Raw genomic sequence first — 57671 nt, 5'->3', positions numbered from 1 at the left:
TCCGCCGCCGCCTCCGACTGGTCGCTGCTCTACGGCGGGCGCTCCCGCTCCTCCATGGCCTTCGTCGGGGAACTGGCGCAGGGCCACCCCGCCGCCCGGGTCACCCTCGCCACCGGGCCGCTCGACCTGGACGGCTACCTCGCGCACCTGCGCCAGGGCGAACTCGTTTACGCCTGCGGCCCCGCGTCGCTGCTGGCGGCCGTCGAGGCCCGCGTCCCGGCTGCCGCCCTGCGCACCGAGCGCTTCACCGCCGCCGCTGCCGGCACCGCGGGCGACACGGCCTTCGAGGTCGAACTCGCCCGGTCCGGGCAGGTGCTGGCCGTCCCACGGGACCGCAGCATCCTGCAGACGCTGCAGCAGGCGGGCGTCGGCGTCCTGTACTCCTGCACGGAGGGCACCTGCGGCACCTGCGAGACCGACGTCCTGGCGGGCGAGCCGGACCACCGCGACAGCGTCCTCACCGACAAGGAGCGGGCCGGCGGCGAGACGATGATGGTCTGCGTCTCCCGCTGCCGCGCCCCCGGCGGCCGGCTGGTCCTGGACCTGTGACCCGGCCGGCCGCCGGCTTCAACCGACCGGCATGCCCACGTAGTTCCGTGCGAGTTCGGCGGCGGCGTGCGGCGACGCGGCGATGCGGTCCAGCTGGGAGTACTGCAGGCGGGTGTCGAACGCCGGCTGGTCGGGGGCGGTGTGCAGGGTCGTGGTCATGAACCAGGAGAAGTGCTCGGCGCGCCACACCCGGCGCAGGCAGGTGTCCGAGTAGGCGTCGAGGCCCGCGGTCGAGCCGGTCCTGGCCAGCTGCCCGAAGGCCCGCGCCAGGACGATGGCGTCGGAGGCCGCGAGGTTCAGCCCCTTGGCGCCCGCCGGCGGGACGATGTGCGCCGCGTCGCCCGCGAGCAGGACCCGGCCCCAGCGCATCGGCTCGGTGACCGAACTGCGCATCGGCAGCACCGACTTCTGCGTGATCGGCCCCCGGGCCAGCGTCCAGTCCGCATCGACGGCGAAGCGGGCGTCGAGCTCGTCCCAGATCCGCTCGTCGGTCCAGGCCGCCGGGTCGGTGCCGTTGGGCACCTGGAGGTAGAGCCGGCTGACCGCCGGGGAGCGCATGCTCAGCAGCGCGAATCCGCGCGGGCTGTGCGCGTACACCAGCTCCTCGTTCGAGGGGGCCACGTCGGCGAGTATGCCGAGCCACGAGTAGGGGTAGGACCGTCCGACGGTACGCAGTTCGCCTTCCGGCACGGCCTTGCGGGTGACGCCGTGGAAGCCGTCGCAGCCGACGACGTAGTCGCAGACGACGGTGTGGTCGGCGCCGCCGTGGGCGTAGTGGATGACCGGCCGGTCCGTCCCGGCGCCCGTCACCGACGAGACGCGTGCGTCGAACAGCAGCGGTGCGCCGTCGCGGAGCTGGAGTGCGACGAGGTCCTTGACGACCTCGGTCTGGGCGTAGACCCACACCCGGTGGCCGCCGGTGAGCGAGGGGAAGTCGACGCGTTGGGCGCGGCGGTCCCAGCGCAGCTCGATGCCGTCGTGGGCCAGGCCCTCCCGGTCGAGCCGCTCGCCCGCGCCGCTTGAGCGCAGCGCGTCGACGGTGCCCTGTTCCAGGATCCCAGCGCGCTGCCGCTGTTCGACGTAGGCCCGGTCGCGGGACTCCAGGACGACGCAGTCGACGCCGGCCTGGTGCAGCAGGCGCGCGAGCAGCAGCCCTGCGGGGCCGCCGCCGACGATGCCGACGGTGGCGCGGGCGGGGACGGGAGCGGGGGTGCCGGTCATGCGGAGGCCTCCTCTTCGAGGACGCGGGCGGCGATGGCGAAGGCGGCGTTGGCGGCCGGCACCCCGCAGTAGACGGCGCACTGCAGCAGGACCTCCTGGATGTCCTGCTGGGAGAGCCCGTTGGTGCGCGCGGCCCTGATGTGCATGGCCAGTTCCTCGTGGTGGCCGCCGGCGATCAGAGCGGTGAGGGTGATGCAGCTGCGGGTGCGGCGGTCGAGACCCGGGCGAGTCCATATCTCCCCCCAGGCATACCGGGTGATCAGATCCTGGAAGGGCGCGGTGAACGGTGTGGTGCCTGCGGCGGCCCGGTCGACATGGGGGTCGCCGAGCACCGCGCGGCGCACCGCGGTGCCCGCCGCCGCGGTACCCGCGCCGAAGTGGTCCAGCAGGGCGTGCAGCACGCGTTCTGGCTGCTCGGCCGGTGCGAGGTGGGCGGCGCCGCCGATCTCGACGAGGCCGGCACCCGCGATGCCGTCGGCCAGTTCCCGTGCGTGGACGGGCGGTGCCGCGGTGTCCTGCCGCCCGGCGACGACCAGGACGGGCGCGCTGATACGGGCCAGCTCGCCGCGCAGGTCGTAGGCCGCCAGGGCGTCGCAGCAGGCCGCGTAGCCGGCGGGGTCGACGGCCCGGTGACCGGCGACCAGGTCCCTGGCGGTGTCCGAGACGGCGAACGCGGGGGTGAACCAGCGGTCGGCTGCGGTGTCGGCCAGCCACTGCAGGCCCTCGGTGCGCACCCGCTCGGCGCGCTCCCGCCACGGCCCCGGCTCACCGAAGCGGGCGGAGGAGCAGACCACGGCCAGGGATTCCACGCGCTGGGGGTGGTGGACGGCGAGCCAGAGCCCCACCGCCCCGCCGAGCGAGACGCCCGCGTAGGCGAAGCGCGCCAGCCCGAGGGAGTCGGCGAGTTCGAGCACGAGCGCGCCGAGGCCGCCGACCGTGCCCTCCCCCAGCAGCGCGGCAGGTGAACCGCCGTGCCCCGGCAGGTCGTAGCGGACGACGCGGCGGCCGCGGGAGAGCGCGGGGACCTGTGCGTCCCACAGGCGCAGGCCGGCCCCCAGGGAGGGGCCGAGCAGGAGGGCCGGTGCGTCCGGCGGGCCGTCGGTGGTGTGGTGCAGACTCGTCACGGGTTCCTCCGGTGGTCCGGCTCCGCCTCGCCGCCGACCGCGGTGCCCCGCAGGGCGCGGTCGGCCCCGGCCGAGGGACCGAGCAGCAGAGCCGGTACGTCCGGCAGACCGTCGATGGCGCTGCGGAGACCCGTCACGCGTCCCTCCGGTGGTCCGGCTCTGCCTCGCTGCCCCGCAGGGCACGGTCGGTCAGTTCGGGTGCCGCGCCCAGGTAGCGGGTGGGGTCGAGGAGTTCGGCCAGGTGGCGGTGTTCTGGCAGGCCACGCAGCTCGGGCTGTTCCGCGAGGGCCTCGCCCAGCGGCCGACCGGAGTCGGCGGCGGCACGGGACGCGCGGGTGAGCAGCCGCCTGGCCTGCTCGCGGCCGACGAGCGGGGCGAGCGCGGCGGCCAGGCGTTCCGACACCAGCAGCCCCCCGGTCAGGTCGAGGTTCTCGCGCATCCGCCGCCCGTCGACCCGCAGACCCGCGGTCAGCTCGGCGGTGTCCCGGGCGGCACCGCCGGCGTCCCGCAGGGCCTCGCGCAGGGTCTGCCATTCGGCGTGCCAGGCACCGGCGGGCCGTTCGTCCTCGGCGGCCATCGAGGCGAACAGCACGGCCGCGTGCTGCGGAAGCCGGCGCCCCGCCGCGGCGACGAGCGCCGCACGGACCGGGTTGGACTTGTGCGGCATGGCGGAGGAGCCGCCGCCCGCGCCCTCGGAGAGCTCGCCGATCTCGGTGCGGGAGAGCACCAGCACGTCGGCGGCGATCTTCGCCAGTGCGCCGCCGGTGAGTGCCAGGGCGGCGCCCACTTCCGCGACCGGAGTACGCAGCGCGTGCCAGGGCAGCAGCGGCTCGTCGAGACCGGTCTGCGCCGCGTAGACGGACAGCAGCTCGACCCGGCCGTCGAGAGCGGCCAGCGTGGCCGCGGCGCCGCCGAGTTGCGCGGGCAGCACGACCGCGGCGAGCCGGTCGCGGGCCGCGGTGACCAGGCTGTGCCACCCGGCTGCCTTGAGGCCGAAGGTGGTCGGCACGGCGTGCTGGGTCAGCGTGCGGCCCGGCATGGGGGTGGCGCGGTGCTCGGCGGCGAGCCGGGCCAGGGTCGCGGCCGAGGTGTCGAGGTCGGCGAGGATCAGGCTGCGCGCCCGCCGCGTGACCAGCATCAGCGCGGTGTCCAGGATGTCCTGGCTGGTGGCGCCCCGGTGCACCCACACCGCCGCCTCGTCCGTGACAGCAGCGGTCAGGTCGGCGACCAGGGGGATCACGGGGTTGCCGCCGCTGCGGGCGCGCAGCGCGAGGTCGCGCAGGTCGAAGCGGCCCGCCCGGGCCACCGCGTCGACCTCCGCGCAGACCCCGGCGGGGGCGCCGAGGGCGCGGGTGAGCGCGGCCTCGGCATCGAGCATGGCCTGCAGCAGCGCGCGGTCGCCGGTGGCGGCTTCGACCTGGGAACCGGCCCATCCCGGGGAGAGCAGGCCGGCGTCCGCGGTGTCGGCCGCCCCCGCGGTCGAGTGTCCGGCGTCCGCGGTGTCGGCCGCGCACGTGTGCCGAGCCGACTGGCTGTCAGCCGCGGGGTCGGTGGAACTCAAGGAAGACCGTCTCCTCCGCCGCGCGCCCCTGGATCCTGATGTCGAAGCCGTAGACGCCCTCGCGCTCCTGGCGGGCGATCAGCGTCGCGCGCCTGTCCTCGGGCAGCGCGGCAAGCAGTGCGTCCCCCTCCTGGTCGGCCAGGTAGGCGCGGGTGTGGAGGTGGTGCAGCAGGCCGCGGGCGAAGAGGACCACCGCCAGGTAGGGCGCGTCCGCGGGCGGGGGAAGGGTGCGCACCGCGTAGCGGCCGTCGGCGTCGGTGGCCACCCGGCCGAAGCCGGTGAAGGCGACCCCGTCGCGGCCGAGTACGGCGCCGTCGGCGGGGTCACGGCGCAACGACCCGGGTGCCCCGGTCCGGCTGCCGTCGGGTGCGGACTGCCAGAACTCCAGCAGCGCGTCGGGGACCGGGCTGCCGTTACCGTCGCGGACGACGCCGTGCACGGTGATGGTGCGCGGGTCGCCGGCCGGTGCGATCTCGCCGCCCTTGGCGAAGGGCAGCGCGTAGCCGTAGAAGGGCCCCACGGTCTGGGACGGCGTGCTCACCGCGGTTCTCCCTTCTCGGCCCAGGTGGCCGACGGACCGTCGAGGACGATGTCCCACCGGTATCCGAGCGAGACCTCGGGCTCGGACAGCTCGTGGACGTAACTGGCGACGAGCCGGTCGCGTGCGGAGCCGTCCGTGACGGAGCGCAGGATCGGGTCGTGGGCGTGCAGCGGGTCGCCGGGGAAGTACATCTGGGTGACCAGGCGCTGGGCGAAGGCCCTTCCGAACAGCGAGAAGTGGATGTGCGCGGGCCGCCAGGCGTTGCGGTGGTTGCGCCACGGGTAGGCGCCGGGCTTGACGGTGGTGAACCGGTAGCCGCCGCGGTCGTCGGTCAGGCAGCGCCCGACGCCGGAGAAGTTCGGGTCGAGCGGGGCCGGGTGCTGGTCGCGCTGGTGGGCGTACCGCCCGGAGGCGTTGGCCTGCCATATCTCCACCAGCTGCCCGGTCACGGGGCGGCCCTCGCGGTCGAGGACGCGCCCGCTGACGGTGATCCGCTCGCCCAGCGGCTCGCCCAGGTGGCGGCGGGTCAGGTCGGCGTCGAGGTCGGTGACGTCGCTGACGCCGAAGACCGGCCCGGTGAGTTCGACGGACTCGGGGTCCTCGACTACGACGAGGGGCTGGCGGGGGTGGCGGAGCGCACTGCTGCGGTAGGGGCCGTAGCCGCGGCGGGGGTGGATCCCGCCGTCCGGTCGGACAGCGGCCATCTCCGCGTCGATGGCGTTCTGGTCGGGTGTCATGCCGGAATCCCCTGGGTGTCGACGCCTCGGGGCGAGGGCCGGTCCCGGCCGGCGCCCCATGTGTTCGCCTGGTGAACTATTGTTCAGATTCTGGGGCTGCGAGTGTCCGCCCCGGCCCGACCCCCTGTCAACAAGGTGCCCGCGGGTACCCGCGGATACGGTGAGCCGCACCCGCCGCACCCCTGGAGGTCAGATGCCGCCCACCGGCAGCGCCGACGCGTCCGTCGGCCCGCTCGAACGCGGCCTCGCGGTGCTCCGCCTGGTGGCCCACGCGCCGGGCGGACGGCTGCGGGCGAGCGAGCTGGCAAGGGCGACAGGCCTGGCGCGCTCGACCGTGGACCGCATCGCCGCCACGCTGGTCCGGCTGGCCTACCTGCGCGAGGAGGAGCGCGCCCTTGTCCTCGCTCCCCCGCTGATGGCACTCGGCGCGGCCTATCTGCGCAGCAGCGGCATCCCGGCCGCGCTCGGCCCGCTCGCCGCCGAACTGGCGGAGGAGCTGGACGAGTCGGTGTCGCTCGCCGTCCCGGACGGCGACGCCGTCCGCTTCGTGGTGCAGAACACCCGGCGTAGGACCCTGTCGGTCTCCTTCAGGGTCGGGGACGCGCTGCCCGCGGAACGCTGCGCCCCGGGCGCGATCTTCGCGGCCGACTGGTCGGCCGGGCAGTGGGCGGCCTGGCGGCGGCGTTCGCTGGCCGATCCGCGGGACGAGGGCTTCCCCGCCGTGCCGCGGCCGTCCGCGCCGCATCTGCCGGAGGACGGCTTCCGTGCGCTGGCCGCAGCAGCCGGGGAGCGCGGCTGGGCCGTGGACGACCAGCTGGTCGAGCCGGGCCTGGTGGCGGTCGCCGTCCCGGTCCTCGACCCGGGTGGCAGGGTCGTCTGCGCGCTGAGCATCGTCAGCCACACCAGCCGCCACGGCGCCGACCGGCTGCGGGAGTTAGCCTGGGACAGGCTGCAGCGCACGGCCGGCCGTATGACGGCGGCCCTGAAAGCGCCGGCCGCCGGCCGGCCCGCCCCGGCCGCGGCCGACGCGACCGCCGACGCCAAGAGGGCGGCGGGGCCGCAGTACCTGCAGTCCCTCGCCCGTGGTCTTGCCGTGCTCACCGCCCTCGGCGAGGGCCCCGGAGGTATGACGCTCTCGGAGGTCGCCCACGCCACGGGGCTCGCCCGCGCCACCGCCCGCCGCTCGCTGCTGACGCTCCAAGAGCTCGGCTACGCGACCTCCGACGAGCGGCTCTTCCGCCCACTGCCCCGGGTGCTCGACCTGGGATACGCGCCCCTGTCGGGCCTGGCCCTGGGCGAGATCGCCGCGCCGCACCTGGCCGAGCTGGTGCGCCGGGTGAACGACTCCGCATCGGTGGCGGTCCTGGACGGGGACGACATCCGCTACGTCGTCCGGGTGGCGGCGAGCCGTACCGTACGCGTCGCCCTCGCCCCGGGGACGCGCCTGCCGGCGCACGCCACCTCGCTGGGTCGGGTCCTGCTGGCCGCGCTGCCCGCCGCCGAGCGAGAGCGGTGGCTCTCCGGCGCGGGGCTCCGGCCGCTCACCGGTCTCACCCTCACCGACCCCGCCGGGCTCGCCGTCGTACTCGACCGCGTCGCCGACGACGGATTCGCGCTGGTGGACCAGGAGTTGGAGGAGGGCCTGCGCTCCGTCGCCGTTCCGGTACGGGGCCGTGGCGGCCAGGTGGTCGCCGCGGCCAACGTCTCGCTGCACGCCGGGCGCACCTCCGCCGAGGAGGCGCGGACCAGGGTTCTCCCGGCGCTGCGCGAGACGGCGGCACGGATCAGCGCCGACCTCGCGGTGGTGGGCGACTCCCAGCTGCCCGCCCCCGACTGACGCATGTCTGGTTCGAGACGGTCGTCACAGAATCGGCGTCCTTCTCGCCCGGCTCCGGCCCGCAGCTCTACGCTGTGCCCGTGATCAGCGCCGACACGCCCTTCGATGCGCCAGAACCGCGCACCCAGTCCCTGATGCTGACCTTCTTCGGCATCCACCTGCTCGGCCGGCCACTCGCGGTGTCCTCCGGCAGCGTCATCGCGGTGCTCGAAGAGGTGGGGGTCAGCGAGGAGGCGGTGCGCACCACCCTCAACCGGATGGTCAAACGGGGGCTGCTGGAACGGCACCGGCAGGGCCGCAGGACCTACTTCGGGCTCACCCCGCACGCGGCCCAGGTGCTGGCGGACGGGCGGGACCGGGTCTGGCGCACCGGCGCGGTCAACCGCGGCTGGGACGGGCAGTGGACCATGGTCGGCTTCTCGCTCCCCGAGGCCTGGCGCAGCGAACGCCACGACCTGCGCTCCCGGCTGATCTGGGCCGGCTTCGGCCCGCTGCAGAACGGGCTGTGGGTGGCTCCCGCACCGGTCGACGTGCCCGAGGCGATGGCCGGCCTGGGCCTCGACGCCTACCTGCGGGTCTTCCGGGCGACGGCGGCCGAGCCGACCGAGGCCCGCGAGGTCCTGGAGCAGGCCTTCGACGTGCCCGCCATCGGCGCCCGCTACCGGTCCTTCCTCGAGCGCTGGGACCGCACCGAGCCGGTCCCCGGCTTCCCCGGCGAGCTGGCCGCCCAACTGCTGCTGCACACCGACTGGCTCGGCCTGGTGCGGCAGGACCCGCACCTGCCCGCCGAGCACCTGCCCGCGGACTGGCCCGCGGCGCGCGCCGAGACCGTCTTCCGGGGCCTGGCCCGCCGCTGGGAGCGCCAGGCGGCGCAGGCCGCAGCGCAGTTGCTCGACACCCTCGACCTCAGCTGAACAATATTCGTCACTCCATTGACGGCAATCATGAGGCAGACCTACATTCATCGCACTTCGGCTCGCTCCCCGCCCCCCGAATGTGGAGCCTCCTCATGCCTCGACTGCCGTCCCGTGCACCGGCCCTCCTGCGGTCCCTCGCCACCCCGAGCGGCGCAACCGCCACCGCCACCTCCGGCCCGGGCCTCAGCAAGGGCACGCTGGTCGCAGGGCTGCTCGCCGTCTGCCTCGCCCAGATAGGCCTGGCCATCCCGGCCACCCTCAACGGGCTGTTCCAGACCGACCTGCATCCGGTCGGCTCCCAGCTGACCTGGATATCGGACGCCTTCCTGCTCCCCGTCGCCGTGCTGGAGCTGACCTTCGGCCTCCTGGGCGACCTGTTCGGCCGCAAGCGGCTGCTGGTCGGCGGCGCCGCCCTGCTCGCCGTGGGCGAACTGGTCAGCACGACGTCCTCGGGCATCCACCAGCTGTGGGTCGGCCAGGCGCTCGCCGGGCTCGGGGCTGCGGCGCTCTTCCCGACCTCGCTGGCGATCCTCGCCGCCGGCACCACCTCGCACGCCCAGCGCGCCCGGGTGATCGCGCTGTGGGCGGCGCTGCTGTCCACCGGCGGCTTCCTGGCCCCGCTGCTCGGCGGCATCACCGCGACCTACGGGTCCTGGCGCTGGTCCTTCGTCGTGGTGATGGCCATCGGCGTCGCGAGTGCCGCGGTCAGTGCCAGGTTCGCCGTCAACTCCCGCTCGCCCGAAGGCCGTTCCCTGGACCCGGCGGGACAGCTGACCATCGGCCTGGGGCTGTTCGCCCTGCTGTACGCCATCATCCAGGGCCCGACCGACGGCTGGGGCTCACCCGCGATCGTCGTCGCGTTCGTGCTGGCGGCGCTGTTCGTGGCGGCCTTCGTCGTCGCGGAACTGCGGGCCAAGTCGCCGCTGCTGCGGCTGGACCTGTTCCGCAACCGGTCCTTCGCGGTGGCATCGGTCGTGGCCGTGGTCGGCATGTTCGCCTTCCTGGGAACCGCCTACGCGGTCAGCATCCGGCTGGGCCCGGTCCAGGACCAGCGGCCGATGCGCACCGGCATGGCCTTCCTGCTGCTCAACGGCATAGCCCTGGCAGTGCTGCCGGTGACAGAGCGGCTGCTGAGGACGGTGGCGCCGCGGCTGATCCTCGGGTCGGGCCTGGTGCTGATGGCGGCCGGCGACTACTGGGCTGCCACCCTGCCGATCAGCGACCGCGCGTACGCCTCGCTGATCGTGCCGCTGGGCCTGGTCGGCCTGGGCTTCGCGGTCACCGTCTCCTCGATCACCGCCACCGCGGTGAACACCGTACCGCTGCGGCTGGCCGGGATGGCGAGTGCGACGACCAACCTGTTGCGCGACTTCGGCTTCACGCTCGGCCCGGCGATCATCGGTGCCGTCGCCCTGAGCCGCGCGGCGAGCAGCTTCTCCTCCGCGCTCGACGGCTCCGCCCTCCCCGCTCCGGTCAAGGGCGCCGGTTCCGCGGTGCTGGAGGAAGGCGGCCCGCTGGCGGTCAACGGGGCCTCCGCCGCGTCGCCGAAGCTGGCCGGCCTGCATCCGCTGGCGCAGGACGCCCTCGGACACGGGTACGCGATCGGATTCGTGGTCTGCGGCTGCGCGGCGCTCTTCTCCGCGCTGCTCGCACTGGTCGCCCTGCGCGGCCGCTCCGCGACCAGCGACGAGGCCACCAGCGCTGCCTGAGCGGCCGTCACCCGCGGGGCGCGGCTGCGGCGGCCAGCCGCGCGATCAGGTCGGCCTGCGTGCTGCCCCACGTCTCCCGGATGCGCGCGCCCTCCGGCGTGATGTCGAAGGCGGCGTGGTCGGTGTAGACCCGGCCGACGCAGCGCACACCGGTGAGCGGGTACGTGCAGGACGGGACGAGCTTGGCTTCGCCCTCCTTGGTGAAGAGCGACATCATCACGTACACGGCCTTCGCTCCGACGGCGAGGTCCATGGCGCCCCCGACCGCCGGTATGTCGTCGGACCTGCCGGTGTGCCAGTTGGCGAGGTCGCCGGTCGTGCTCACCTGGAAGGCGCCGAGCACGCAGACGTCGAGGTGGCCGCCGCGCATCATCGCGAAGGAGTCGGCCTGGTGGAAGTAGGCCGCTCCCGGCAGCTCGGTGACGGGGACCTTGCCCGCGTTGGTGAGGTCCGGGTCCACCTGGGCGCCCTGCGCGGCAGGACCCATGTGCAGCATGCCGTTCTCCGTGTGGAGAACGACGCCGCAGTCCTCGGGCAGGTGGTCGGCGATCCGGGTGGGCCGGCCGATGCCGAGGTTGACGTAGGCGCCCTCGGGGATGTCGCGGGCGATGACGGCGGCGAGTTCGTCCGCGGTCAGCGGTCCGCGGCCGAGGTGCTCGGCGGCGCCCGCCCCGGTGGGTGTCAGGATGCTCATCGCGCCCCCTGGACGGTGTGCCGACGGACCTCGACCGCGACGATCCGGTCGACGTGGATGGACGGCGTGACGACCGCCTCAGGACTGATCTCCCCGAGCGCGACGACCTCGCCGACCTGCACGATCGTCGTGCCGGCCGCGGTGGCCATGACGGGGCCGAAGTTGCGGGCGGTCTTGCGGTAGACGAGGTTGCCCATCGGGTCGGCCCGGTGCGCGCAGATCAGCGCGTAGTCGCCCCTGATCGGGTACTCCAGCACATGGTCGCGGCCGTCGATGGTCCTGGTCTCCTTGCCCTCGGCCAGCGGGGTACCCACCCCGGTGGGGCAGTAGAAGGCGCCGATGCCCGCGCCGGCGGCGCGCAGCCGCTCGGCGAGGTTGCCCTGCGGCACCAGTTCGAGTTCGATCTTCCCGGCCCGGTACAGCTCGTCGAAGACATGGGAGTCGGCCTGCCGCGGAAAGGAGCAGACCACCTTCCGCACGCGGCCGGCCTTCAGCAGCGCCGCCAGGCCGACGTCGCCGTTGCCTGCGTTGTTGGACACGACCGTCAGATCCGCCGCCCCCTGCCGGATGAGGGCGTCGATCAGGTCGAACGGCATCCCCGCGAAGCCGAAGCCGCCGACCAGGACGGTCGAACCGTGCTGGATGCCCGCCACCGCCTCGTCGCAGGTCTCCAGCACTCGTGCACGGCTCATACCCGGGCCTCCACGTTCTCCCTCACGACGGCCGGCATCCGCGGGTCGCCGGGCGGACGAAAGCGCTCACCCGGACAACCTAGGACCGGTCGGCGATACGGTGAAGTATCCATATGGCATCCGATTGAGAGGTGTGCGCTATGGATCTCCGCCACCTGCGCTACTTCGCGGCCGTCGCCGAGGAGCGCCACTTCGGCCGCGCCGCCGAGCGGCTGCACATGGCCCAGCCGCCGCTGTCCCAGGCGGTCCGGCAGCTGGAGGGCGAACTGGGGGTCGAACTCCTGCACCGCACGACCCGCCGGGTGGACCTCACCGACGCCGGCCGCGCCTACCTGGAGCGCGTCCACGCCATCCTGGCCGGCGTCGACGAGGCGGCGGACCTGGCGCGCCGCGTCGCGGACGGCGTCACCGGCCGGCTGGCGATCGGCTGCGTGGGGTCGGCGACCTACAGCCTCCTGCCGGCGATCTCCCGCAGCCTGTCCGCCGAACTGCCCGGGATCGACTTCTCCTTCCGCGGCGAGATGCTCGCGCCGGACCAGGCCGACGCCCTGCGCAGCGGTGCCGTCGACGTTGCCCTGCTGCGGCCGCAGGCGGCGGACTCCTCGCTGGTGGCGCACAGGTTGCGCCGCGACCGGCTGGTGGTGGCACTGCCGGCCGGCCACCGCCTCGCCGGGCGGCGGCAGGTGCGCGCGGCGGACCTGGCCGGCACGGACCTGATCGTGCACTCGGCGGACCGCCGTTCCGTGATGTACCACGTCGTCGTGCGAGTGCTGCGCGGCGCCGGCGTCGAGCCGCGGATCCGGCACGAGGTCGGCGAGACCTCCACGCTGGTCACCCTGGTGGCAGGCGGGCTGGGGGCGGCCGTCGTACCCGGCCCTGTCGCGGCGCTGACCCTGCCCGGTGTGGTCTACCGGCCGCTCGTCCGGCCGGCCGCCGGCGTCGACCTGGCCGTCGCCCACCGTGCCGACCGGTCGGAACCGCACCTGGTACGTGCGGTGGAGGTCATCAGGCGGGTGGCCCGCGTCCCGGCCGCCGCGCGGACGGCGACCGCCGGGACGCCGCCGCCGGTGGGGGCCGGTTGAGCTGCGGGGCCCGGCGGGGCGGGTGGGCGCACCGGTCGGGGTGCGCCCACCCGTTCTGTTCGACAGCTCAGGGTGTGGACAGCGTGAACTGGCCGACCTTGACCGAGCCGCCGAGCGCCTGGGTCGCGTAGTCGAACAGGGCGAAGCGGTACCCCATGAAGAACTGCCAGCTGTTGTCCATCGTGAAGCCGGGGCCGAAGGAAGTGAAGTTGACGCCGTCGGTGCTGTAGGAGAAGTGCCCCTGTCTGCCGGAGCCGGGACGGATGTCGGCGTTGACGCGCAGCCAGACCTTCCCTCCGGACAGGGCCGTGCTCGCGACCTCGGTGCCGGTGCTTGTGGTGTTCCAGCTCCCGTCCATGGTGATGTTGTTGGTCATGACCAGGCGTGCGGTGCCGTTGTCACGTCTGACGCCGATCCAGGCCGAGGAGTTGCGCAGCAGCGCGAGTCCCGCCCGGTCCCCGTCGTGCATGCCCGAGTAGTCCAGCGGGACCGTCGCGGTGGACGTCGGCCCCAGTATCCGGTGGGTCAGGGTGTTGCGCGCCGAGTACAGGTCGTTGGTCACCGTCGCGGTCTGCAGCGTCAGGCCGCTGTTCGCCGACCACTTGGTGTTGTCGGGGTTGTGGTTCCACTCCCACTCGGGTCCCAGTGCGGGGCCGGTGAAGGTGTCGGTGCCGGTGGGGGACTTCACCTCACGCGGCGGGGCCGGCACGTCGGGGTACGGATAGGTTGTGCCCCAGCCGCCGTTGACGGTCTGCAGGACCGGCCACCCGCTGGAGTTCCACTTGACGGGGGCCAGCACCGGGACGCGCCCACCGGGGTAGGAGTCGACGAAGGCCATGTAGTACCAGTCGCCGTTCTGGGTCTGCACGATCCCGCCCTGGTGCGGCACACCGCCGCCGACGATGGGGGTGCCGATGTTGTTGAGCAGCGGCTGCTCCGTGTACGGGCCGAAGGGGCCGTTGGTCGACCTCAGGACGTACTCGGCGTTGGCCGGGTGGTCGACGAGGATGTAGTAGTCGCCGCCCACCTTGTACATGCGGTTGCCTTCGGTCGTTCCGGTGCTCGACGGGTCGGTGAACACCGCCTGGGAGCGGACCTGGCTCAGTCCGTCGGCCGACAGCTGGGCGACGTAGTGCGTTCCGCTTCCGTAGGCGACGTACATCGTGTCGTCGTCGTCGACAAGCATTCCGGCGTCGTAGTAGCAGTTGTTGATCACCGAGCCCCGGGTCCAGGGGCCTTCGACCGACGAAGCGGTGTACATGTACGTCTTGTTGAAGTCGATGCAACCGCCCCAGTAGAACTTGCCGTTGCTCTTGCGGTAGTTCAGGAACGAGGCCCACACGCCGTTGACGTAGGCGCGCCCGTTGCCGTTGAGGTTGTACTTCTCGCCGAAGTCGAGCGAGGGCACCGAGTGGCCGGCGAACTCCCAGTGGACCAGGTCGTAGGAGCGCAGGATCGGTGCGCCCGGCGAGTAGTGCATCGTCGAGGCCGAGTAGTAGTAGGTGTCGCCGACCCGCAGGACGTCGGCGTCGGCGAGGTCCTCCCAGAGCACGGGGTTGCTGAACGTCGACGGGGGACTCGTCGGCGGAGTGGTGGGGGGCGTCGTCGGCGGGGTGGTCGGGGGTGTGGTCGGGGGCGTCGTCGGCGGAGTGGTGGTGACGGCGCCGGTGCAGGGCGTGCCGTTGAGGGTGAACGCCGTGGGGACGGGGTTGGTGGTGGTGTAGGCGCCGTTGAAGCCGAAGCTGGTGGAGGCACCGGTGGCCAGGGTGCCGTTGTAGGACGCGTTGGAGACGCTGACCTGGGTGCCGCTCTGGGTGTACGAGCCGCTCCACAGCTGGGTGATGGTCTGCCCGCTCGCGAAGGACCACGCCAGCTGCCAACTGGTGACCGGCGCCCCCAGGTTGGTAACGCTCACATTCGCACCGAAGCCGCCGGGCCAGGTGTTGGTGATGCTGTAGTCGACCTCGCAGCCGCTCGCGGCCTGTGCCGATGTCGCCACGAACGACAGTCCTGCGGCGGCCATGGCTGCCGAGACCAGGCCGATCAGCCATGTTTTGCGGCGGGGTTTCCCGCGTTTGCCTTCCAAGAGATGCTCCCTGGGGTACTCGGCGTGACGGGCGCTTTGTTAGCGCTCACATACGCAGGTGGGGGGATGCAGGGATGTACCGGGCCGCCGAGTGGCTCCTTGTGCGGCACCGGGGATCCAGGGTGGCAGCGTGGCGCAGGCCCCGCAAGGGTCAGCGCTCGGCCGCCCCGGGGGTGGCGCGGATCAGGCGACGGTGGGGTCGTCGGGGAGCAGCGCGCTGCGCAGCGCGGTGGGGCCGTGTGCGGTGGCGCCGTCGGCGAAAGCCGCGCTGTACACGGCGTCGCCCAGCGCGGCACGAGCGCTCTGCTCGCACTGCCGGCGGATCGGCCGCAACTCCGGTGCTCCGCGCTGCGGGTGGCCGACGCGCCGCCAGTACGCCCCGCCGGCGCCGTAGACGAACGCGGCCTGCTCCGCCCTGCCGTCGGCCGCCAGTGCGGCGGCCAGCAGGTCGAGGCCGAGGGCGACGCCGAAGGCGTCACCGAGCTGCCGCTTGCCGGCCAGCATCGTGCGCGCGTACTCGGCGGCCTCGTCGGGACGGGCGGACAGCAGGGCGACGACGGACAGCTGGTAGTCCAGGTAGGTGCGGGTCCATATCTCGCCGCTGCCCGCGCAGCGCTCACGCAGCTCCAGTGCGCGGGTGCGGCCTTCGTCGAAGTGCCCCAGCGCGGTCAGCGACAGCACCTCGATCAGGGTGCAGCGCAGCTGGTCGGGCGAGCCGAGACCCGGCCCGGGCTCCGCGGCCCCCATGGCCTGCCGCACGGTCCGCAGGGCGTCGGCCGGTCGGCCGGTGAGCATGGCCAGCAGACCGGTCAGGCACGCGGCGGCGGTCTGCTCCTGCGGATCGCCCGCGGCGCCCGCCCGCACTTCCGCGTCGATCCCGGCGGCGGTCTCGTACTCGCCCTGGAGCGTGAGGGTGGCCCCGAGGCCGATCAGCGCCCGGGCGCGTGACCGGTCGGGCGCCGGGTGCGCCCGCAGCGTGCGTTCGAGGTAGGTGCGGGCCTGCTTCAGGTGCCCGCAGCAGGCCCAGTAGTAGACCAGGCCTCCGGCGAGTTCCGCGGCGGCGGCGGGGTCGTGGACGAGCAGGTGGTCCAGGGCGGCGCACAGGTCCGCGTGCACCTGCTCGATCGCGCGGTAGCCGGCGAGTTGGCCGCTGCCGGACCAGCCCGCCTCCGCCCGGCGGACCAGGGCCTGGTGGTGGTCGGCGTGCCGTTGCGCTGCGGCGTCGGCCTCGCCCAGCTCGGCCAGCCAACTGCGGCCGTACTCACGGATGGTGTCGAGCATGCCGTAGCGCTCCGCGGCGCCGGTGGCCGTCCTGCCGACCACGCACTGGTCCACCAGCCCTTCCAGGGCCGGGCGCACGTCCGCCTCGCGCAACGCGCCCCCGGCCGCGACGGCTTGGGCGGCTTCGAGGTCGAAGTCGCCGCGGAAGACGCTCAGTCGCGCCCACAGCAGGCGCTCGACCGGAGTGCACAACTCATGGCTCCAGCCGATCGCCGTCCGCAGCGCCTGATGCCGGCGCGGCCACACGAAGCCCGGCCGGGACAGCACATCGAGCGGCGCGCCCAGCCTGCGGTCGACCTCGGTGACGGACGCCGGCCCCACCTGCGCGGCCGCCAGCTCGATCGCCAGGGGCACGCCCTCCAGGCGGCGGCAGATCGACGCGGCGGCCTCGGCCGCTCCCGGCTCGGACAGCCTGCCGCGGCCCGTGCCGCCCGCCACCCGCTCCTGGAACAGCGCGAGTGCCTGCGGCCCGCCGGGCGCCAGCGGAAGCACCTCCATCGGCTTCTCGCCCGGGAACCCCAGCGGCCTGCGGCTGGTCGCCAGCACCGTCAGGCCGGGGGCCGCCGCGAACAGCGCCGCCAGCAGGCCCGCGCATTCGCCGACCAGGTGCTCGCACGAGTCCAGCACCAGCAGCAGCCGCTTGTCCGCGAGCCACTCGCCCAGCACCTCCACCCGCATCCGCGGGGAGTGGTCGGCGAGGTCGACCGCGTCACTGACCGTGGCGAGCAGCAGATCCGGGCCGTCGAGCGTACTCAGGTCCGCCCACCACACCCCGTCGGGAAAGTCCGGCGCGTCCGTGTCGCCGGCTGCGCCGGTCCTGCCGTAGGCGGCGTGCTCCCGTGCCCCGGCCGCATGGCCGAGCCCTGCCGCCGCACGTTGCGCCAGCCGCGACTTGCCGACCCCGCCCGCCCCGGTCAGCGTCACCAGCCGGTGCCGTCCCAACGCCGGGCGCAGCCACGCGAGTTCCTGCTCCCGGCCGACGAAACTGGTGGTCTCCGCTGGAATGTGGCCCCTCACGGCGACAGTCTGACACCACCGGGGCGACGGGGGTGCGCTGCCCGCGGGATCGGGCCGCCGGGTCCCGGCCCGGCACCGGGTACGGCCGCGGTGGGGTGCCGGCTCCGGCCGTGCGCCCTACGGCAGGTCCGCCGCGTGTTCCGGTTCCGGGTGCAGGGCGCGCGCGCACTCGGCGAGGTGGTCGGCGAGCGCCTGCCGGCTCTGGTCCTCCAGTGCGGCGAGCATGACCTGTTCGATCTCGTCCAGCGCACGGTCGCAGCGGCGCAGTGTCGCCAGGCCCGCACGGGTGAGGCGCACCCGCAGCACGCGGCCGCCCCGGGGGTCGGGTTTGCGGAGCACCAGACCGCGCCCTTCGAGGTCGCGGATCACCTGGTTCATCGCCTGTGCACTGACGAAGGCGATACGGGCCAGCTGCGCCGATGACGGCCCGTCGCGCAGGCGCAGTTCGCTCAGGGCCATGTACTCGGTCGTGGTCACGCCGTGCCGGGCCAGCGCGTCGTCCAGGTGCCCCCGGATGCGCCGCTCCAGACGGAACACCAGATAGCTCAGGCGGGGCGAGGTCGCTCCGGGGTGAGCGGCCGCGCCGGCGTGTGATGTGGTCACGACCGAACGATACCCGGCCGGCGCCCAACGCTCCGCCTGCCGACGTGCCGGCCCGGCCGCCCTGTATCAGGCCCCTTGATAACAAGGAGGTTGATAATATGGCGTAAAACACCTCTTCACACCCATGATCATCTTGCGTTTGTGCTGCAAGACGTTGACGCTTCCTCAGCCGAGCAGCATCCTTCCGGTGACGGATGCCGGCGGCTGGTGCCCGCTGCGGCGTCCGCACACCCCCCACACAGGAGGAACGATGAGACGGATCTCGAAGGCGCTGGCCGCTTTGTGCGCCGCAGCCGCGTTCACGGCCATGACGCTGCTCCTCGGGTTCACCGCCCCGGCCTCGGCGGCGAGCCTGACGCAGGTGACGAACTTCGGCGCCAACCCGGGCGGCGCGCAGATGTACGTCTACGTGCCGGACACGCATCCGGCCAATCCGGCGATCCTGCTGGCCCTGCACGGCTGCGGCGGCACCGGTCCCGGCTTCTACTCAAGCAGCGAGTTCGCGTCGCTGGCCGACCGGTACGGCTTCATCGTCATCTACCCCAGCGCCCAGCAGGAGGCCGGGTTCGGCAAGTGCTGGGACACCTGGTCGTCCGCGGCCAAGGTCCGGGGCGGCGGGAGCGACCCGGTCTCGCTCGTGTCGATGATCAGCTATGTCGAGCAGACCTACCACGGTGACGCCGGGCGGGTCTACGTCACCGGCTCGTCGTCGGGCGGCATGATGACCGACGAGATGCTCACCCTTTACCCGGACGTGTTCAAGGCCGGGGCGGCCTACATGGGAGTGCCGTTCGGCTGCTTCGCCGACGCGGCCGACTACCCGCCGGGCACCAGCAAGTGCACCGGCGGCAGCATGGTCCGCACCGCCCAGCAGTGGGGGGACCTGGTCCGGGCGGCCTACCCCGGCTACAGCGGTCCGCGCCCGCCGATCCAGCTCTGGCACGGCACCGCCGACACCCTCGTGCCCTACCAGCTGCTGCAGGAGGACATCAAGCAGTGGACGAACGTCTTCGGGCTCAGCCAGACGCCGACGTCCACCGACACCCCGCAGTCCGGCTGGAACCGCAGCAGCTTCGCCGACTCCTCGGGCAAGGTCGACATCGAGGCGTACAGCATCCAGGGCGCCGGGCACGTACTGCCGCAGGCGGGTATGGCGGCGTACGCGATCCATTTCTTCGGCCTGGACGGCACCAGCAGCGGCGGCGGTGACACGACCGCGCCCTCGGTCCCGTCGAACCTCGCGGTCACCGGCGTGACCGCCTCCTCCGCCTCCCTGACGTGGTCGGCGTCGACGGACGACGTCGCGGTGACCGGCTACCGGGTCTACCGCAACGGCGTCCAGGTCGGCACGGCCGGCGGGACCACCTTCACCGACACCGGACTGTCGGCCTCGACGCCGTACACGTACACCGTCGCCGCCGTCGACGCCGCGGGCAACGCCTCGGCCCGGTCGACCGGTGCGACCGCGACGACCTCCTCCGGCGGCAGCACCGGCAGCGGCTGCACGGCGGCCTATTCGGTCACCAACCAGTGGGGTACGGGCTTCACCGCCGACGTGACGGTGAAGAACAACGGCACGACGGCAAGCACCGGCTGGAAGGTGAGCTGGTCCTGGAGCGGCAACCAGCAGATCAGCAGCGTCTGGAACGGCGTCCTGTCCCCCGGCGGTTCGACCGTGGCCGTCACCAACGCGGCCTACAACGGCTCGATCGCCCCGGGCGGCACCACGGCGTTCGGCTTCCAGGCCGGCTACTCGGGCACGAACACCGCCCCGACCCTGACCTGCACCACGACCTGACGCCCGGACACCACCCGCGCGCAGCCCGCGGCCTTGCGGAAGGCCGCGGGCTGCGCCGTGCCTGAATGCACTGCGCGCCGCGGTGTGGTGGTCTGGGGCGACCGGGGTGCGACCGGTGCCCCGGGCGACGGCGGGAGTGGCCATGGACGACAGCAGCAGGTATCCCAAGATGATCGTGCCCGTGGGACACGTCGAGCCGGTTCCCCGGCGGCTGCGTGCGCTGGTGGGGAGCCGGTACGTCATCGACACCACGCGTGCGATGTACGTCTGGGCGTGGCCGGGCTACCCGCAGTACTGCATCCCGCTGGGGGACGTCGCGGACGGCGTGCTGGCCGACGAGGGCAGGACGATGCCGCTGGGGATCGGCGGGGGGCGGCGGCAGACGCTCGATGTCGACGGGCTGACCCGGCGCGGCGCCGGCTGGGTGTGGGACGACACGGCGCCCGAGGGGATCCGCGGATACGCCGGCTTCCGCTGGGAGGCCATGGACGCGTGGTTCGAGGAGGACGAGCAGGTCTTCGTCCACCCCCGCAGCCCGTACACGCGGGTCGACGCGCTGCGCTCCGGGCGGCCTGTCCGGGTCGAGGTCGACGGCGTAGTGATCGCCGACGCACCCTCCTCGGTGATGGTCTTCGAGACCGGGCTGCCCACGCGGTACTACCTCGACCGAGTGCACGTCGACTGGAGCCGGATGGTCCCCACCGACACCGTCACCAGCTGCCCCTACAAGGGGACGACCAGCGGCTACTGGTCCGTCAGGACCGACAGCGCCGTCCACCCCGACCTCGCGTGGGCCTACGACTTCCCGACCCGCCAGCTCTCCCCCGTCGCAGGCCTGGTGGCCTTCTACAACGAGCACGTCGACCTCTTCCTGGACGGCGAGCCGCTCCCCCGGCCGGCCGCCGTGAGCCGGGCCCAGTGGGAGAAGGAGCGGCGGGGCTGAGCAGCCGTCGGGTCATACCCCCTGCCGCGCCGACGGCAGCAGGGGGTCACCCTGCGGAACACGGGTCCGCGGCACGGCCCCGGCCGTACGCGTCGCCTTGCGCCACAGGGCCAGCTGCCGTCGGGCCGCGCCCGAGTCCAGGGCCTGCGAGGCTGCGGCAAGTCCGTCGGCGAGCGCCCGGTCCACGCTGGGGGTGAGCCCGCGGTAGGCGGCGATGGCGGCCGCCGCGTTGATGGCGACGGCGTCGCGCACCGGGCCCGGCTCCCCGCTGAAGGCGCCGTGCAGCGCTGCCGCGAGCCGGCTGTGGCCCGCGCGGTGCAGCGTCGGCGCGGTGGAGCGCGCGAGGCCGTAGTCGGCCGCGTCGACGACGGTGCGGGAGACGGCGTTGTCCTGCACGACGCACACATCCGTGGGACCGGCGGTGGAGATGCGGGCGAGGCCCTCCCGCCCGCGGACGATCAGCGCGGTGGTGTCCCGCTGGGCCAGGTTGACCGCCAGCGCGCTGGTCATCCGCGCCCCGGAGCAGCCGATCAGGCCGGCCCGGGGGCGGCCGGGGTTCAGCAGCGGGGAGAGGTGGTCCAGCAGCGTCGGGACGCCCAGCGCGCGGCGGACGGTGGCGGCCCGGCGGAGCCGCTGGTGGAACCGCGGTGCGAAGAGGTAGGTGATGCCGGCCGCCGCAAGGCAGCCGGCCGCACTTTCCGCCGACAGGTCCGAGCGGACTCCGAGTGCCGCACACGCCTGCGCCGGCCCCGGGCTGGACAAGTGACCGGCGCGCTCGCCGTACTGGACGACGGGAATCCCGGTCGCGGCGACCGTGACGGCCACCGCGACGGACAGGTCGGCGGATCCGGTGAGATCGTCACCCACGCGTGTGACATCGACGGCGCTCTCCCGGACCCACGGAACAGCTTCCTCGGCAATCGCATCCGCCACAGCAGCCATTTCGACCGGCGTCTCGCCTTTGACGCGCAATCCGACCAGCAGAGCCGAAAGCTGTGCCGCATGGAAGTCGCCCGCCAGCACGCTGCGCATGGCCCATCCCGCGTCTTCCGCGGACAGATCGATTCCTGCCAGAAGATCATGCAGAACCGAGCTCCACGAATGCTGCGCCATCGGCCCTCCCACAGGCAGTCGTGGCGAACGGTTCCCGGGCGGCTTCGCCGACACACATATGATGCGTCATTTCCCGCCTCCCGTGCGAGGGTGACGCCGGCTCACCGGCGGCCGGAAGGTATCACAGACAACCCACCGGACTCAGAGGCACCGCAATTTCCGGATCATTGAAATGGAGCAATCATGCCCCTTGTTTCGCGGATGACATCCTTGTCCGATGATCCCGTTCCACGGGCGAGCTGAAGTGCCGTCAGCGGAATTTCGAGAGCGACTGGCGTGCATGTCCGGGATGCCCTACCGTGGATCCGCGCGCCGCAGGGGGTGGCGGCGACTGCGGCCGGTCAACTCGGGGCCTGCGCCTGAATGCCTGATCCAATCCCAATGCCCTCTGGTGCCCGGACGTCCTGGCGCCCGCACGCGCGCGGTCGTGATCGACAGAAAAGGAATGGACCAAGTGAAGCTGAAGGTATCCGACGATCTCCGCAAGGCCTTTCCGGAGCTGCGCATTGCCGTGCTCCAGGCCAGCGGGATCGACAACACCGGCATCGCACCGGACCTCGACCGCCTCAAGAACGAGGCGGCTGACCGCATGTATCAGGACTTCACCTACGAAACACTGAACGAGCTTCCCGAGATCGGCGCCTGGCGCGACGCCTACCGGGCTTTCGGGGTCAAGCCCAAGGACAGCCGGCCCACCGCCGAGGCCTTCCTGCGGCGGCTGGTCAAGGGCGAGGAGTTCCCCACCATCTCCAAGGCGGTCGACTCCTACCTCCTGGTCGAGACGAAGTTCTACCTGCCGGTCGGCGGCTACGACGCGAGCACGGTCACCGGGGACATCACCCTGCGCTTCTCGGAGGGCGGCGAGAGCTTCACACCCATCGGTGGCCGGACCGAGGAGTTCACCAAGCCGGGCGAGGTCGTCTACTGCGACGACGCCCGCATCCTCACCCGCAGGTGGAACTACCGCGACTGCGACGCCTGCAAGGTGACCGACGCGTCCACCGACATCGTGCTGTTCACCGAGGCGCCCTTCGCCGGCGTCCCGACCGAAAGCCTCCAGGCCTCCGTCGAGCTGATGGCCGAGTACATCGGCACATTCTGCGGCGGCTCCGTCTCGACCCTCATGCTCGACTACACCACCGCAGGGGAATACGACCTCTGACGGTCACCGCCGCCAACGGGAGGGGCGAACCTTCGGCCATGGAACAGACCATCCGGCACAGGGGGTGAACGGCAGTTGCTGTACTTGACGTCGCTGCCGGAACTGCAGTCCGCGGTGGCCCGGCAAACAGCCCTGGTGGTCGGCTGCTACTCCGACTGGTGTCCGGCGTCCAGCCAGTCGAAGCCGGTCTTCGAACGGGTCGCCGCCGCACATCAGCACTGGGCGTGCTTCGCGAAGGTTCGCACCGACGAGAGCCCCGACATCGCCGGAGTTCTCTCGGTCACCGCCATACCGTCCTTTTACGTCTTCCGCACAGGCCGGCTTCTGGACACGCTCCGCGGCTCGGTACCCGAGGCCCGGCTGATCGACTGGATCCGGAGGAACCTCCGGGAGAATGCACAACAACAGCACATAGCGTGAGCGTCATGCTCTACCCAAGGGGGATTGGGCGTTGTGCAGAAAGACCACTGGGGAAGGGTCGTACCCGCAGACGTCAAAAAGGCCGTGCGTGACTGCTCGGCCACCGACAACTGGCGCAACTGGTTATTCCTCACCGGGGATTGGGGACTGATCGTTGCCGCCGCCGCCACGCACCTTTACGTGGGCGGCATTGCCGTGTACCTGCTGAGCGTGCTGGTCATCGGCAGCCGTATGCGGGCACTGGCAAATCTCCTGCACGAGTCCGCACACTACAAACTCTTCGCCGACCGGCGGATGAACGGCATTGCCGGGGCCGTCCTGTGCGCCTGGCCGCTGTACACCGGCTACCGCACCTACGTACGCCAGCACCGGCTGCACCACCGCAACCTGTGGAAAGGCGAGCAGGACCCGGACCTGGCCCTCTACCGGATGACGCGCACGGAGAACGCACGCAGAGGCGCCGTGTCCTTCCGGTCCTTCGTCCTCACGCACGTGGTGTTCGTCGTGATTCCGGTACTTCCACTGCGGCGGCTGATCGCGGAAAGCGGCCGCGGGCGCAGACTCCTCGTCCCACTCGCCTCCCTACTGGCCGCGCTCGCCCTCCACACCTGGGTGAGCGGCACGGCCGGCGACATCCTCATCCGCTACTGGCTGATTCCGTGGGCCACCGCCTACCAGGTCATCGCCTACTGGGCAGAACTGGGAGAACACGGCGGGCTCAGCGGGCGGGGCCACGACTGGGGAAGCCGGAACTGGCGCGGGTCGGCAGTGTCCCGCTGGCTCATCGGGTCGCACTCGGACGACCTCTACCACCTGCTGCACCACTTCTTCCCTTCGGTGCCGCACTACCGGCTCACCGAACTCGACCACACCTGCCGCGACCGGTGGTCGGACTACCGGGCGCAAGGCCGGTGCAGCGGCTTCTTCGTCGGCGGACACGACGGCGTGTCGGTGCTGCACGACATATGGGACGGCGGTGGTTGCCGGGCGGAAACGGCTCCCGCCCCGGCTGTCCCCGCAGTGGTCCCCGCCGTCCTGGGCACGGAAGGTATCGGATGATCGCCGTCATCGGAATCGCCGCCATGATCACCGGGCTTGCGCTGACCGTCACCGGCGCGGTGGTCGCCCTCCGCGAGGCGGAACGCGAGCGCGGCGGCGACCTGCGCGGCCCGGCGGACGAACTGGTCGACAGCCTCGCCCGGTTGATGGAGGCGCTCGCGGACCACCCGGTCGGAGTACGCGTCAGTGTGCTGGGCATCGTCGTCTTCTTCCTGGGCGGGCTGACCGCGGGTGTGGGCGCCCTCGTGGGATAGCCGCGGCCGACCAGAACGCCGGCCCACGACCCGAGGAGAACCATGGCCTTTCACCCGCTCTGGCTGCCGCAGCCCTGGTGGATCGTCTTTCCGTTCAGCAGCGGGCGGGGCGACCGCATCCGGGCGGTCCGCTCCTGCCTGCAGAACGACGGCGGCTTCGGCAACTGGCCGCGGGCCGAGAGCTACCTGGAGTGCTGCTTCCAGGCGTTCGTCGCCCTGAACGCCCTGGACGCGGTGGCAGTGGTGGACACCAGGCCCGTCCGGCGGTTCCTGCTGGACCGCGAGACAACCGCCGGCGGCTTCGCCGACGACCCAGGCGGCCACCCCACCCTCTTCAACACCTTCTACGCCGCCGTGTGCCTCAACCTGCTCAACCGGACCGACGCGATCGACCCGTCCACCCACCTGGCCTTCGTCGCCACGCACGAGAAACGCAAGGGCCGCAGCCTCAGCTACGCGTGCATACCCGGCTGGGAGCCGGAACTGATCGCCACCTTCTGGGCCGTCACCACCCGGTTCGTCCTCGGCGCGATCCCGAAGGACGACGGCCGGCTGATCGCGGACTGGGTGGAGTCCTGCTGGAGCGAGGAGGACGGCGCGTACGGTGCCTCCCCCGGCCATCCCGCGGCCATCGAGTACACGTACTGCGCGCTCGCCGTCCTGGCCATACTCGGACACCCCGTACCCGACCACCGCACGGGGCGGATCACCTCCTTCGTCTCGGACCTCTTCGACACCTCGCGCAGTCTGTTCGGGGAGCGCCCCGGCGCCCCCGGCGCCTGGTCGGACTCCATGTGGGCGGTGGCCTGCCTGGCGATGCTCGGCACGATCGACGCGCTCGACCTGCGCACCCACACCCGGCTCGTGCGCGGCCTCGTACCCGACCAGCTGTGGCACCTGCACTGCCAGCTGACGATACTCAGCTACCTGGACCAGACCGAGCCGCAGACCAGGCTCAGGCTCGTCAACATCGAGCACGTCCCGGCCGCCAACGGATACTCCGTCGTCTCCACGACCATCCAGAACCGGCCGGTCATCAACTCCCCCGTCGTCCAGCTCGACATGTCCGAGACGTCGGCGCGCCGGGTGAGCGCGATCGTCGACGAGTTGGAGCAGCTCATCCGCAAGCCGCCGCGGCAGAGCTTCGAGGAGTCCTTCGGTGCGGTGCTCGACGAGCTGAGCGCCGAGGTGACCTCGGTCTTCCTGCCCCGCGCGGTCTTCCGGCCGGGAGAGGAGGAGGTCTCCTTCCTCGAACTGTCCTCGGAACCGGACCTGCTCGCGATCCCGCTGGAACTGGCGCGTATAGACGACGAGTTGATGATGCTCCGGCACTCGCCCGGGAGGTTGATCCGCACGCTGCAGCCCGGTACCGCCGACGGCACCGACTTCACCCCGTCGGCGAAGCTGCGCGTCCTGCTGCTCGGCGGCTCCCACCAGGGCCGCCGCGAGGTCCTCTCCACCGTGGAACCGGAACTCGCCGACATCGAAGCGGTTTTCCGCGCCATGGGAACCACGGAGGTCCACCGGCTCCAGGGCCGCGACTTCACCCGCCGCAACCTCAGGACGGCCCTCACCGAGAGCGTGGCGCCGTGGGACATCATCCACTACTCCGGACACACCTTCTCCCTCGGAAGCACCGGGGAGACCAGCGGCATCATGCTGGCCGACGGCGAACTCGAAGCCCGGGTGATGGCGGACTGGCTCGGCGGCGGCCTGCCGCGGCTGCTCTTCGTCAGCGGCTGCGCCTCGGCCCGCCTGATCGGCAGCCAGAGCGGACTCTTCCGCTGGACCAACCGGGGCATGGCAAGCGTCTGGGCGAGCCACGGAATCCCCTACCTCGGCTCCTACTGGTCCATCCGGGACCGCGAGGGCGCGGCCTTCGCGGCCCGCTTCTACCAGTGGATCGCCGCCGGCTACCCCATCGGCGAGGCCCTCCGCCAGACGCGCCAGTACTTCCGCAACCGCCGCGTCCGCCCGTCCGGTTGGGCGGGCTACTCGCTGGTCGGCAGCCCGCGGATCCGCCTGTGCACGTACCAGTTCGCGGCACGCTGACGCCTGGCGCGACCGCTCGGCGGCGCCGGCGTACTCAGCGGCGTCCTAGGCCGTGTTTTGGAAGTCCCGCCTGCCCCGCGACGCCTGGCACGCACGCTCGCTGCGTTGTCGGAGTCGTCCGAGCAGGCCCACTACGAGGACGACCCTCCGCCTTGCAATCGCACGCACCGGACGCCGCGCGGCCCGCCCTGTGGGCGGACGGCGCTACTTCCAGAACACGGCCTAGGCGGGCGCGCGCATGCGTTCGACGAGTGCGGCGGGCGACCTGGCCAGGGCCAGGGCCGCCGCGCCCAGGACTTCGGCGCGGTCGCCGAGCACTCCGGTGATCACCCGGGCCGTGGTGGCCGCACCGGCCAGGCTGTGGCGGTGGATGGTCGCGCGGATCGGGTCGAGCAGCGCGTCGCCCGCCGCGGCCAGTTCGCCGCCGACGACCACCAGTTCGGGGTTGAGGACGTTCACGACCGCCGACAGGGCGAAGCCCACGGCCTCACCGGCGTCGGCCACGGCCCGCAGTGCCCGCCGGTCGCCGGCCGCGATCAGGCCGAGCAACTCCTCGCCGGCCGGCGCCTCGATGACGTGCTCCAGCTGCCGCGCCACCGCGACGGGGCTCGCCACCGTCTCCAGGCACCCCCGGTTGCCGCACCGGCAGATCACGCCGTCGGGTTTGACGCAGACGTGGCCGACCTCGCCGGCTATGCCGCGGGCGCCGCCGTAGGGCCGGCCGCCGAGGATGAGCCCCGCGCCCACACCGGCCGACAGCCGGATGTAGGTCATGTCGCTGACGCCCTGTCCTGCGCCGAAGACGTTCTCGCCGAGGGCGCCGGCGTCCGCGTCGTTGGCCAGCTGCACCGGCATCCCGAGCCGCCGGCGCATCTCCGTCTCGGGGACGACGCCCTGCCAGCCGGGGAGAATCCCGTCCGCCCTGATCTCGCCGGTGGCCGGATCGAACGGCGCGGCAAGTCCGATTCCCGCCCCGATCACCCGCCGCGGGGCGACGGCCGCCTCCCGCAGCGCCCGGCGGACCAGGTCGTGCGCGAGGTCCAGGGTCGCCGACGGCGCCTCGTCGACCTGCGCGCGGGACCACTGCTCTGCGACCGGCTCACCGGCCAGGTCGCAGACGATGACACGGACGTGCTGGTGGCCGATGTCGATGCCGACCGCGAAGGCCGCGCCCGGCACGAGCGAGAGCAGCGTGGGTCGCCGGCCGGTGCCGCGGTGGCGCTGCTCCTCACCGGGAGCCTCGTGCTCGCGGATCAGCTCGGCCTGGTCGAGTTCCTCGGCCACGCTGGACACGGTGCCGCGCGACAGCCCGGTGCGCCGGGCGATGTCCGTCCGGCTGCTGCCCGGGTGGAGGTGGATCGACTCGATCACCCGCAGCCGGTTGAGGTCGCGCACGCCCAGCGACGGCGGTGGCGGCGGCAGGCCTACTGGCTGGTTCACGGGGAGAAGGCTAGTTCACCCGGTGCCCGCGCCCGCACCACTGCCCGCCTTCTCGGCAAAGATCAGCACAACGACGGGATCGAATCGCGCCACACGCGGAGCCTTCTTCCATTTTTGCCCTAACGAACTCCCCTTCGCGGACAGCATCATTGACCGGGCATCAAAGTTGCGCGTAATGTCCCGGCCGCCGATCTCAGAGAGAGCGAAGGTGAACCATGGACCATGGTCATGACTCGCGGTGGGTCGCATCCACCGATGGACGGCAGGCAGATGGAGCGGCTGACCCGGCGGGGCGTCCGACGCGCAGGGCGCTGCTCGCGGCAGGAGCGGCAGGAGCCGTGGCGTTGTCCGTGGGCGGCGCGGTATCGGCGGCTGCGGCGCCGATCGGCCCGGGCCCCGGCCCCGCGCCGGACGAGGTGCCGTTCGGTCCCGTCACGGTGGCCGACCCCGGATCAGGCGCCTCCTACGCGCGGGCCGTGCGGCTCGGCGAGCAGCGGCCGGGCGGACCGCGGACGCTGCTGGCGACCTTCCAGCAGTTCGACTCCGGGCAGCCGGGCGGATTCCCGGTCTTCCGCAGCGACGACGGCGGCCGTACCTGGCGCCCGCAGAGCAAGGTGCCGGACGGCGGCGAGTCCGGAAGGATCTGGCTGCAGCCCTTCCTCTACGAGCTGCCGCGCGCCTTCGCAGGCCTCCCGAAGGGGACGGTGCTGTGCGCCGCCAACTCCCTTGATTCCGCGAGCACCCGGATCGTGCTGTACGCGAGCCTCGACCGCGGCCTGACCTGGCGCTTCCTGAGCACGGTGACGGAGGGCGGCCCGCCCGTACCGCAGAACGGCAACACGCCGGTGTGGGAGCCCTTCCTGCTGCTGCACCGCGACCGGCTGGTCTGCTACTACTCCGACCAGCGGGACCCGGCGTTCGGGCAGAAGCTGGCCCACCAGACCAGCAGGGACCTGCGGCACTGGGGCGAGGTCGTCGACGACGCCGTGGGTGAGGAGTACAGCAAGCGCCCCGGCATGATCACCGTCGCGCAGGTGCGCCGCGACCTGTGGATCATGAGCTACGAGTACGGCGTCACGGACACCTACTACCCGGTGCGCTACAAGCTCGCCCGGGACCCGGAGTCGTTCGGCCCGGCCCCGGCGCTGGAACTCCTCGACCAGGACGGGTACGCCCCCTCGGCCGCCCCGACCGTGGCGTGGTCGGACTCCGGCGGTCCCCAGGGCACCATCGTCCTCAGCGCCAACAGCGACCAGGACTTCTTCGTCAACCGCGCCCTCGGCGATCCGGCGCAGTGGACGCGCCTGTCCTCGCCGATGCCGAGGGGCTACAGCCGCTTCACCATCCCCCTGACCGACCCTGGCCCGCGCCACCGCTCCGGCCTCGTCTTCGTCGTGACGGGCGCCCCCTACGCAGAGCAGGCCCCGATCCAGGCCGGCGTCATCTCGTTGGACTGACGGCCCGACCCGGGAAGGCGGTGCGGGGCGACCGCAGGAGTCGCCCCGCGCGCCTCACCCTGCCCGGGCGGCTGCGTCCCGGGCTGTGGTGTCAGCCGAGTTTCCACTGCTGGTTGGCGCCGCCGTTGCAGGTCCACAGTTCGACCAGTGCGCCGTTGGCGGTGGAGGCCCCTGTGACGTCCAGGCACAGGCCGGACTGGGCCGAGGTGATCGTGCCGTTGGAGTTGACGTTCCACTGCTGGTTGCTGCCGCCGTTGCAGTCGTAGAGGTCGACCGCCGTGCCCGCGGTGGTTCCCTTCCGGTAGGCGTCCAGGCACTTGGCGCCGCTGTACACCGTCAGCTGCTTCGAGGACGTGGCGGTCCAGGTCTGCTGGGTGCTGCCGTTGCAGTCCCGGATATCCAGCTGCGTACCGTTGGCCTGCGTTCCGCCGGGCACGTCGAGGCACTTGCCCGCGCCCACCGCGTGCACGGGCAGGCCACCGCCGCCGGTGGAACCGCCCGTCGTGGTCGTCCCGCCGGCGGTCGTGCCGCCGGAGGTGCCGCTCATGATGGCGTCGACGATGCCCTGCTGGGTCACCGTGGAGGAGTTCCGGTCGAACAGCCCGAAGCCGTACTGGCCGTTCACGCCGTTGTCCCAGTAGACGGCAGCCGCACCGTACTTCGTGGCCGTCGCCGTCACGGCACGCGCGTAGTCCGCGCGGTACCTGTTGCTCGCGGAGTCGGACGACGACTTGTCGATGGAGCCGTACTCACCGACGACGACCGGGTAGCCCTTCGCGACGAACCCGTCGTGCATCTTCTTCAACTGGGCGTCCAGGTAGTCCTCCTGGCCCCAGGTCGACGTCCTCGACGGGTCGGTCGCCGCCGGCCCCCACTGCGTGATGGTCCCGTTCGTGTCGCCGGCGAAGTCCCACGGGTCGTAGTAGTGGACGGAGATCATGATCCGCTGTTCACCGCTGGGAATGGAGGAGGACCTGTGGCTGTCGGTCGGCAGCACGAAGCCGTAGTTCCCCGCGGTGTAGTCGATGTTGGTGTTCCAGCCGGGGACGAGCAGCCACCGCGAACTGTTGCTGCCGCCTGCTTGCCTGACGGTGTCCACGAAGATCTGGTTGTACGCGTTGATGTTCGCGTAGCACGGCTGGGTGGGGTCGCCGTACTGGCCGGTGAACTCCTCGTTCATGGACTCCAGGATCAGGTGCTGGTCGTAGCTCTGGAACCGGGAGGCGATCTGCTGCCAGACCTTCTGGTACTCGGCCTTGATCGCCGTCTGCGAGGACGAGTCGCAGATCAGCCAGGAGCCGGTGACCGTCTTGTACCCGTCACCGTGCATGTTGATGATCACGTACATGCCGCGGCCGTACGCGTAGTCGACGACCTGCTGGACCCTGTTCAGCCAGGCCGAGTCGACGGTGTAGGCAGGGCCGGGGCCGATGTCGTCCAGATACGAGACCGGGATCCGTATCGTCCTGAACCCCGCGGCCTTCACCTTGTCGATGAGGGCCTGGGTCACGGCCGGGTTCCCCCACGCGGTTTCGCTGGGGTACCCGTTGGCGCTGGCTTCGAGCTGGTTCCCCAGGTTCCAGCCCGCACCCATGTCGGCCACCACCTGCGAAGCGCTCGACTGCGGCGAGGTGTCGGCCGACGCCTGGATCATCAGCCCTGACACCGACGCGGCGACCGCCAGCAGGACGGCGACGACGAACGCTCTCGTCCTGGCTACTTTCGAGACCACGTGTCATCCCTCTCTCTCACTGCCGGACACGGGGTGAGCGAAGCGCTTCAACTCACAAGTCAGCAGGGTGTGATGGGCATCCCTGGGATGCCCATCACGCTGACAGTCGAATAATCGAAGCGCAACACCGGTGCCCCGAAAATCTTCGGCGGCAGGCCGGCCCCCGTGCGGGCAGTGGGAAAAGGGGTCGGGAGCGACACGGGCCGCGCGTCACGCGCCGCCGGTGGCCTCCGCGCCGCCGGACTGCCGGACGCGGGCGAGCAGCGCCCGCTTGTCGGGCTTGCCGCCGGGGGCGGTCGGCACCGCGTCGATGAGGGTGAAGGTGGCGGGCACCGCACCGTCGCCCAGGGCGGCGCCGACCGCCTTGCGCAGCTCGCCCGGGTCGGGGGTGCGGCCCGGTGCCGCGACGAGGAATGCGTGCGCCGCCTCGCCGGTGCGCTCGTCGGGCGCGGCGACGACGTACGCCTGGTCGACGTCGCCGTGCTCGCACAGCACGGTCTCGATGGCGCCGGTGTAGTAGAGGATCGCGTTGACGAAGACCACGTCGCGGGCCCGTCCGACCAGCCGCAGGAAGCCGTCGGGGCCGAGGGTGCCCAGGTCGCGTGTCCTGATCCAGCCGTCCGTGACCACCTCGGCGGTGCGCTGCGGCTCCTGCCAGTAGCCGGACATCATGCCGTCGGTGCGCACCCAGACCTCGCCGGCCGTGCCCGCCGGCACCGGCGTCCCCTCCGGGTCGCGAACGCTGACGTCGGCGCCGGGCACCGGCCGGCCCACGGTGTCGAGCACCTGCGCGCCCCGCGCGGCGATGTCGGCGGGCGTCAGCAGGGTGAGCATGCCGGTCTCGGTCTGTCCGTAGCCCTGGTAGACGACCGGCCCCAGCAGGTCGACGGCCTCGGCCATGCGGTGCGCGGGCAGCGGGGAACCGGCCACCAGCAGGGCGCGCATGGCGGAGGTGTCGACGGGCTCGGCGCGCAGCACGTCCAGCACCTGGTAGAGCCGCGGGACGGTGCACAGGCAGGCGGTGACGCGGTGGCGTGCCCAGGTGTGCGGGAAGGAGACGGGCGCCTCGGGTATGACGGCGGTGCCGCCGCTGAGCAGGCACACCGCGAGGTGCTCCATCATCACCGCGCTGGTGAGGGTCCCGAATACCAGGAACCGGCGGTAGCCGACGGCCAGTTCGCGGGCGACCGCGGTCCAGCGCTCGGGCGGCTGCCACGACCAGTGCCGGCTGAGGGCCGCGTAGGTCTGCGCGCAGCCCTTGGGGTTGCCGGTGCTGCCGCTGGTCAGGGTGATCAGGGCGACGTCGTCCTGCCGGCCCCGCGCGGCCAGTTCGGGCGTGGACCGCAGCTCCGCGACCTCGCCGGTGCGGGCCGGGCCGTCCCATCCCGAGGACGGCACCGCGTCCGGCAGGACGTCCCGCGCGAGGTCGAGGTGGCGGGCGCCCGCGGCTCGCGCGGCGGCGGCCAGCGACTCGTCGGCCGTCGTGCCGTCGGCGAGGACCGCGTCGACCCCCTGTCCGAGGACATGTGCCAGCTGAGGGGGTGTCAGGCCGGGGCGCAGGCCGGTGACGCGGCACCCCAGCAGGTGGGCGGCGATCTGCGCGGCGAAGCCGTGCGGGGTCACGGCGGTGGTGACGGCCACGGCGCTGCCGGGACCCAGTCCCGCGGCGCTCAGCCCCCGCACTGCCTGCCGCACCAGTCGCAGCACCGCCACACGCGGTATGGGACGCGCCCGGTACTCGAAGGCCGGTACGTCGGGCTCGCGCAGCAGCACATCGACCAGGGGCCGCGGGAACACCGGTTCTGTCGAGACGTTCACCGTGCCTCCGTTCGTGGCGGATCAGGGCGGATCAGGGGCGGATCAGGGCGGATCAGGGGCGGTCAGCGGCGGGACCGAGGGGCGGGATCAGGGGCGGTATTCAGCCGCGCGGAAAGGGCCGCACTTCTGCGTATTTCACCCGTTGGGGGCCGCCCGGATGCACCGCCCCGGTCGGGGCCGACCGCCTGGTTAGTTATCCGCAAAGTCGGCGGGACAACCCCGCATTGCGGTGTGACGTGGATCACATCAGGCCGTTCCTGATGACTCCTTGAAGACTCCTTGAAGACTAAACTAGGGTGGCCGCGCATCCTGTCCGAGCCCTGGAGGTCTTGATGTCCGGAGAAGAACGGCTCGATTACCTGGTGGTAGGTGCGGGGCCTGCGGGCACCCAGGCCGGGTATTTCCTGGAGCGGGCCGGCAGAGAATACCTGGTGGTGGAGGCGGGCGAGTCACCAGGCACATTCTTCCGCCGCTTTCCCCGGCACCGGACGATGATCTCCAACAACAAGGTCAACACCGGCTGGGACGATCCGGAACTGAACCTGCGGATGGACTGGAACTCCCTGCTGTCGCAGGAGAACGGACCGCTGTTCACCGCGGTCACCCCGCGCTACTTCCCGCCCGCGGACGCGTTCGTCGGCTACCTCGGCGACTTCGCCGCGGCCCATCGGATACGCATCCGCTGCAACACCCGCATCGTCCGTATCTCCCGTGAGCCCGGCGGGACTTCCGAGGGCGACGGAGCGCCGCGCGGGGACTTCCTCGCGCACACCGCGGACGGCACGGTGCTGCGCGCCCGCCGCATCATCGCGGCCACCGGCGTCACCCGCCCCTACGTTCCGCCCTTCGAGGGCGCGGAGCTGGCCGAGACCTACGCGGACGTATCGGTCGACCCCGCGGAGTTCACCGGAAAACGCGTCCTTGTGGTCGGCCGCGGGAATTCGGCCTTCGAGACGGCGGACAATCTGATCGAGAATGCCGCGGTCATCCACGTGGCGGGTCCCGGTTCTCTCAGGCTCGCCTGGCAGACCCACTTCGTCGGACATCTCAGAGCGGTCAACAACAACTTCCTCGACTCCTACCAGCTCAAGTCGCAGAACGCCCTGCTGGACGGCGACATCCAGTACGTCAAAAAGGAAGAAGACGGCACTTACCGAGTCGCCGTGAAATTCGCAAGGGTCGCAGAGGTGGTCAAGGAGATTCCCTACGACCGGGTCATCCTTGCCACCGGCTTCCGATTCGACGCCTCGATCTTCGACGAGGACTGCCGCCCCGCGCTCACCATCAAGGACCGTTTCCCGGCGCAGACCGAGTCATGGGAGTCGGTGAACGTCCCCGATCTGTTCTTCGCCGGGACGATCACACAGGTGCGCGACTTCAAGAGGTCGACCAGCGGTTTCATCCACGGCTTCCGCTACGCCGTACGGGCGCTCCACCGCATCCTGGAGCAGCGCTACCACGGCAGGGACTGGCCGTCCGAGGACGTGGCCGGCACGCCCGAGGCGGTCGCGGACGCGATCCTGGCCCGGGTCAACCGCTCCTCGGGACTCTGGCAGATGTTCGCCTTCCTGGCCGACACCGTCGCCCTCGGCACGGACGGCTCGGTCCGCTACTACCCCGAGGTGCCGCTCGACCACCTCCACCCGGCCGTCGCCGACGGGCGCTTCGGCGCCGTGGACCGCTGTCTGACCGTCACCTTGGAGTACGGCGCCGACCACGACAAGGTCAACCCGTTCGACGTGTCGGTCAGCCGGGTGTCCCAGCAGTCCACCGGCGGGCTCGACGGCCGCTATCTGCACCCGGTGGTGCGGCTCTTCCAGGAGGGCAAGGTGCTCGCCGAGCACCACATCACCGAGAACCTGGAGAACGAGTGGGACAGCGAGACGGTGCACCGGGCCCCGCTGATCGGCTTCCTGCGGGCGCACGACGTCCCGGGGGCGCCGTCGCCCGGCGCCTCGTGACCCGGTCGCCCGCGCCGCGCCTGCGCGGGGCACCGACACGGCAGGCGGCACAACGGGCGACACCGCAGGCGGCACAGGAGGCCTCCGGTACGGGGCCGGCCACCGGGCTGCTGGCGCGGCTGCGGGACCAGGCACGGGCCCGACTCGACCCGGTGCACTGGGACTTCTTCGAGGGCGGCGCCGACGGCGAGCGGGCCGTCGCCGAGAACGAGGCGGCCTTCCGCAGGCTGGCGCTGCTCCCGCGGGTGCTGCGCGGTTCGGGGCCGGCCCGCACCACCGTGGACCTGCCGGGCGCGCCGGACACGCTGCCGGTGGTGGTCGCGCCGACCGCCTTCCACAAGCTGGCCCATCCGGCCGGTGAGGCGGCCACCGCACGGGCCGCGGCGGCCGCGGGGGCGGTGCTGACCACCTCGATGGCCTCGACCACCGCGGTCGGCGAGGTGGCTGCCGCGGCCCGCGCGGTGCGGCCCGAGGCGGCGGTGTGGTTCCAGCTGTACCTGCAGCCGGAGCCGGCCGTCACCCGGGAGCTGGTGCGGCGGGCCGAGGCCGCGGGCTGCACGGCGCTGGTGGTGACCGTCGACTCCCCCGTCTTCGGCCGCCGCGCCCGCGACGACCGCAACCGCTTCCACGACCTGCCGCCCGGTTATGCGGCGGAGAACATGCGCGACCTGCCGGGCGGGCCGCCCGGCAGCACCCGCCCGATCGCGATGTCGCCCGCCCTGTCCTGGGCCGACCTGGCAGCGCTGCGCGCGGCCACCCGACTGCCGGTGCTCGTCAAGGGGGTGCTGCACCCCGAGGACGCGCGGATCGCGGTGGCCGAGGGCGTCGCAGGGGTCGTCGTCTCCAACCACGGCGGCCGGCAGCTCGACGCGGCGCCGGCCGCACTGGAGGCGCTGCCCGCGGTGGCCGACGCCGTGGCCGGGCGGGTCCCCGTACTGCTCGACGGCGGGGTGCGCTCGGGCGCCGACGTGGTCACCGCACTCGCCCTCGGCGCGACGGCGGTCGGCGTGGGCCGCCCCGTGCTGTGGGGCCTGGCCGCCGACGGCGAGCGCGGCGCCGCCCGCGTACTGGCGGAACTGCGCGAGCAGACCGCGCACGTGCTGACCCTGTGCGGGTCGGCCGACTGCGCCGGCGTCACCCGCGACCAGGTGGTGCGCAGGGGCGGGCAGGCGCCGTGGTGAGCGCGGCGAGGGACCAGGTGCGGGGAGACGAGCGGGGCGCGGCGGCGTCAGCGGCTCCGGCCAGGCAGGCGAGGGGAACGAGGTGGAGCAGGTGGGCAGGGCGAGGACGCTGACCGCGATGCCGGGTGCGGCGGGGGCGGCCGCGGTGGGGCTGGCGCTGTCCAGCCCGTACTGGCTGCCGCGGGCCCTGGTCGCCCTGCGGGTGCGGGTGTTCGCGGCGGTCAACGGCCCCGAGGGGGTCGTGGTGCCCAACGACCGCGTCGGGCCCGAGGAGTTCCTGCGGCTGTACGCCGACCCGGCCGCCGACGGGCGCAGCAGGGGCGCGGGCCTGTCCGACCTGTTCTGGTACTGGCTCTCCCCCGGTCCCGAGGTCCACCAGGAGCACCTGGAGCCCGGGCCCCGCTATGCGGCGGTCGCCCGTACCACCAACGCGATACTCGCCGGCGCCAGTACCGAGCTGTCCGCGCGGGCGGCGGCCTGCGCGGCCAGGGTGCTGGACGAACTGGTGCCGGGCGACGCCACCCTGGTGCGGCTGCGCGACCTGATGATGCCGGTGTGGGCGGAGTTCTTCCACGAGCTGGTCTTCCACGAGCCCTGCCCGCCGGCGGTGCGCGACCTGATCACCGGCAACGCCCGTGACGTGGTGGACTCGTTGAAGAACACCCGCCTCAGGCACATGCGGCGGCGTGAGCGGCTGACCCGCCACCTGCTGCGCCGGCTGGCCGCCGGCGAGGTGCCGCACGACCTGCCCGCAGAGCTGCCCACCGACCGCGACAAGGCCCACTACCTGCAGGGCACGTTCTTCAACACCGCCGTCGTCCAGATGTCGGAGGCGATGGCGCACCTGCTGCTCGCGCTGGCCGAGCACCCGCGGGTGCAGAGCAGGTGCCGGGACAGGGGCGCGGACGGCGGGTACGACGAGCGCTACCTCGGCCACGTGATGAACGAGGCCCTGCGCCGCTACCCGCTCTTCGGCATCGCGCACCGGATCACCAGCGCCCGGATCGAGACCGGCGGCGGCGTGGGCTACCCGGCCGGCACCGTGCTGTGCTTCGACTACCCCGCCTACCACGCCACGGGCACCGACCGGCCCGACGACTTCGACCCGGGCCGCTGGGAGCACCTGTCGGCCAGGGACGCGCACCACATCCCCTTCGGGGTGGCCGCGAACCGGCCCTGCCCGGCCTGGCGGCTGGCGCCGCTGGTGACGCGCGCGGTCACGCACGAGGTGCTCGACCGCTTCACGCTGCACTCCTCGGTGTCCCACACCCGGTCCATCCCGCACCGGGCACCCTGCCTGCTGGTGCGCCGCGGGCACCAGCTGCCGGGGCACCGGCTGGCGGCGGTGCGGGCCTTCCTGCGGGCGCGCGACCGCTGGGAGGACGTGGGGCGCAGCCTGCTGCAACTCGGCCTCGGCACGGCCATGGTGCTCCATGCGCGGCGGTTGCGGCCGGCGACCACGTACTTCGCGCACCACGACGCCCAGGGCCGCCCGCTGCACCCGGCCGACGCGCCCGGCGACACCGGGGCGGGCGGCCAGGATGCCGCGCGCCGCTGCCCGTACCCGCACTGACGCCGCACAGCGAGGGGCTCCCCACATGAGTGCGACCGACAGCAGCCCGAAGTCCACCGCGGACAAGGGCGCCGCCCTGGCACGGCCTTCCTGGTTCTGGGGAGGGCTGGTCCTGCTCGCGGCAGGACTGGCCCTGCATGTGCCGATGTACTTCGCGATGCACGGCGGGAAAGCGCGTATGGGAACGGACATGGGGTCCGACGGGAGCGGGGCGGCCGGCACCGCGATGACCGTCGGCATGGTCCTGGTCGGCCTGGGGCTTGCCCTGTCCCTGGCCGGGCTGGTCGGGCGGGTGCCGGCCCCCGCGGCCCGCACCGAGCGCTACCGGGTCGTCAGCGAACCCCAGGCCGGGCTGACCGCCGCGCATGTCAGGCTGATCACGGCGCTGTCGCTCGCGCTGGTGGTGGACGTGATGAAGCCGGCGACGCTGGCTTTCATCCTGCCGGGGATGAAGAGCGAGTACGGCCTGACGCAGGGCCAGGTCTCCGTGCTGCCGGTGGTGGCCCTGACCGGGACCGTGGTCGGCTCGCTGGCCTGGGGCCGCCTCGGCGACCGGGTCGGGCGCCGCGCCACGGTCCTGATGTCCTGCCTGGTCTTCGCGGCGACCACGGTCTGCGCGGTGATGCCGACGTTCGAGTGGAACCTGGTCATGTGCTTCCTGATGGGCGCGGGCGCCGGGGGGCTCATCCCCATCGCCTACGCCATGGCGGCCGAGTCGCTGCCGCCGCGGCACCGCGGGCTGGTGATGGTGTTACAGGCGGGACTGGCCACCGTGATCGCCTACTTCGCCACCAGCGGCCTGGCCCTGCTGCTGATCCCGCACTTCGGGTGGCGGACCATGTGGTTCGCCCATGTGCCCTTCGTCGGCCTTCTGCTGCTGCTGAACCGCTGGCTCCCCGAGTCCCCCCGCTTCCTGGCCGAGACCGGCCGCATGGCAGAGGCCCGCGCGGTGGGCGCGACGTACGGGATGGTGCTGGTCGTCGAGCCCGCGCTGCCCGCAGGACCGCCCACTCCGGGTGTGCCCACGGCGGAGGACCCGGCCGGCAGCGGCGCCGCGGCGGGCTGGACGGCACTGTTCGGCCCGCGCTGGCTGCGCCGCACCACGGTGGTCGGGGGTTACGCGCTGGCCTGGGGGCTCATCAACTGGGGCTACATGACCTTCCTGCCCACCCTGCTCAAGGACGCGTCTGTGGCGGGCACCTCACCGGGCGCCCTGCTGTTCCTGTCGTCGCTGCTGGCGATCCCCGCCACCCTGCTGGTCGCGGTCTGCTACACCCGCTGGAGCAGCCGCAAGGCGATGGTCCTGTACGGGATGCTGACCGTGGCCGCGCTCGGCCTGCTCGCGGTCACCGACATGCGGGGCGGCCGCGTCCTGACCATCGGCCTGCTCGCCCTGCTCATCACCGGCACGACCGGCATCGTGGCGATGCTCGCGCCGTACGCCGCCGAGATCTACCCCACGGGCATGCGCGCCGTCGGCAGCGGCCTGACGGCGGCGTGCACGAAGGCCGGTGGCATGTTCGGCCCGCCCGCGCTCGCGGCGCTGATCGCGCAGCACTCCGGCGGGCGGCTGGTCGCGCTCACCGTCGCCCTGCCCATGGCCGCCGCGACCGCCGCTCTCGCGCTGTACGGCGAGGAGACCGCCGGCCGGGACCTGGAGGAGGACGACGAACCGTCGGGGGCCGCGGCCGGGGTGCCCGCCCTGTGACCGCGAACGCTGCCACGGACCAGGCCCGTCAGCGGGGTGCGCCCCGGCCGGCGGCGCGCTGCGGCCGGCCGGTGCCCGGCCGGCCGCGCGGGTCGCGGATCACCAGGCCGGCCCGTTTGATCGTGGCCAGGACGTCGAGCACCTCGAAGTCGATGATCCCGTCGAAGGCCCCCAGCGTCCTGGTGAGGAACTCGTACAAGTCCCAGCGCCCGCCGAGGAAGAGGTCGGCGCACAGCTGGTAGTCGCCGGTCACCGCGACGACCATGCGCACCGCGGGGTGCTCGCCCAGTGCCTGCCCGATCCGTTCGAGGTGGGACGGGCCGACCCGCAGCCACAGCAGCGCTTCGGTCGGGAGTCCCAGCAGGGAGCGGTCGACCTCCGCACGTATCCGGACCACACCGCGCCGGATCAGGCCGTCGACCTGGCGGGAGGCGGTCGCCGGGGCGACACCGACCCGGGTGGCGAGCGTGCCGATGGGAAGGCGGCCGTTGGCGGCGAGGGCGTGGACCACCTGCTCCTCCTCGTCGCTCAGCCGCGCGACGTCGTCCACCGCGGCGAACGGCGGCAGGCCCTTGCGCTCCAGCAGGCCGGTCTGCTGCCCGTCCAGCGCCTGCGTGTGCCACTCGTGCGCGGCCCGGAAGAAGCGCAGCGTGGAGTGGGCGTGGTGCGCGGCGACGGCGCTGATCCCCGGCAGCCGGTCGAGCAGCAGCTCCCGCAGCCAGTCCTGATGGGGCGGCACGACCTCGACGAAGCAGTCCGTCGACCCCTCGGTGAGCATGACCGTGCGCGTCTCACGGCTGTCGGCGAGCGCCTGGGCGACATCCCGGGTGGTGCCCGGGCGGCACCGCAGCCGTAACAGGACCGGCTCGCCCCAGCCGATCCGCTGCGTGTCGACCGTCGCCACCACGCGGATCACGCCGCTGTCGAGCAGCGGCTGCGCGCGGCGGGCCACGGTCCGCTCGGAGACACCGAGGACCTGCGCGATCCTGGCCCAGCTCGCCCGGCCGTTGACCTGCAGCGCGCAGGCGATCTGCCGGTCCAGGTCCGAGTACGGGTCACCGTGCCTGTCGGACTTCCTGTCGGGCTTCTTGTCGGATTTCTTCAGCAAGAGAACACCGCCGTACGGATCTGTGCACATTCAGGTCCATCAGCGCCGGAAGCCGACCTGCGGCGCGCATACTACCCGAACTCTGACCAGGTTGTTCCGCTCCCGGAGGTCCGCCATGTGTGGTTTATCGTCCCCCCTGCGCCCCACGGCCGACCCGGCCGGCTGCGGAGTGCGGCCGTGACGGATACCGTCCTGCTGCTGCGGGGCACGGTCGTACCCGTCGCCTCGCCGCCGATCGCCGACGGAGCCGTGGTCGTGGCGGACGGGCTCGTCAGCTACGTCGGCCCCGCCTCGCGCGCACCCCGGCTCTCCCCGGACACCACCGAGGTCGACGTGGGCGGGGGAACGATCATTCCCGGCCTGATCGACGCGCACGTCCATCTGGTCGCCGACGGCAGCCCCGACTTCCCCGGCGAGGTCGCGGGCGCGAGCCCGCAGCACCTCGCACTCAAGGCGTACGCGAACACCGCACGCGCGCTGCGCCACGGCATCGTCGCGGTACGGGACCTGGGCGCCCCCGAGCACGCGGCCATCGCGGCGGGACGCGAGATCGCCGACGGCCGCCTGATGGGTGCGGAGGTCGCGGCGGCGGGACGCGCCATCACCGCACCCGGCGGGCACATCTCCTACCTCGGTGTCGAGGCGCGGGGCGAGGAGCAGATGGCGGAGGCGGCCCGCCAGGAGTTACGCCACGGAGCCGCCGGCATCAAACTCGTCGCCACCGGCGGGGTGCTGACGCCGGGGGTCGCCCCGGACGGCGCTCCCTTCGACGAGTCGGAACTCGCCGCCGCCGCGGCCGTCGCCCGGGCGGCCGGGCGGTGGGTGGCCGCGCACGCCATCGGCTCCGAGGGCGCCAAGCGGGCGCTGCGCGCGGGAGCGACCACCATCGAGCACGGGTCCTTCCTGGACCGCGAGGCCATCGACCTCATGGCCTCGACCGGGGCGGTCCTGGTCTCGACCCGGATCGCGCAGCTCAGGATCCTGCAGAACAAGGAGCACATCGAGGACTCCGCGGTCCGCAGGGCCGAGGAGGTCTACGCGGCCAACATCGAGTCGGTACGGGACGCGGCCCGGGCCGGCATACCGGTCGCCGCGGCGAGCGACGCCGGAACTCCCTTCAACCCGCACGGCAGCGTCGCCGAGGAAGGCGCCCTGCTCGTCGACGACATCGGGCTGAGCAACGAGACCGCTCTGCAGGCGGTCACCAGCACCGCCGCCCGCTGCCTGCACCGGCCCGACCTCGGCCACCTCTCGCCGGGCGCCATGGGCCACGTCGTCGTGACGACGGGAAACCCGTTGGACGACATCCGCGCACTCGCGCACGTCAGGACCGTCATCGCAGCCGGACGACCGGTTCGTCCGCTGCTGGGCTGAGGAGCTGTCATGACCATCACCCGCATCAGACCCGCGGTCGCGGTCGGCCTCCAGAAGGTCTGGCCGGTCGCCATCGCGGCGTTCGCCATCGCCCTCCTCGCGCAGCTCGCCGGCCAGGTGACCTTCGACGTGGGTCCCGGCTCCGTCGTCTTCTTCCCCATGGTGTGGGGCCTGGTCGCCGGCGCGATCGTGTCCGTCCAGCGCTTCCGCAGGGTCAGCCTGGAGTTCCAGCTGACCGCCAACGCCTTCGTCGCGGTGGCGCTGCTCTTCCTCGTCGTGCGGCTCGCCTTCACGATCGGCCCCAACATCCAGGTCCTGCTGCATGCCGGCCCGTCCCTCTTCCTGCAGGAGGTCGGCCACCTCCTGGGCACCGTCGTGCTGGCGCTCCCGCTGGCGGTGCTGCTGCGTATGGGCCCCGCCGCGATCGGGGCCACCTTCTCCCTGGACCGCGAGCCCGCGTTACCGATGGTCAACGAGAAGTACGGCCCGGACTCCGACCAGTACCGCGGTGTGCTCGCCATGTACGTCTTCGGCACCCTCGTGGGCGCCGTCTACGTCACCATGCTGTCGTCGTTCATCGTGTCCTTCGACATCTTCGACCCGCTCGCCCTCGCCATGGGCTCCGGCGTCGGATCCGGCTCGATGATGGCCGCCGCGACGGGCAGCATCACCGACGCCTACCCCGGCCAGAAGGACCAGATCCTCGCCATGGCCGGCGTCTCCAACCTGATCACGACCATCCTCGGGGTCTACGTGGGGATCTACCTCGCCCTCCCGGCCGCCGACCGCTTCTACCGCTTCCTCACCCGGCGGGAGACGCAGGACCCCGAGGCCGCCGCCGTCCACCAGGAGGCCAACCGCGCCTTCCGCGAGCAGGTCGCCGCCACCAGCGCCCCGGTGGGTCTGCGCATCTGGGTGTCCGTCCCGATCCTGGCCGTCGTCGGCATCACCACCGCGTCGGTGTTCGCGAAGGGCCTGAGCTGGGACATCATCGGCGGGTACGCGATCATGGCGGCGCTGCTCGTGCTGGGGACCTACCTCGCGAAGGTCACCCGCTTCGTCTCCGCGATCATCTGGGTGACCACCATCGGCGCGCTCGCCTCCAGCACCTACTCGCCCATCGGCGACCGGCTGACAAGCACCGTCGGCTCGATCGACTTCCTCTCCGTCGGCTGCGTCGTCCTCACCTTCGCCGGCCTCAGCCTCGGCAAGGACACGGCACTGCTGAAGGCGGTCAGCTGGAAGATCGTCCCCGTCGGGCTGCTGGCGATCACCGCGTCCTTCCTGCTCGCCACGGTGATCGCCGAAGTGTCACTCGGCTTCTGGTCCTGACACCGCCCCGCCCTCGCCGCCCGCGCCGCCCTCCCCCATGGACCGGTCGATCTCCTGCCGCAGGAGGGCCTGGAAGACGGCCACATGAGGCGGTGCGGTGAGGGTGTGGTGCTCGCCGGGGACCTTGACGTAGCGTGCGGCGCCTCCCGCCGTGAACCTGTCCCAGCCGTGCAGGCGGTCGAGCCATGTCCGCTCGGCCTGCGCCGCCGGCATGCCGTGGAAGACCGGCAGCGGAGGGGGTGTCGTCCCGTGGAAAACGGTCATGGACGGGACGGTGCCGCTCAGCTCGTACTCGGCCCTGATCTTCTTCAGCTTGTCGGCCAGGGTCATCCACACCGTGAACTTCTGCAGGTCCAGGTCCAGTTCGGCCAGCCGCTTCCTCGGCGCCAGGTCCATCACCGTCTGCAGCTGCTGCTCCAGGGGCAGTTCCCGCAGTTTCCCGGGGAGTTCCTCGGACTGCTCCTTGTCGAGCAGCCCGAGGAAGTGCGACAGGACGGAGACGGTCACCGAGAAGTCCAGGCCGACCAGAAGCGGTGTGAGGACCGGCGGGAAGTCGAAGCCGCCGAGGAAGGCCACCTGCTCGCCCCGGGACTGCAGCTCCTGGGCGATCGCGAAGGCGATGAGGCCGCCGGAGGAGTAGCCGGCCAGGGCGTAGGGTCCGTGCGGCTGCCGGTCCTGGATCGCCCGGGTGTAGGCGGCGATCATCTCACCGTGGCTCGTGAAGGGGGTCTCACCGCTGGTGAAGCCGCGGGCGCGGAGGGCGTGGAAGGGCCGGTCGCCTGCGAAGTGCCGGGCCAGATCGAGGAGGACGAGCACCTCGCCGGCGCCCGGGTGGACACAGAACAGCGGTGTCTTGGTGCCGCCCTGCTGCATGGGCACGATGGGGTCGTAGCCGTCGTCGGTCTTGACCGTGCCCGCGGGATTCTCGTCCAGGTAGCCGGCCAGAGCGCGCACGGTGGGCGCGTTGAGCAGGTCGATGGTCTGCAGGCCGGGCACGTTCAGGCGCTGGGTGATGCTGCCGCGCAGGCGCAGCAGGTCGAGGGACGTACCGCCGAGGTCGAAGAAGTTGGCCGTGGCGCTGACCGAGCTCGGGGAGACGTCGAGTGTCTCGCCGTAGATCCGGACGAGAGCGCGCTCGTTGTCCGTCCGCGGGGGCGAGTAGTCGCCCATGTGCTGCCGGATCACCTCGACGGTCGCGCGGGTGACGTCGTCGAACTCCCCTGCTTCGAGCCGTGCGCGCAGCTTCGCCCGGGAGATCTTCCCCAGGCTGTTCTTGACGAACTCCTCCCGCGCCAGCGGGAGGACCAGCGCGGGGCGGAATCCCCAGTGCATGACGACGGCGGCGCGTACGGCGGTCATGGCGTCGTACAGCGCCGTGTCGTCGCCGGGTCGGGTCCGCGGGTGGAAGGCGACGACCAGTTGCTCCGTGTCGCTGCCTTCCGGCCTGGTGGGGAAGGCGGCCACGAAGGAAGGAGTGACGTGGTCGAGTTCTTCGAGCGCGGTCTCGATCTCGTGGCTGAAGTAGTTGACGCCGTTGACGATGATGTTGTCCTTGCTGCGGCCGACGAGCGTCAGCCGGCCGTCGCGGAGCCGGCCGATGTCGCCGGTGCGGAACCAGCCGTCCGCGGTGCGCGACGAGGAGGTGGCCTCCTCGTTGTGGTAGTAGCCCGGCGTGATCATGGGGCCGCGCAGCTGCACCTCGCCCGCCCGGCCGTCAGGAAGAGCCCGGTCCTGTGCGTCGGCGACCCGGACGTCCAGCGCGGCCACGGGCAGACCGACACTCGCGAACTCCTGGCCGGCGTCGGCGTCGGGGAACCCGAGGGAGTAGATGCTCCCGGCACACGTCTCGGTCATGCCGAAGGCAGGCCACAGGACGTCGCGGCGCAGGCCGAAGGGCGCGAACCGCTCCAGGAAGGCGGTGCCCGTCGTGTACGGGACGGCTTCGCCGCCGCTGACGATGTGCCGCAGCCGCGACAGGTCGAGCGCCTCGCCGGCAGGCATGCGGTGGCGAGCGGAGTTGACCAGCCCCAGCAGGAAGTTCGGGGTGAAGGTCACCGTGACGTGGTGCCGCGAGATGAGCCGCAGGAACTCCAGGGGCTCGTCGAGGATGTGCGACGAGGGCACGTGGAGCTGCGACGAACCGGTGGACAGGGGCAGCAGATGGCACTCCAGCAGCGCCGCGACATGGTCGAAGCCCACCCAGTTCAGGACGGTGTCGGAGGCGCCCAGTTCGTGGAAGCCGTTCTTGGCCCGCATCGACGCCAGGAGGTTGGCGTGGGTGAGCATCACCGCTTTGGCCTGGCCGGTGGACCCGGAGGTCAGCATCAGGACGGCGAGGTCCTCCGGCTCCGCCTCGTACACGTCCGAGGCGCGGTCGTGGTCCGCCAGGGCCTCCACGGTCGCCACGGTCAGTCCGGGGACCTGCGGCACCTCGGCCGCCAGTCGCTCGCCGGTCACCAGCAGCGGCCCGCCGAGCAGCCGGTGGACATGCCGGTGGTGCGCCGCCGCCTGTTCGACGTTTCCGGCGGCAGGCGGCAGCGGACACGGGACGAACCCGCCCAGCACACATGCCCAGAAGCCCGGCAGGAAAGCCTCGGCGTCGTCCATGAGCAGGAGCACCCTGTCGCGCGGCCGCAAACCGAGTCCGCGCAGGCCGCTCAGTAATCGCAGGGCCTGGTCCAGTAATTCCGGATAGCTGCTCCGCCGGAATTCCGCGCTGCTGCCGGTGCCCCGGTAGTACAGTCCGGACTCCGGATACCGCGCGGCGGCCCGCAGCAGCAACTGGCCCACATTCCGCGCCTCGCCGGCGGGCGGTCGGTCGTTCATACCCATGGTCAAGGTCCTAAGCCGAGTATCGGGCGGTGAAAAGACTGATACGACGCCGGGAGGACGACGGCGGCCGCTGGTAGCGGCCGGCCAGTTCGGCGATGGTGTTCTCTGTCACCGTCCAACCCAGCGACGGCAGATGGTCGACGATGTTTCTGCGCGGTTCGGTGTTCGTCACGCTGGTCATCTGGACGCCGAAGGTCGAATACATGGAACTCAGCCGCTGGTCGGCGCCGCGGGCGTCCTGCGCCATCGCCCACACGGCGATCGAACTGCCCACCGCGGAGAGCTTGTGCACGAGGTCGAAGAGGCTCTCCTCCTCGGCCGGCGACAGGTACGGCAGCAGCCCCTCGGCCAGCCACGCCGTGGGGCGGGTGGCGTCGAACCCGGCAGCCACGAGTGCAGCCGCCCAGTCCTCGCGCAGGTCGGCCGGCACGGTCCTGCGGTCGCAGCGCGGCCGGGCGCCGGCCTGGTCGAGCGCGTCCTGCTTGAATTCCAGGACCGGCTTCCGATCCATCTCGAAGACCGTGCACGCCTGCGGCCAGCCGAGCCGGAACGCCCGCGTGTCGAGCCCGGCGGCCAGGATCACCACCTGCGCCGCACCGGTTCCCAGCAGGTGGTCGTCGAGGTATCGCGTGCGCAGCGCCATGCCGTCGGCAGCGAATTTCAGCAGCGTCCTGTCCTCGGCCCCGGCGACGTCCTCAAGCCGTACGGGCAGCGGATTCTCCGTATTCGCAAGGCGTACGAAATGTGCGGCGAACGGGTCGCGGATCAGCGGATCGCCGGTATTCGTCTCCACGGCCCGCAAGGCCGCGGTCACGAGGGCGGTCAGCCCCACACCTGTCGCGATGGAGGAATCTTCCACAAGCGCTCACGGACCTTTCGCGCAGCCTGAGCAGATTTTCCGGCCAGTATGGAAACGGTCCTCGACGCGCGCAAGACGGAGTTGGCTAGTCTGTCAACTCCCGTTGGGAAGAGATCGGTTGACAAACGGCGCCCGGTGGACAATGTCCGCCGGGCGCCGTCCGCGGTCAGGGGGCTGTGCCGTGGACGGCGGCACACCCCGTGCGCGCTATGAGCCGAGGGAGCCGCCGAAGACCTGGGCGGTGCTCCCGTTGCACGTCCACTGCTGAACGGGGGTGCCGTTGTCGTCCGAATTGCCCTTGAGGTCGAGGCACAGCGAGGCGTTCGCGCGTGCCGCGCTCCACGTCGACACGACGAAGCCGCGGCTGCTGGGCTGCTCCTCCCACAGCTGGTTGGCGATCGTGTCGGCCGAACCGGCGGCGCAGGGCACCACGTCGGCCTGGACACCGGCGACGAGGCTGCCCTCGGCCTTGATCTCCAGGCACATCCCGGTCCTGAGGTTCTTGATCTGGTAGAGCGTCTGGAGCGTCCCGAACTCACCCGTGGGCACCTGGGTGTAGGGGTGCGACGACCACTGCTGCTCCGAGGCGCCCGAGCAGTCCCATGCCTGCACGCGCGCGTGGACCGGCGTCCTCTCGATGTCCTCGCTCTTCACGTCCAGGCACTTGCCGTCCGAGGCCACCGCGTGGTTCAGCACCCGGATCGGTCCGTAGGAGGTGTCGGCGGCGGCATGGGGGACGCCCACCGTGGCGGCCATGAAGGCCGCCGCCACGGCGGCGCCGGCCATCCTGGCAGGCCACCGCCTGCGGCCCCCCGTACCGGAACCGGTGCTCGGGGAGCAGGCGGGCGCCCCACCGGGTCGGCTGTCGCTGCTGGTCATTCGTCGGTCCCTCCTGGCGGCGCGCCCTGCGCGCCTGCGTGGGTAGATGCGCCGTTCTGTCCGGGCCGGCCGGCCCGGCACGGGCTTCCCCGACCGGGGAGTTCACGCCTCCCGCGGTCGGTTGCGGATGCCCGTGCCGGCCGGCGCGTCACGGCTGGTTGTGCCTTACGCCCGTCCTACTCGGCGGTCGAGGGCTGGACCAGGGTGAACAGCGTCGTGGTGAGCTCGATCTTGGTGATGACGCACTTCTGCATCCCCTCCTGCCCCAGGGGCGCGTGTTCCTCGGGGAGCATCTGGAGCTTGTCGAAATCGGTCATCGTGCGGTTCCTCTCTGTGATGCGGGGTGGTGCTTCTTGCGACGGCCGGCGGTCGCTCGGGACTGCCGACCGGGTTCGTGGGGGCGCGTGGGTCACAGGGCGCCGGTGGCGGCGTCGGTCCAGGGGCCGGTGCCGCCGTTCCGAAGGCGCAGCAGGAAGCCGAGGGTTCCCGCGTCGCCGTGTCCGTAGGCGTGGTCCCAGCCGGCCCTGCCGGCTGCCAGCGGGTCGCCGCGGTGGCGCAGCGCGTGGATGACGGCCGCCAGGTCCTCGGCCTGGGTGCGGTATCCGGTCCTGCCGGTGTGCTCGGCGAGGTCGAGCAGGAAGTGCCCGGTGCCCGCCAGGCCGCAGCACAGGCCGGGGGTGGTGTCCCACCGGCTGTACGGCGTGGGCGCGCACTGCTCGGCGAGGTCGGCGAAGCGCGGCTCGCCGGTGTCCGCCCACATCCGGATCAGGAAGGTCCCGATGCCTGCGGGGCCGGTGCACCACCGTCCCGCGTCGGGGTTGAACGGCCCGCCCACGATGGTGGGCCAGCCGGCCGCGCCGTCGTGGACACGGGCGGCGCGCACGAGGGTGTCGGCGGCCCCGAGAGCGGCCTCCATGTACCGGGCGCCGTCCGCCCGGCCGGCCTCCGTGGCTTCCACCGCGCCGGCCGCCGCGCCGGGGTGCCTGCCCGCACCGGGTGGGTGGCGAACGGCTTGTGCGGCGCCCAGCAGGAACTGGCCGGTGCCGGCCACGCCGTGGGCGAATCCGTAGGAGTTGAAGCCGGCCAGTGCGGAGTCGGCGGAGTCCGGTGTCGGCCACAGCCAGTCGGCGCCCTCACGGCGGGCGGCGTCCAGGACGTTGTCGGCGCAGGCCAGTGCCCGCTGGAGCAGGCGCGGGTCGTGCGTGGCGTGCCACAGGTGGAGCAGCGCCGTGCCCGCGCCGGACAGTCCGTGCGTGACGTCGGAACTGGGGTGCCTGGTGGGCAGTTCCAGCGCGAGGTCCACCGCCCGTCCGGCCAGGCCCGCGTCCTGCAGGAGCCGGGCCGCACCGTGTAGCGCCCATGCGGTGCCGGCGCGGCCGAAGGCCAGGCCGGGCAGCAGTCTCGGCACGTCGAACAGGCGCCGGTCGATCCACTCGGCGGCCTGCCCGACCGCCTCCCACAACGCGGGGTCGTCGTTCGCCCGCGCCGCCCGGGTGAGAGTGGCCAGCCCTCCCGCCGCGCCCCGGAACAGGTCGCACGCATCGGCCCTCCCGGACCTCCTGGCAGGCGGCCACAAGGTGGGCTCGTCCGGTGTCATGGACGCGCGCAGGCGGGACAGGCCGTCGGTGACCAGGCGGTCCAGCTCTCCCTGCCGCAGCCACGTCGCCGCCCGTGCCCGTGCCGGTGCCCTGGTCGGTGCGGCGCCGGCCGAGGTGAGGTACTTCTCGGTCCGCTCGGGCGTCCACCGCCGCGCCGGGTCGGCCCGGGTCAGGGCCGTGACCGGTTCCAGCAGCGCCGCCAGCGCGGGATGGTCCCGGGCGATCCGCGACAGGATACGCGCCCGCTCCCGCCCGTCCGCGCGGGCGCCGTCACCGCGGTGTCCGCCGACCCAGCGCGGGTCGAGGCCGCCGGTGGCGGCGCAGAAGAGGGTGACGCCCAGGCTGAACAGATCGGCACTCGGCTCGGGCACCGCCACCGGCACCGCCCGGCCCCCGGCGGAGCCGACGACCTCGGGCGCGGCGAAGGCCGGCGTGTGGGCCGGGGTCCGCTCCCGGTCGCACTCGACGACGTACTCGGCGTCGATCAGCCGGAGCGCACCTGACGGGGTGACCATGACGTTCGACGGCTTCAGGTCGCGCAGCACCAGGCCCGCCCGGTGCACCGAGTCCACTGCGGACACCAGCCGCCGGGCCACGTCGAGGGCGTCGTCCACGTCCGGCCCGCCGCGGTCCGCACGGTCCCGCGCCCACTGGTCCAGCGGCACGCCGGGCACCGACTCCTGGACCAGGAACAGATGGCTGTCCTCCTCGATCAGGGCCACCAGCGCCGGGAACACTCCCAAGGGCGCGGTGAGCCGGAGTATCCGCGCCTCCTGCCGCAGCCGGTCGCGTGCGTCGGTGCCGTCCAGCAGCCCGCCCACGTGAGCGCGCGCCTGCTTGACGACCACCTCACCGCCGTCCCGCTCGTCCGTCGCCCGGTACACACCGCCCTTGTTGGCATGCCGGATCGCCCCGGTCACCCGGAACCGGCCGCCCAGCCGTACCGCCTGCGGCTGCCCGGTGGACGGCGCACCGGCCGGCAGCGGGTCGGCGGCGACCGCGGCGCCGCCCGCCGGCTGCGCCTGGGCACCCGCCAGCGGCTGGTCGGGGAAGGGGGAGACCGCCCACGGCGGCGGGGAGAACCACGCCCTGCGCTCGTCCTTGACCGCCGACCCGTCGGGGCCGGTCATCCGGGACTCGAAGGTCCCGTCGTCGGTGAACACCTCGTCGGCCGTGAACTCCCCGTACCGGTAGTGCACCAGGCTGCCCGGCCGGAACGGCCGGTCCGACAGGATGACCGGCCCCGCCAGGTCGGCGGTCACCGCGTCCAGTTCCGCGGCCAGTGCCCGGAACTGGACGTCGTCGCGCGGGTAGACCGTCACGAACTTGCCCGCCCCACCCCGGTCGTACCAGGGGTTGACCAGGTCCAGGACGCGCGCGATGTCGGTGCCGAACTTGAAGGCGCACCCCTGCCGGGCCAGGACCTCCGCGGCCCGCGCCAGCACCAGCGGCGCCGACAGCGGCGTCGCCGACACGTGCAGCTTCCAGCCGTGCGGGCGGGACGCGGCCCAGGACGGCGGGGTCACCATGCACCAGGAGTCCTCGGCGCGCACCACCCACCGATGCCCGCCGCACCGCGCCAGCACACCGCGCACCACGTCCAGCAGCACGACCGAGTCCACCGCCGCCACCGCGGGCTGCACCTCCCCGACAGCACGGGCCACCAGACCACCCACCTCACGACCACAGCGCCGGCCGGGGCACCGGGAATCCTCCCCGACGGCCCCTGAGCAGCAACGCCTCGACGACGGAACGACGGTGCGACCCTCACACCCGGCTTTGCAGGTCGGCAATAAGTAACCGGTACTCAACTCGTCTGGCACGAAAAGCAATTCACCGTCGGCAAGATCGGCATTAGGTGTTTTCACGGATTCCGCGGCAGCGGCACGGGGGCCAGCCTGATGCCACCTCTCGGCTCCCGCCGAGGTGCGCGAGAGCAGGAATGTCGCGCATGCCGGTCAATTCGGACAACGGAAGGGAGGGGCAGCATGGAGAAGGTTGTCGTGAACAGCGACCCGCAGAGCACCGAGCAGGACGAGGCACTCATCACCGTCGGCGTGACCGTCTCGTTCTGACGACGTCCGCCGTGAACCTTCGGGTTCTGAACCCTTCCGGTGCGGCCGGACCTCCGGCCGCACCGGAAGCGCGCCGACATCTCCGCCTGTCCGCGCGCCCGGCACGACAGGCGTGGGCGGAATTGGCTGGCTCACGCCGGAGGACACATGAAGATCACACTGGTGTGCATGCCATGGGCAAGCATGGCGACCCCTTCCCTCGCGCTCGGAATACTCTCCCGGCGGATCGCCGACAACTTCCCCGACATCGAGACGACGTCCGTCTACGCGAACATCGACTTCGCGGACTGGATGGACCAGCAGGGCGGTCTCGGTGCGGCCGACTTCAGCTTCTTCTCGCTGGGCAGCTACTTCATGGGGTGCGGCGACTGGGTTTTCTCCTCCGCGCTCTACGACGATCCCTCGTGGCGCGTCGAGGAGTTCGACCGCAGGATGGCTGACGACCTGACGCCGGAGCAGATGGAGACCTGCCGGCGCCTGCACGAACTGGTTCCCGAATTCATCGACACGACGGCACGCCGGCTCATCGCGGACGGTCCCGACCTCGTGGGAGCCACCTCGACCTTCCAGCAGAACGTGGCCTCGCTCGCGCTGCTGCGCCGGATCAAGCAGCTGTCCCCCGGCACGGCGACGGTGATGGGCGGCGCCAACTGCGACGGCCCGCAAGGGGAGGCTCTGCACCGCAACTTCCCCTTCCTCGACTACGTCGTGCGCGGCGAGGCGGAGCGGTCCTTCACCCAGCTCGTCGACGCCCTCCACACCGCGGGCAGCCCCGACGCGGCCGGGAGCAGCCCGGAGGTGTCCCGCATCTCCGGCCTGTGCTGGCGCGACGGCGAGAGGAGCGTGAGCAATCCGGCGACCAAGCAGCTGCTGGCGCCGGCCGAGATCCCCGCGCCCGACTACGACGCCTACTTCGACCGGATCCGGCGCTCGCGCGTGCAGTCCTGGTACGAGCCGGTGCTGGTGGTCGAGGGAGCGCGCGGCTGCTGGTGGGGCGAGAAGCACCACTGCACCTTCTGCGGACTCAACGGGTCCGCGATGACCTTCCGCAGCAAGAGCCCGCACATCTACCTGGAGGAGATCCTCAGCCTGGCCCGGCGCCACCGCGTGCTGGACTTCTACGCCGTGGACAACATCCTGGAGATGTCGTACCTGGACTCCGTCCTGGACAAGCTGGCCGACGCCCCGTTCGACCTGCGCATCCAGTACGAGGTCAAGTCGAACATGAACCTGTCGCAGATCGAACGGATGCGCGCGGCCGGGGTGGTCAGCGTCCAGCCCGGCATCGAGAACCTCAGCAGCCGCGTCCTGAAGATCATGGACAAGGGTGTGAGCGGCACGCACAACGTGCGCTTCCTCAGGGACGCGGAGAGCTGCGGCCTGACCGTGGCCTGGAACTACCTGTACGGCTTCCCGGGCGAGACCCCTGACGACTACCTGCAGGTCATCGAGCAGTTCCCGGCCCTGCACCACCTGCATCCGTGCAGCGGCGCGAGCAGGATCGCGCTGGAGCGTTTCAGCCCCTACTTCGACCGCCCGGAACTCGGCTTCGCGGAACGCCGCCCGCACCGGCAGTACAGCCTCATCTACGACCTGCCCGATGCGGAACTGGCCGACCTGGCCTACCTGTTCGAGACCCCCGACCGGGGCATCGACGGCAAGCTCGCCAACCAGCTGGAGCAGGCCCTTCGCGAGTGGGGCGGCAACCACGTCCGCAGCCGGCTGTCCTACACCGACCTCGGCGACCGGATCGAGCTGAGCAACTCCCGCCCGGGCTTCGCCTGGCGTTCCATGACGCTGGCGGACCCCGTCGAGGTCGAGCTCTTCCGCGCCCTGCACAACCCCAGGTCCCTTGAGCAGCTGGAGCGCCGCGCGGTCGCGGGCGGCGGGGACTGGGACACCGGGCGGGTCGAGACGCTGCTGGCCGACTGGCGCCGCGCAGGACTGATCTTCGTGGAGGCCGACCGCGCCGTCCAGGTCGCCACCGAGGACGAGAACCAGCTGATGTGCCGCATCCGGCGGGAGAGCGATGACCAGGGCGGGCCGGAACTGGCCCTCGAACTGGCCGGGGAGCCCACATGCGTGGAGATCTGACGGTGCCGTCCGCGACCGGGAGCACCCCGGTCGTCGGCGAGCACGTGCACGAGCTGTACCGCGGGGGCGTACGCTTCACCTCCCTCGACGAGCCGGTCCGGCTGGACGACCCGGGCCCGCGCGACCTGCGCGCGCTCGACTTCGTCCGGGTCGCCTCCGCGCGGGGCCTGATCGTGCGCTGGCACCTGCGCACCGGGGAGCAGGCCGATCCGGCTCTGACGGCACGCGACCTGAGCCATCTGCAGCCTCCCGTCTCCCTCGACGGCAGCGGGGCCGACGAGCGCATCGCCCAGTGGCGTGCCCGCTTCTACCTGGGCCGCTGCATGTGGCGCCGCGGTCCGGGGTTCGTGCAGATCCGCGACCGGCGGGACGGGACGCTGCAGCGCTTCGAGCTGGTCCGGCCCGAGTACGCCGAGGCCGTCCCGCTCCTGGAGGAGCAGCGCACCGACGGCGTCGAACCCGAGGTGCTGGCCGCGCTGCGCGCCGAGCGGCTCCTGCTCACCTTCGGCGGCCTGGACTGGTGGGCGCCCTACCTGCTGGACCGCTGGCCGTCGCCGTCCATGGTCCTGTAACCGGTCCGGCAACACGGAGGAAGTGTCGTGGTCAACGCGATCGCCGCTCTGACGCTCGGCTGCGCGGCCCTGGCCTGGCTGGTGTGGCGCGGCTTCTTCACCCCGGTGGGCTCGTTCGGGTCCTGGGCGATGTTCTCCCACATCGGCGCCTACCGCGCGACGCTGTCCGACACCGCCCACGACGGGCGGCCGGTCTGCCCGTGGGACTACGAACTGCGCCAGGACGTCTTCCGTTCCGCGGCCTCGCTGCAGTCGCTGGTGCTCTACCTCGCCGAGGAGCACGGCATGAGCGTGGCCGGTGACGGCGTCGTCCTGGTGCCCTTCGAGTCCATCAGGATCGCCGTGCGGAACGGAGGAGTCGTCCGTGCATGACCCGCTGCCGGCCGCCTTCCCCGTCCACGGGAGCGCGGCCGGACTGTCGATGTGCCTCTTCCGCCTGGTCCTGGGCTCCGCCCTGCTGTGGAAGACCGTCGCCGACCACGTCTACGGCATGGCGCGCTACTTCGACCTGTCCCCGAAGTCCCTGGTGCGCTGGCGCTACGAGCGCGACGAGATGGCCGTCAAGGTGCTGCTCAGCCCGACGGCGTTCAGGGTCTTCTACGCCGCCCGCGCGGTGGCCGTGCTGGCCGTGTTCACCGGCGTCCTGACCCCGCTGGCCGCCGCAGTCGTCGCCGCGTGGTGCGTGTTCGAGTTCACCTTCGACCGCAAGTTCAACACGTTGTTCCTCGGGATGATGTCGGTGCCGTTCGTCTTCGCGACGGGCACCGGCACCTGGTACAGCCTGCAGTCGCTGCTGGACGCCCCGTCGCTGTCGGCGTTCGTCGCCCCGTCCCCTGCGCCAGGCGGCGGCGTGTCGTGGCCGCAGGCCGCGGCGGTCGTGCTGATGTTCCAGGTGTACTGGAGCAGCGCCCTGTACAAGGCCAGGTCACGGCAGTTCACCAGCGGGGACACGCTGCAGAAGGTCTTCGCGCAGCTGGCCTCCCTGCGCGCGGAACTGCCGGACAGGCGGCGCGAGTACTTCTTCCCCGACTGGTTCACCCGCCGCCTGGCCACCGCCGAGCCGTCGCTCGTCGCACGCCGCTGGCGCATCCCCTCGCTCGTGACCGTCGGCGTGGAAGCGGCCCTGCCCGTCCTGCTGGTCGTCCACCCCACCTGGTGGGTCGGTGCGCTGCTCGGAGTGCTCATGCACGGTGCCTTCACCGCCATGCTGCCCAAGCGCCTGGTGCCTTTCAGCCTCGCCTCGCTGGGAACCTACGTGCTCTTCCTCCCCGAGCACGACCTCGCCACCTTGATGAGAGGCCTGACATGACAGACCAGACGGTGAAGGCACCGGTCAGCTTCGGCGCCCGCGCGGACGACTACGACCGGCTGCGCCCCGGCTACCCGGCGCAGGCTGTCACCGGGGCACTGACCGCCCTGGGCGGGGAGCACCGGCCGGGTACGGCGCTCGACATCGGCTGCGGGACCGGCAAACTCGGCTCCGTGCTCGCCTCGCTCGGCCACGAGGTCACCGGCGTGGAGCCGGACCCGCGCATGGCGGCCGTCGCCGCGGACAAGGGACTCACCGTCGAGGTCGGGCCGTTCGAGGCGTGGGAGCCCGCAGGCAGGCGGTTCGACCTGGTCGCGTGCGGCCAGGCGTGGCACTGGCTGCGTCCGGGAGAGCGGACGGACAAGGCCGTACGGTGCCTGCGCCCCGATGGCCGGCTCCTGCTCGCCTGGAACTTCAGCACCCTCGCACCGGCGACGGGGGCGGCCCTCCAGCGCGTCTACGCCGCCGTGCTGCCGGACGGCCTGCCGACAGGCGAGGGCGGCAGGGCGTCGCTGTCCGAGGCCGATGTCGACGAGTACGCCGAGGAACTGCGCGGCCGCGGGCTCCGGAAGGTGACCATGACCAGGGCGCCCTGGGAGGCCCGGCTCACCTCCCGCCAGTTCTGCCGGCTGCTGGCCACCGACAGCCGGCTCCTGGCCCTTCCAGAACCGACGCTGCGGCTGCTGCTGCGCGAGGTGGCGGGCCTCCTGGACGCGGAGGGCGGCAGCGTCCGCCTCGACTACACCTGCGTGATCGTGGGTGCCCGCGCCGCCGGGTGACGCCGCCGCAGCAGGCGGGACTCCAGGACGTACCGCTCCCTCCGCGCATGCCCCGGCAGCGGTCGGGACCGTCGCGTTGTAACCCGCCGGTCTATCGGTAGGGCGAGGGCCGCGGGCGGGTCCGCCGCGGCCGGAAGGCCCGGGACTCCCCCGCCCCGTCGTTCCTGCAACCGAGGAGGGCGCGATGTCCGCAGGCGAGCAGCTGCTGTGGGCGCGGTGACCGACGGCCGGCATGGTGTGGTCGGCCCCGGCGGAGACGTGGCCTCGGCCGTCGTCGTCGGCCGCGAGCAGCAGGTCGCCGCGCTCGACGCCGCCCTGGACCGGATGGCAGAGCCGGGCGGCCCGACCGCTGAGGCGTGTCTGATCCAGGGCGAACCGGGCGTCGGCAAGACCGCGTTGTGGAGCCGCACGGTCCGGGAGGCCCGCGAGCGGGGCTTCCAGGTGCTGTCGTGCCGTCTCGGCGAGTCCGAGCGGCACTTCCCCTTCGCCGGACTCACCGATCTGGTCGAAACCGTTCCCGACGCCGCTTTCCACACGCTGCCGGCACCGCAGCGCCACGCCTTACGAACGGCCCTGCTGCGCACCCCGGCGGCCGGCGCCCCGCCCGACCCGCACGCGGTGAGCCTGGCCGTTCTGGGCGTCGTACGGGTCCTGGAGGCGGACGGTCCCGTCCTGCTGGCCGTCGACGACGCCCAGTGGCTGGACGGCGCCACGGCGGACGTGCTGAGCTACGTGGCCAGACGGTGCGGTGGCAGGGTCGGCCTGCTCGTGGCCGTCAGGACCGGTGACCGCGCCGCCGATCCGCTGCGGTCCGAGGTGGAGCGGGCGGTCGGCCCCGAGCGTCTGCGGCAGGTCACCCTCGGCCGGATGGACCAGGGCGACCTGCGCCGGCTCGTCCAGGCGCGTACGGGCGTCTGCCTGGCCACACCGGAACTGCTGCGGCTGGACGAGGCGTGCGCGGGGATCCCCTCCCTGGCGCTGGAGATCATGCGCGCGCTGGAAGGCGTCCCCGCAGCCGGGGCAGCGGTCGACCGCGGCCCCTTCCGCGAGCCCGACCGCGCCCTGCCGGTGCCGGAAGTCCGCCGTCGCGTGGCAGCGGAGCACATCGGACGGCTCCCCGCCGACGTGCGCGACGTCCTGCTGGTCGCGGCGGCCCTGCGCTCCCCGACCACGGCGTCGATCCGTACGGTGCTCGGCGTCGCGGACCAGGCCCTCCCGGCACTCGACGCGGCCGAGGAGGCAGGCGTACTCCACGTCGACGACGGCCGGGTGGCCTTCACCCACCCGCTGTTCGCGTCCGCCGTGTACGCGGCGGCGGCCGGCGAGCGGCGACGCGCCCTGCACGCACGGCTGGCGGACGCGGCCGCGGACCTCGACCAGCGCGCATGGCACCTCTCCCTGTCGGTCGACGGGCCGTGCGCCGAGGTGGCCGACGCCGTCGGCCACGCCGCCGCACAGGCCGAGGCCCGCGGCATGCCGGCGCGGGCCGCCGACCTGTGGAGCCTGTCGAGCCGCCGCACCCCACCGGACGATCCGCG

At 72.4% G+C, this 57671-nt stretch carries 46 protein-coding genes (2 of these 46 cut by a window edge); 25 read left to right on the top strand and 21 right to left on the bottom strand.

Translation table 11 applies throughout. The features are described 5' to 3' along the window. Positions 1–549 carry the 3' portion of a PDR/VanB family oxidoreductase gene (locus tag JT723_RS21990; protein WP_251512529.1) on the top strand. Its footprint begins 390 nt before the window's first position, so only the last 549 of its 939 coding nucleotides appear in the window; its start codon lies off the left edge, out of view; the stop codon is at positions 547–549. 18 nt (positions 550–567) lie between these two features. Here the strand turns inward: JT723_RS21990 and JT723_RS21985 are convergent, their stop codons facing one another. The 6 genes from JT723_RS21985 to pcaH form a co-directional block, all read right to left on the bottom strand. Beyond that, on the bottom strand, positions 568–1770 hold the full coding sequence (locus JT723_RS21985; RefSeq protein ID WP_205046452.1) for a 4-hydroxybenzoate 3-monooxygenase: 1203 nt from the start codon (positions 1768–1770) through the stop codon (positions 568–570). Beyond that, positions 1767–2894, bottom strand: coding sequence for a bifunctional 3-oxoadipate enol-lactonase/4-carboxymuconolactone decarboxylase PcaDC (gene pcaDC, locus JT723_RS21980; protein WP_205046451.1), 1128 nt, complete (start codon positions 2892–2894; stop codon positions 1767–1769). Before pcaDC ends, JT723_RS21985 begins: the two co-directional genes overlap by 4 nt. Continuing rightward, on the bottom strand, positions 2891–3031 hold the full coding sequence (locus JT723_RS21975) for a hypothetical protein (protein ID WP_205046450.1): 141 nt from the start codon (positions 3029–3031) through the stop codon (positions 2891–2893). Before JT723_RS21975 ends, pcaDC begins: the two co-directional genes overlap by 4 nt. Then, positions 3028–4341: a 3-carboxy-cis,cis-muconate cycloisomerase gene (gene pcaB / locus JT723_RS21970; RefSeq protein WP_240166014.1), complete on the bottom strand. Its 1314-nt coding sequence runs from the start codon at positions 4339–4341 to the stop codon at positions 3028–3030. The genes JT723_RS21975 and pcaB overlap by 4 nt, the downstream gene beginning before the upstream one ends. A gap of 88 nt (positions 4342–4429) precedes the next feature. Beyond that, the gene (pcaG, locus tag JT723_RS21965; protein WP_251512549.1) at positions 4430–4996 is read right to left on the bottom strand and encodes a protocatechuate 3,4-dioxygenase subunit alpha; all 567 of its coding nucleotides are present in this window, start codon (positions 4994–4996) and stop codon (positions 4430–4432) included. Continuing rightward, positions 4993–5733: a protocatechuate 3,4-dioxygenase subunit beta gene (gene pcaH, locus JT723_RS21960; RefSeq protein ID WP_205046447.1), complete on the bottom strand. Its 741-nt coding sequence runs from the start codon at positions 5731–5733 to the stop codon at positions 4993–4995. Before pcaH ends, pcaG begins: the two co-directional genes overlap by 4 nt. Before the next feature lie 193 nt (positions 5734–5926). Between pcaH and JT723_RS21955 the strand changes: the two genes are divergently transcribed. From JT723_RS21955 to JT723_RS21945, 3 genes are all read left to right on the top strand, one after another. After that, on the top strand, positions 5927–7570 hold the full coding sequence (locus tag JT723_RS21955; RefSeq protein ID WP_205046446.1) for an IclR family transcriptional regulator domain-containing protein: 1644 nt from the start codon (positions 5927–5929) through the stop codon (positions 7568–7570). Between the two features lie 74 nt (positions 7571–7644). Next, positions 7645–8484: a PaaX family transcriptional regulator gene (locus tag JT723_RS21950; RefSeq protein WP_372441355.1), complete on the top strand. Its 840-nt coding sequence runs from the start codon at positions 7645–7647 to the stop codon at positions 8482–8484. A gap of 95 nt (positions 8485–8579) precedes the next feature. Further along, a complete protein-coding gene (locus tag JT723_RS21945) occupies positions 8580–10196 on the top strand; it encodes an MFS transporter (RefSeq protein WP_205046445.1) in 1617 nt (538 codons plus the stop codon). 7 nt (positions 10197–10203) lie between these two features. On the opposite strand, the gene JT723_RS21940 is transcribed toward JT723_RS21945, so the two are convergent. Further along, entirely contained in the window at positions 10204–10890 is a 687-nt protein-coding gene (locus tag JT723_RS21940; protein ID WP_205046444.1) for a 3-oxoacid CoA-transferase subunit B, read from the bottom strand. Beyond that, positions 10887–11582 (bottom strand): 3-oxoacid CoA-transferase subunit A, encoded by a 696-nt coding sequence (locus tag JT723_RS21935; protein ID WP_205046443.1) that lies wholly within the window; start codon positions 11580–11582, stop codon positions 10887–10889. The genes JT723_RS21940 and JT723_RS21935 overlap by 4 nt, the downstream gene beginning before the upstream one ends. A 140-nt stretch (positions 11583–11722) precedes the next feature. Here JT723_RS21935 and JT723_RS21930 point away from each other — a divergent pair, with 140 nt between their 5' ends. Beyond that, positions 11723–12664 carry a LysR family transcriptional regulator gene (locus JT723_RS21930; RefSeq protein ID WP_205046442.1) on the top strand — a complete coding sequence of 314 codons (942 nt, stop codon included), beginning with the start codon at positions 11723–11725 and terminating at the stop codon, positions 12662–12664. Positions 12665–12731: 67 nt separating this feature from the next. On the opposite strand, the gene JT723_RS21925 is transcribed toward JT723_RS21930, so the two are convergent. From JT723_RS21925 to JT723_RS21915, 3 genes are all read right to left on the bottom strand, one after another. Further along, positions 12732–14750, bottom strand: coding sequence for a family 43 glycosylhydrolase (locus JT723_RS21925; protein ID WP_240165984.1), 2019 nt, complete (start codon positions 14748–14750; stop codon positions 12732–12734). Positions 14751–14933: 183 nt separating this feature from the next. Next, positions 14934–17048, bottom strand: a complete 2115-nt coding sequence (locus tag JT723_RS21920; protein WP_205046441.1) for an ATP-binding protein — start codon at positions 17046–17048, stop codon at positions 14934–14936. A gap of 117 nt (positions 17049–17165) precedes the next feature. Then, the gene (locus JT723_RS21915; protein WP_205046440.1) at positions 17166–17651 is read right to left on the bottom strand and encodes a MarR family winged helix-turn-helix transcriptional regulator; all 486 of its coding nucleotides are present in this window, start codon (positions 17649–17651) and stop codon (positions 17166–17168) included. Positions 17652–17901: 250 nt separating this feature from the next. On the opposite strand from JT723_RS21915, the gene JT723_RS36220 reads away from it, so the two are divergent. Beyond that, on the top strand, positions 17902–19449 hold the full coding sequence (locus tag JT723_RS36220; protein ID WP_205046439.1) for an extracellular catalytic domain type 1 short-chain-length polyhydroxyalkanoate depolymerase: 1548 nt from the start codon (positions 17902–17904) through the stop codon (positions 19447–19449). 142 nt (positions 19450–19591) lie between these two features. Beyond that, entirely contained in the window at positions 19592–20392 is an 801-nt protein-coding gene (locus JT723_RS21905) for a DUF427 domain-containing protein (RefSeq protein WP_205046438.1), read from the top strand. 12 nt (positions 20393–20404) lie between these two features. Here the strand turns inward: JT723_RS21905 and trpD are convergent, their stop codons facing one another. Continuing rightward, positions 20405–21505: an anthranilate phosphoribosyltransferase gene (trpD, locus tag JT723_RS21900; RefSeq protein ID WP_205046437.1), complete on the bottom strand. Its 1101-nt coding sequence runs from the start codon at positions 21503–21505 to the stop codon at positions 20405–20407. 454 nt (positions 21506–21959) lie between these two features. Between trpD and JT723_RS21895 the strand changes: the two genes are divergently transcribed. The 5 genes from JT723_RS21895 (at position 21960) to JT723_RS21875 (ending at position 26452) form a co-directional block, all read left to right on the top strand. Continuing rightward, a complete protein-coding gene (locus JT723_RS21895) occupies positions 21960–22667 on the top strand; it encodes a B3/B4 domain-containing protein (protein ID WP_205046436.1) in 708 nt (235 codons plus the stop codon). Between the two features lie 75 nt (positions 22668–22742). Further along, positions 22743–23087 carry a thioredoxin family protein gene (locus JT723_RS21890; RefSeq protein WP_205046435.1) on the top strand — a complete coding sequence of 115 codons (345 nt, stop codon included), beginning with the start codon at positions 22743–22745 and terminating at the stop codon, positions 23085–23087. 180 nt (positions 23088–23267) lie between these two features. Continuing rightward, positions 23268–24146, top strand: a complete 879-nt coding sequence (locus JT723_RS21885; protein ID WP_205046434.1) for a fatty acid desaturase — start codon at positions 23268–23270, stop codon at positions 24144–24146. Next, a complete protein-coding gene (locus JT723_RS21880; RefSeq protein WP_205046433.1) occupies positions 24143–24400 on the top strand; it encodes a hypothetical protein in 258 nt (85 codons plus the stop codon). The genes JT723_RS21885 and JT723_RS21880 overlap by 4 nt, the downstream gene beginning before the upstream one ends. A gap of 42 nt (positions 24401–24442) precedes the next feature. Beyond that, positions 24443–26452 carry a CHAT domain-containing protein gene (locus JT723_RS21875; protein WP_205046432.1) on the top strand — a complete coding sequence of 670 codons (2010 nt, stop codon included), beginning with the start codon at positions 24443–24445 and terminating at the stop codon, positions 26450–26452. Positions 26453–26674: 222 nt separating this feature from the next. Here the strand turns inward: JT723_RS21875 and JT723_RS21870 are convergent, their stop codons facing one another. Then, positions 26675–27892 carry an ROK family transcriptional regulator gene (locus tag JT723_RS21870; protein WP_205046431.1) on the bottom strand — a complete coding sequence of 406 codons (1218 nt, stop codon included), beginning with the start codon at positions 27890–27892 and terminating at the stop codon, positions 26675–26677. 338 nt (positions 27893–28230) lie between these two features. Here JT723_RS21870 and JT723_RS21865 point away from each other — a divergent pair, with 338 nt between their 5' ends. Continuing rightward, positions 28231–29349 (top strand): sialidase family protein, encoded by a 1119-nt coding sequence (locus JT723_RS21865; protein ID WP_205046430.1) that lies wholly within the window; start codon positions 28231–28233, stop codon positions 29347–29349. A gap of 91 nt (positions 29350–29440) precedes the next feature. Here JT723_RS21865 and JT723_RS21860 read toward each other — a convergent pair whose 3' ends face one another. Together JT723_RS21860 and JT723_RS21855 are read right to left on the bottom strand one after the other, a co-directional pair. After that, positions 29441–31081, bottom strand: coding sequence for a cellulase family glycosylhydrolase (locus tag JT723_RS21860; protein ID WP_251512565.1), 1641 nt, complete (start codon positions 31079–31081; stop codon positions 29441–29443). A 210-nt stretch (positions 31082–31291) separates the two neighbouring features. Beyond that, positions 31292–32899: a class I adenylate-forming enzyme family protein gene (locus JT723_RS21855; protein WP_205046429.1), complete on the bottom strand. Its 1608-nt coding sequence runs from the start codon at positions 32897–32899 to the stop codon at positions 31292–31294. 332 nt (positions 32900–33231) lie between these two features. Here JT723_RS21855 and JT723_RS21850 point away from each other — a divergent pair, with 332 nt between their 5' ends. The 4 genes from JT723_RS21850 to JT723_RS21835 all read left to right on the top strand — a co-directional run bounded on the left by JT723_RS21850 (position 33232) and on the right by JT723_RS21835 (position 39322). Beyond that, positions 33232–34860, top strand: coding sequence for an NAD(P)-binding domain-containing protein (locus tag JT723_RS21850; protein ID WP_205046428.1), 1629 nt, complete (start codon positions 33232–33234; stop codon positions 34858–34860). Positions 34861–34967: 107 nt separating this feature from the next. Beyond that, positions 34968–36041: an alpha-hydroxy acid oxidase gene (locus JT723_RS21845; RefSeq protein ID WP_205046472.1), complete on the top strand. Its 1074-nt coding sequence runs from the start codon at positions 34968–34970 to the stop codon at positions 36039–36041. 118 nt (positions 36042–36159) lie between these two features. Then, positions 36160–37614 (top strand): cytochrome P450, encoded by a 1455-nt coding sequence (locus JT723_RS21840; RefSeq protein WP_205046471.1) that lies wholly within the window; start codon positions 36160–36162, stop codon positions 37612–37614. 25 nt (positions 37615–37639) lie between these two features. Then, positions 37640–39322, top strand: a complete 1683-nt coding sequence (locus tag JT723_RS21835) for an MFS transporter (RefSeq protein ID WP_205046427.1) — start codon at positions 37640–37642, stop codon at positions 39320–39322. A gap of 28 nt (positions 39323–39350) precedes the next feature. Here JT723_RS21835 and JT723_RS21830 read toward each other — a convergent pair whose 3' ends face one another. After that, positions 39351–40430: an Lrp/AsnC family transcriptional regulator gene (locus JT723_RS21830; protein WP_205046426.1), complete on the bottom strand. Its 1080-nt coding sequence runs from the start codon at positions 40428–40430 to the stop codon at positions 39351–39353. Between the two features lie 177 nt (positions 40431–40607). On the opposite strand from JT723_RS21830, the gene JT723_RS21825 reads away from it, so the two are divergent. Together JT723_RS21825 and JT723_RS21820 are read left to right on the top strand one after the other, a co-directional pair. After that, positions 40608–41804, top strand: a complete 1197-nt coding sequence (locus JT723_RS21825; protein ID WP_205046425.1) for an amidohydrolase family protein — start codon at positions 40608–40610, stop codon at positions 41802–41804. 9 nt (positions 41805–41813) lie between these two features. Continuing rightward, positions 41814–43136: a DUF3100 domain-containing protein gene (locus JT723_RS21820; RefSeq protein WP_205046424.1), complete on the top strand. Its 1323-nt coding sequence runs from the start codon at positions 41814–41816 to the stop codon at positions 43134–43136. On the opposite strand, the gene JT723_RS21815 is transcribed toward JT723_RS21820, so the two are convergent. The 5 genes from JT723_RS21815 to lanL form a co-directional block, all read right to left on the bottom strand. Then, positions 43116–45962 carry a non-ribosomal peptide synthetase gene (locus JT723_RS21815; RefSeq protein ID WP_205046423.1) on the bottom strand — a complete coding sequence of 949 codons (2847 nt, stop codon included), beginning with the start codon at positions 45960–45962 and terminating at the stop codon, positions 43116–43118. The genes JT723_RS21820 and JT723_RS21815 overlap by 21 nt on opposite strands. A gap of 16 nt (positions 45963–45978) precedes the next feature. Continuing rightward, positions 45979–46827 (bottom strand): SAM-dependent methyltransferase, encoded by an 849-nt coding sequence (locus tag JT723_RS21810; protein ID WP_251512567.1) that lies wholly within the window; start codon positions 46825–46827, stop codon positions 45979–45981. Positions 46828–47034: 207 nt separating this feature from the next. Beyond that, positions 47035–47613, bottom strand: coding sequence for an RICIN domain-containing protein (locus tag JT723_RS21805; RefSeq protein WP_205046422.1), 579 nt, complete (start codon positions 47611–47613; stop codon positions 47035–47037). A 269-nt stretch (positions 47614–47882) separates the two neighbouring features. Continuing rightward, the gene (locus JT723_RS21800; protein ID WP_205046421.1) at positions 47883–48023 is read right to left on the bottom strand and encodes a hypothetical protein; all 141 of its coding nucleotides are present in this window, start codon (positions 48021–48023) and stop codon (positions 47883–47885) included. A 92-nt stretch (positions 48024–48115) separates the two neighbouring features. After that, positions 48116–50968: a class IV lanthionine synthetase LanL gene (lanL, locus tag JT723_RS21795; RefSeq protein ID WP_205046420.1), complete on the bottom strand. Its 2853-nt coding sequence runs from the start codon at positions 50966–50968 to the stop codon at positions 48116–48118. A 558-nt stretch (positions 50969–51526) separates the two neighbouring features. Between lanL and JT723_RS21790 the strand changes: the two genes are divergently transcribed. From JT723_RS21790 to JT723_RS36215, 6 genes are all read left to right on the top strand, one after another. Next, the gene (locus tag JT723_RS21790) at positions 51527–53473 is read left to right on the top strand and encodes a RiPP maturation radical SAM C-methyltransferase (protein WP_265749746.1); all 1947 of its coding nucleotides are present in this window, start codon (positions 51527–51529) and stop codon (positions 53471–53473) included. Further along, positions 53458–54045, top strand: coding sequence for a DUF5825 family protein (locus JT723_RS21785; protein ID WP_205046418.1), 588 nt, complete (start codon positions 53458–53460; stop codon positions 54043–54045). Before JT723_RS21790 ends, JT723_RS21785 begins: the two co-directional genes overlap by 16 nt. Before the next feature lie 27 nt (positions 54046–54072). Next, complete coding sequence (locus tag JT723_RS21780) at positions 54073–54417, top strand: hypothetical protein (RefSeq protein ID WP_205046417.1); 345 nt, start codon at positions 54073–54075, stop codon at positions 54415–54417. Further along, on the top strand, positions 54410–55354 hold the full coding sequence (locus JT723_RS21775) for an HTTM domain-containing protein (protein WP_205046416.1): 945 nt from the start codon (positions 54410–54412) through the stop codon (positions 55352–55354). Before JT723_RS21780 ends, JT723_RS21775 begins: the two co-directional genes overlap by 8 nt. Then, entirely contained in the window at positions 55351–56133 is a 783-nt protein-coding gene (locus tag JT723_RS21770; RefSeq protein WP_205046415.1) for a class I SAM-dependent methyltransferase, read from the top strand. The genes JT723_RS21775 and JT723_RS21770 overlap by 4 nt, the downstream gene beginning before the upstream one ends. Before the next feature lie 216 nt (positions 56134–56349). Next, positions 56350–57671 carry the 5' portion of a helix-turn-helix transcriptional regulator gene (locus tag JT723_RS36215; protein ID WP_205046414.1) on the top strand. 1624 nt of this gene lie beyond the right edge of the window, so the window shows 1322 of its 2946 coding nt (coding positions 1–1322); it begins with the start codon at positions 56350–56352; its stop codon lies off the right edge, out of view.

The organism is Actinacidiphila bryophytorum, from assembly GCF_016916835.1.
GTDB classification, from domain to species: Bacteria; Actinomycetota; Actinomycetes; order Streptomycetales; family Streptomycetaceae; genus Actinacidiphila; species Actinacidiphila bryophytorum.
The sequence above is the reverse complement of the archived record's forward strand: the minus strand, read 5'-3'. Positions and strand labels throughout refer to the sequence as shown.

Excerpts from the sequence above, each read along its gene's own strand:
- JT723_RS21985 (WP_205046452.1), bottom strand. The coding sequence starts at position 1,770 with ATGACCGGCACCCCCGCTCCCGTCCCCGCCCGCGCCACCGTCGGCATC.
- pcaH (WP_205046447.1), bottom strand. The coding sequence starts at position 5,733 with ATGACACCCGACCAGAACGCCATCGACGCGGAGATGGCCGCTGTCCGA.
- JT723_RS21955 (WP_205046446.1), top strand. The coding sequence starts at position 5,927 with ATGCCGCCCACCGGCAGCGCCGACGCGTCCGTCGGCCCGCTCGAACGC.
- JT723_RS21945 (WP_205046445.1), top strand. The coding sequence starts at position 8,580 with ATGCCTCGACTGCCGTCCCGTGCACCGGCCCTCCTGCGGTCCCTCGCC.
- JT723_RS21940 (WP_205046444.1), bottom strand. The coding sequence starts at position 10,890 with ATGAGCATCCTGACACCCACCGGGGCGGGCGCCGCCGAGCACCTCGGC.
- JT723_RS21935 (WP_205046443.1), bottom strand. The coding sequence starts at position 11,582 with ATGAGCCGTGCACGAGTGCTGGAGACCTGCGACGAGGCGGTGGCGGGC.
- JT723_RS21930 (WP_205046442.1), top strand. The coding sequence starts at position 11,723 with ATGGATCTCCGCCACCTGCGCTACTTCGCGGCCGTCGCCGAGGAGCGC.
- JT723_RS36220 (WP_205046439.1), top strand. The coding sequence starts at position 17,902 with ATGAGACGGATCTCGAAGGCGCTGGCCGCTTTGTGCGCCGCAGCCGCG.
- JT723_RS21905 (WP_205046438.1), top strand. The coding sequence starts at position 19,592 with ATGGACGACAGCAGCAGGTATCCCAAGATGATCGTGCCCGTGGGACAC.
- trpD (WP_205046437.1), bottom strand. The coding sequence starts at position 21,505 with ATGGCGCAGCATTCGTGGAGCTCGGTTCTGCATGATCTTCTGGCAGGA.
- JT723_RS21880 (WP_205046433.1), top strand. The coding sequence starts at position 24,143 with ATGATCGCCGTCATCGGAATCGCCGCCATGATCACCGGGCTTGCGCTG.
- JT723_RS21875 (WP_205046432.1), top strand. The coding sequence starts at position 24,443 with ATGGCCTTTCACCCGCTCTGGCTGCCGCAGCCCTGGTGGATCGTCTTT.
- JT723_RS21850 (WP_205046428.1), top strand. The coding sequence starts at position 33,232 with ATGTCCGGAGAAGAACGGCTCGATTACCTGGTGGTAGGTGCGGGGCCT.
- JT723_RS21840 (WP_205046471.1), top strand. The coding sequence starts at position 36,160 with ATGCCGGGTGCGGCGGGGGCGGCCGCGGTGGGGCTGGCGCTGTCCAGC.
- JT723_RS21835 (WP_205046427.1), top strand. The coding sequence starts at position 37,640 with ATGAGTGCGACCGACAGCAGCCCGAAGTCCACCGCGGACAAGGGCGCC.
- JT723_RS21820 (WP_205046424.1), top strand. The coding sequence starts at position 41,814 with ATGACCATCACCCGCATCAGACCCGCGGTCGCGGTCGGCCTCCAGAAG.
- JT723_RS21815 (WP_205046423.1), bottom strand. The coding sequence starts at position 45,962 with ATGAACGACCGACCGCCCGCCGGCGAGGCGCGGAATGTGGGCCAGTTG.
- JT723_RS21805 (WP_205046422.1), bottom strand. The coding sequence starts at position 47,613 with ATGGCCGGCGCCGCCGTGGCGGCGGCCTTCATGGCCGCCACGGTGGGC.
- JT723_RS21800 (WP_205046421.1), bottom strand. The coding sequence starts at position 48,023 with ATGACCGATTTCGACAAGCTCCAGATGCTCCCCGAGGAACACGCGCCC.
- JT723_RS21790 (WP_265749746.1), top strand. The coding sequence starts at position 51,527 with ATGAAGATCACACTGGTGTGCATGCCATGGGCAAGCATGGCGACCCCT.
- JT723_RS21785 (WP_205046418.1), top strand. The coding sequence starts at position 53,458 with ATGCGTGGAGATCTGACGGTGCCGTCCGCGACCGGGAGCACCCCGGTC.
- JT723_RS21770 (WP_205046415.1), top strand. The coding sequence starts at position 55,351 with ATGACAGACCAGACGGTGAAGGCACCGGTCAGCTTCGGCGCCCGCGCG.